The following is a 53,470-nucleotide window of genomic DNA, read 5'->3' on the forward strand; positions in this document are numbered from 1 at the left end:
AAAGGGATGTGAGGTTGTTGAGTTGCCCGAGTTCTTTGGGCACAGAGGTGAGTTGATTTTGGTAGAGGGAAAGGGATGTGAGGTTGTTGAGTTGCCCGAGTTCTTTGGGCACAGAGGTGAGTTGATTTTGGTAGAGGGAAAGGGATGTGAGGTTGTTGAGTTGCCCGAGTTCTTTGGGCACAGAGGTGAGTTGATTTTGGTAGAGGGAAAGGGATGTGAGGTTGTTGAGTTGCCCGAGTTCTTTGGGCACAGAGGTGAGTTGATTTTGGTAGAGGGAAAGGGATGTGAGGTTGTTGAGTTGCCCGAGTTCTTTGGGAACAGAGATGAGTTGATTTTGGGAGAGGTCAAGCTTCACCAGGCTGGTTAGCTGTCCAAGTTCCTTGGGGACGGTGGTGAGTTTTAACTCTGATAAATCCAGTTCTGTCGCTTTGTTGTCTATCGCTGCCTGAATTCGTTTTTGGGCTGCCGCTAACCCGTCTGCCTTGGCGCTGTCTTCAATAGCAGCAATGTCTTCTGGCGCCACTGCCAATACCTGGGCAATGGCGGCGAGGCTGGCTGTACTGACCGGCTTCCCCCGTTCCGGGTGAAACAACCGACTCACGGTATCTGTGCCTACGTCCGCCTGCCTTGCAATGGCGGCAAAGCTCAGGTTCAGTTCAGCTTTTGCGGCTTCTAGTTTTTGCAAGCCTTCAGGGCTGGCTAGAAAACTGCGCGATGTTGACGGCATAGGGGGCATTAGGTCGGTATCGTTCCTAAGATACTCGGTGTAGCATCAGGCTGCCAGGAATCCTGGAAATTTTTATCGGAGAGTGGCTCCAAGTTCTGGGAAAAGGGCGGCTTGTCTCAAAGTCCTTTTGCCCAGCCTTGCCAATCTACCCCTGCCCACCAAACCGCCGCCACTGACCCGGCGGCGGCAGTAAAAACTCATAGGACCCCGCCGCACTTCCCGGCTTCGCCGCCAGCACAATATCAAACGACAGCGAAATCCTCTCCCCCTCCGTATGATTCACCGTCACCCCATGGCGCTGCTTCGACGGAAACAAAATCAACCGCCCCTCCACCGGCACATACATCGCCTGATCCTGATTCAGCGCATTCCAATCCACAATAATATTCGTATTCTCACTGCCCAACCCAGGACTGACCTCATTGGGCCGCATATCATCAAAAAACACCAGACTGCCCGCCTCATCACTGCCCGAGTTCGGCACCGACACATAGTACACCGCACTAATGTGGGACGTATTATGGCAGTGGCTACCCACCTCTTGTTGATAGCGAGAAATCACCGGCCACGCCCGCTGAATGTAGAGATCCACTTGCTCTAAATCCAGCCCCAACTCCCGTAGATACCCATAAACATGACGCTCCACCTGGCCCACAATCCACCCAAAGCGGGGGTCAGTATGGATTTGTTCCACACCATGGAGGTCCCCCGTCCAAGCCATCTCAGGAAACGCCCGCCGCTCATAGCCATCCTGTTCCAGCTGTAGTGCCGCATCCATCATCTGCTTTTTATGGACTGTGGCCTCTGGTAGGTCTTCGTAATAAACCGCTAGAGGAAACCAGGTATCAACAGGCATCGCAGCTAATGCAACCAATAAAAATCATTAATAGAGTATCTGATTACTCTGGCAAGTTAGCTATCATCGCACAGAATGACGGATACAAGGGGTCTACCATGAATGCGCTGAAGGTTGTCTAGGATAGTTATGGCTGAACCTATTTTTATCAGTTACCGTAGGGCAGACAGTGCCGCTGAAGCCGGTCGTTTACACAGTTCGATCATTAAGAACCTGGGTGAAGAGATTGTTTTTATGGACACGTCTTCCATTGACCTGGGTACACAGTGGGCTCAGGAGCTTGAAGATGCGTTGCAGTTTTCTCAAATTGTCATTGTCGTCATTGGACCCGATTGGCTGCGGATTAGCGACGAGTGGGGAATGCGTCGGATTGATCAAGAGAACGACTGGGTGCGACGTGAAATTGAAACGGCGTTGACTTCGGGTAAAAAGCTCTTTCCTGTTTTGGTCAAAGGTGCCAAGCTGCCGCCTGCTGATAAATTGCCGACATCCATTAGGGAGTTAACCCAACGGCAGGCGGTTGATATTCGTGATGCCTATTGGGATCACGATATACAACTGATTCTTCAACAGCTGCGAGTTGAGGTTAACCCAAAACAACTTAAGACAAACCCAGCTGTTGATGACAACCAACTTTATCCAACCGCACCCCCTGAAAAACCAGATCCCATTCAAGAAGATAAGCTAAACGTTGCCTTGAGTGCTTCTCTTTCTAATTGGAAAAAAGTAGTGAGCCCTCTACCGGAGAACCCCGATAAAGTAAGAACTGAGTTATTTCGTAGTTATCGATTTAAGAGTTTTTTAGATGCGATTGGATTTATGAACCAGGTGGCTCCTGGATGTGAGATTGCCCTGCACCATCCTCGTTGGGAAAACATTTGGCGGACACTCAATGTTTATTTGACCACCTGGGATATTGATCACTATATTTCTGATCGAGATATTCAATTGGCCAAGTATCTGGATTATGCCTATGCTAAATTTTCTGGGGCTGACCCCGTTCAGCCTTGATCAGGCTGGAATTGTAGGTGTTTAAGGCTGGTGCCTACTGGTTAATCCGCACCAACCGAATTTCTGTGCGCTGGTTACGGGGGTCATTGGCTGTTATCCCTGTCAGGGGTTCGCTAAAGCCTTTGCCCTCGGCCAAGATATTGTGATTGACGGATTGACTTTTTAAATAGTTGACTACGGCCTGGGCTCGCTGTTGGCTCAGGGTTTGGTTGATGGCCGCACTGCCTGTTTTAGAGGTATGGCCGATGACACGAATGGCAATGGTTTCGGTATTAAATTCGTTGATTTCAGTGGCGAGCTGGTTTAGGGTTTGTTGGCCTGCGGTTGCGATCGCAGCCGACCCCGTACCAAACGTCACCTCACCCCGCACCTCCAAGTCCCCAATCGGTTGGGAGCTTTGAATGGCTGCCGGGGTGAGGGCTGCTTGAGCCTGAACAGGCTTCACCTCTCCCGCCAAAAACTTAGCCAGTTCCGGATCATCCGTCTGCACCAGCTGGATTAACGATTGGGTATTGGCCACCGCTTCAGCAATAAATTGATTATTGTAGAGTTCATTGGCAGCGGGCACCTGGGGCAATTGACCCGACAGGACCAGGATGGCAGCCGTGGCATCAATCCGTTTAGCCAGGGTGCCATCCTCCATCCAGCGTCCAGCTTCCACCGCCGTAAAGAAATCAATCCCCTCGATGACCGCATTGGTTTGGGCGACGGATAGGTTCCCATCGGTTTGAATGACAGTTTTTAGTTGAGTATCGTCTCGGGCCGATTGGTCCATCCGCCGATAGTAGGTGGATAGCAACTCTGTTAACTGCTCCTCCTGCTTTGCAATCGCTTGGTCTGAGGCCACTATCACGTCCAAAATGGCATTGGGGGCATCTTTACTGGAGAGTACCACCGTATACCCTTGGCCCCGGGCTTGGCTGACAAACGGTTCCCACAGGACCGCGACGGCAATCGTTTGGTTGGGGTCCTGGATGGCTTGCCAGGCTTCTGACGCCTCTGCCACTTTCAGCTGTTCGAAATCCGACAGGTTAAAGCCATCAAAGCGAATATCCAGTACCTGGGCCAGAAACTCACTGGGGGTATCCGCCGCATAGGCCAGACTCAGGGATTGACCCTGGGCCACCAGCTGACTAAGGTCATTGAGAGACTTTAGTCGGGGATATTTAGGGGTGTTGAGCACCACCGCATCGGCTCCCACCGTCCGATCCACTAGGCCAATAATTTTGCCCGCTGGCTGATGCTTCAGATACTGATCTAGGGTCGTGACGATCAGATCGGCATCGCCTTTCTGCAGACTGGCCGCCCGTTTTGCCTGGTCAAATTCGTTGTCATAGCGCAGAGATAGGCCCGCCTGTTCTAGTTCATCTTGAAATTCTGGTGCGCGAAATACGCTGTAGCCACTAAAGGTGTCCCCCAGGATGACCAGCTCATCGCTATTTTTGAAGATCGACAGGGGTTGTGGGACACCTGAAAATAGCTTGTCCTTTAAGCTCCAAACGCCGAAGGAGACTGCCACAAAACCCAGAATATAAACAATTGGCGGAGGACCACCTCTACGATTTGACACTAAAAATGCCTCCAGTACTGTTCCATAAAGCTACCTAAAAGTAATACCTTCCTTCGTCAGTACAGGCCGGATAAGGTCGGTACAATCTCGAGATGTTTTATCGCTCTATGGTATAAAACCCATCGTTACAGCTGTCATAACCATAGTTATGATGGATCTCCTGATTTCTAAGCTTAAGCCTTTTTCCCAGGGGGCTGTTGACGTTCCCTCAGGATTTGTAGCCGCCGAGCCACCTCTGCCTGTTGCTCCACTGTATTAAAATCGGCCTCTAATGGATCGCCTGGGTTCACGGAGAGTTCTACGTAGGCTCGCGTTTCTAGGTAACGGGTCTGTACGGAATTTTTCGCTTCTTCAAACTGGGCTCGGGCCGAAGCCATGTCTTCCTCATTGTGGGTTTCGGCAATGGCGGTTAACGCATCGTTGATCTCGGTTAAATTTTTGAGGGCTTGCAGGTCGCTTTTGTAGCTTTCGAGCCGGGCGCGTTCCTGGGTCAATTTGGCTTGGGAGGCGTTGACAAACTTTTCGGCCTGCTCGACCTTGGCTTCTAGGGTGGGGAGCAGTTGCTCTAGTTGCATAGCATAGGTGATGGCCGCTTCTGCGTCCTGTTTGCGGCCCTCTTTTTCGGCATCCAGGGCTGAGTGTTCAGTTCGCTCCAGCGCCTTTACCTTACGTAGGTAGAGCTGTTTGGCCTGTTGGTAGGTGGCATATTGTTGCTGGGTGGCGGCGGCGAGCTGTTGGACGGATTTTTGCATGGCTTTGAAGGATGCTTCGGCGGTTGCGATCGCATCCCCATCCTCATCCACCTCCCGATCTGGCTCAGGAATATCCTCAGAAATTCCCCATAGCCAGTTCCATGTGGCCAGGGTAGCCTTTCCTCCACGCTCCCCCATCAACCAATAAACGGCCTTTTTCATGTCTTGTAACAATGGAAACGATAATCGATGTAGCCATTGCCCTCAGCTATCCGGGCATTTAACCATCCCATTGGAGTATGCCCTAGGCATTCCTCCTATCCTAATCAATGGGGTGAATGCTACCAAGTTTACTTCAAACAATTCATAGATAATTCCTAATCGATGCACCACTCAGATGCACCGCCCGGATTGATCCCCAGATGCCCTGTAGGTCTTCCCTACCGGAAGGTCCGGTACCTATTCACTGTGATCGAGATCATCCATTCCGCTCAGACTTTTTCAGATAACACTTACTTAGTCCTTAGAAATCCATCAACTAGTCCTCAGGCATTTCCGCGATAGTAATAGTCATTGAAGTCGCATCCCTTCGCTTCCTAGGAGAACCCGTCATGAAAAATCCACTTTCCGCAGGCCTAACTGCTTTGATGCTCACTGCCGTGCTGATCCCCATGGCCCACACCGTTACTGTGGATGACGCCCTAGCCGCTAAAACCAGCATTACCCAAACGGCCACTGCCAAAACATTGCTCACCTCTGGCCAGTTTGTCACCGTTGACCAAAGCCACGCTACGACTGGCACCGCCCGCATTGTAGAGAAAGACGGCCAGCGCATTCTGGAATTTGATGGAGCCTTTGACACCGCCCGTGGTCCTGATGTAGAGGTTGTACTCTACAAAGGGGATACGGTTCCCGTTAGTCTGGCGGAGAGTGATTACGTTGTTGTCGGCGATCTAAAAAGCTTTGAAGGGTCCCAGGGCTATGTTTTACCCACTGACCTCAACCTGAATGACTACGGTTCCGTTGCCATCTGGTGTGCCGAGTTCAATATCACCTTCGGCTACGCTGCTCTTTAAAGGAGCAGGTATCAACTTAAACCGGAAAATCCTGGCTAGGTGGGGAATCAGGGGCAGAAGCCAGAAGCCGGTGAGGCCCTGATTCCTGACTTCTGAATACTATCCTTGGGAAAACGTCCCGCTTTGAGTTGGTACCCAAAAGATCACTTTAAAACACCGATGAATGGGACTCTCCTGCGGGACCCATCCATCGGTGTCACTTACATTAACCCTAGTTCACCCCTATTCAAATTCGGGCAAGTCTAGCTCCTTCTGCTTTTGTTTTTCCACTTCCACAGGTGGAGCCTGGGCAGGCATTAATTCCTTCTGACGTTCTTCTAGTTTCAGCGGTAGCTGTACCTTCTTCGGCTTCTCGGTCTTAGTCTGCTTAACCTTCGGTAGGCTCCGTTCCAAATCATTCAGCGGACGAGGAATCACCATCACCGCACTCAGCTCGCCAATGCGTTCCGCCTCGTGCATGCCCGCTTCCACCGCAATGGCCACATTCGACAGCGAACCCCGGATCAAAATCGTACAGAGGCCGCCACCGATGGTTTCGTGGGAAATCAGCTCTATTTCCGCCGCCTTGGTCATGGCATCGGCCGCCCCCACCATGGCCGGAAATCCTTTAGTCTCCAACAGCCCGATGGCACCGCTGCTCATGTGGGTTTCCCCTACCCCATCCAGCTCATGCATGCGGGGCAAAATGGGCAACACCTTTTCCATGTCAGCCATGGGCCGAGGAATTAGGGACGACGACACCAACTGGCCAAACTGTTTCGCGGTTTCCACCCCCGCATGGACCGCCATGCGCACATCGGCGACGCCGCCCCGCACAATGGCGCTACACTGACCCCCGCCCGTTTTTTCGTAACCTACCAGGTATACGTTCGAAGACTTGATCATGGCGTCGGCGACGCCAATAATGGCCGGAAAACTGGTCGTAGACACCACACCCAAGGCCGAATCCTGTACCCATCGTAGTAATGACCTGGCTTTTTCAGTGGAACTAGCTAGAGCGGAGGAGTCTACTGGCATCGTTAATATCAAGTAGCGTTAGTGAGCCCTTGAAGGTTTGTTGCTTATGGCTGACTTATATCAATACTGTAAGGGGAAAATCTCAATAGTCCTTTAAAAGCGATGTTATTTATCAGTTGTTTATCAAACGTCTTATGTTATTTGCCCTTAGGACGTAGTTTGATAACTCTTTACCCAGAGAATTGTCTGGTCAATCCCGCTTGGCTAACTAGCGGCTAACGGACTGTTAACTATACCTATGCTAAGAGTCTTCCCGATATTGAACCTTGTTGTCCCCATTATTATTTTCCCCACCATTTAAGGGCTGTCTATGGGGAAATAGGGCTGATAGCAGATTATTGACTTGGTCACGACCGTAGACATATTTATTGGGTTGGGTCATGGCCCCGCCAGGGTTTTCTGCCCCGTTGGGTGAAGAGACCACGGGATCTATGTTGGGGATGTGCACCGCCTTTGGGGCTACGGCCTGGGGTTGAACCGTTGGTGCTGTCCTCGGAGGTATGGGCATGGAGGGCACAGGATTTGGATTGCCAGCCTGAAAGCCAGTGCTTTGAGAGCCAGCGCTTTGGAAGCCGATGTTTTGGTAGCCAGCGCTTTGGGAATTAGCAGATTTAAAGCCAGTTGCCTGAAAACCCGAAGGCTGGAAGCTAGAATCTCCATTGCTATGGGGTTTTGCAGCGGTTGTCCCCCCACTGGGAGTTTGGGCTTCTACTAGAGAGCAGGGGGGGATGATTGTGTTGGCTGCGATCGCAGGATTAATCAACGTGCTCGATGGCCCCACGCAAGCGTCTTTGCCCACATGCCCCTGGCCCACAATCAGCACCCCTGTACCCACACTGGCCCCAGCTTCAATAAAAATGCAGCCCTGCTTAGCCTGAATCACCACCCCGGCCCCCACACATACACCCGGCCCCACCCGAATCGATGCCTTGGGCGCAGCCCTAAACACCACCCCAGGAGCGATGGCCGCTGACTCATCCACAACAACGTCACCGCCGCGATAGTAATGGGTATGACTCACAAAATGTAGAGGCGAGGGTTCCATCGCGACGGCCTCAAAAACTTGAGGTTAGTGACGACTAGACTATGGCCGCTGAATCGTAGTTTCCACCACCCGACACTTGGCCCGAGGGTCAATGCCGACCAAGCGCACATAGTGGCCAGAATGCTCCGCTAACTGAGCTTTGAGGGCCGCAATCACCTCCGAAGGACGGCTGCCATTAATGGCAGGACCCGTTTGCCAGGCACCACTGCTATAGCGACGCTTATCAGCATATTCAGTGCTGACACGATAGCCCTGATTCACCAGCTGCGTCACTTGCTGCGCTAGGTCAGAGCTGACAGAAGCACTATTCCCATTACTGCTGGCATTATTATTACTGCCGCTACTAGCATTGCTGGTGCTGTAGGAGGCAGGCTGCGCACTGGCACTGGCGGCGCTAGGGGCCTGACCGGGCTTTTGAATGGTGGTAGCCTGACCACGCTGCTTCGTCTGGGCGTTAATGCCAAAAATACGCACATAATTGTTAGCGTTTGCCGCCAGGAACTGCTGGACAGCGGCTACGGCAGCTGACTCATTGGAGGCCGAGATAGCGGCAGCGCTTTGCCATATGCCACTGCGATACCGACGCTGATCAGCAAATTCAATCCCAATCTTTTGTCCTTGGGCCAAAATCGAACGAATTTGAGGTCCCAGGTCCCCACTAGCCGTAGGGGCTGCACTAGTCTGACTAGTGGCTTGAGCACCACCACCATTGTTCGACGCCTGGATTGTGGTGGGCTGACCATCTCCTCGCTGAATGGTGACCGGGGCAACGCGGGAATTGGCAACGGGGTCAATGCCAAACATGCGGACATATTCCCCAGCATGCTCTGTTAAACAACCCTGCAGAGCGGCCATGGCCTCGGACTCGCGGGTAGCTTGGATGGGGCTGCAGGTTTGCCATACACCACTGCGATAGCGACGCTTATTGGCATGCTCGGTGCCAATCTTGAAACCCTGACGTAGCCAAGCACGTACCTGACCAGCAATGTCTCCACCGACAGTAGCGCCACCGTTACTAGCGGGAGCCGTTGCCTGGGCAGAGGCACCACCACCTGCACTCTTATTCACAGTGACGGGCTGACCATCGGGCCGCTGGACTGTCAGCATCCCGACTCGACGCTTGCCTACGGGGTCAATGCCAAAAATTCGCACGTAGCTACCTTGGTGTTCAGCCATGCAGCGCTCCAACGATGACAGCACGTCACCTTCACGATTGGACTGCATGGGGGTGCAGGTTTGCCACACACCGCTGCGGTAGCGGCGCTGGTCGGCATATTCTGAGCCAATCTTGTAGCCTTGGGCTAAAAACTGACGAACCTGTTGAACAATTTCGGGTGCTAGTGCTTGCATAGTTTCTATACCAACATTGTCGGTGGCGTACGGGGTGCTTGGGCTGCTCGCCGAGTGGCGGGCGGATTGGACGGCGACAGCATTGGCTGCACCATCGGGATATTTGAGCTGTCTCTTTAAAGCTTGATCAGTGGCTTGATCAGTGGCTCCCACTTGAGAACTGTGGGAACGCTCACGAATATGGGGCTCTACAATATCTTGAACCAGGGATAGATCGGCTTCCGTTACCTTGGGCAAGGCATCAGCCTGGGCTTGGGTAGTAATGACAGCTCCAGAAGGAACGCATCGGCCCGGAGGGACTTCCACATCCTGCACTAGGGCATGCATCATCACGATGGCACCGTCCCCCAAACGAGCATTAAAGATTGTTGACCTAAAACCAACAAAACTGCCCTCACCCAAATAGGCAGGGCCGTGAATTAATACTTTGTGGGTCAGGGTGACATTGGGAGATAGCCAAACAGCATAGGACTGGCCATTGTCACCCTGGACACAACCGTGTCCAAGACCATGGATGACAACACCGTCTTGAATATCGCAATGACTACTTATATAAAAGGGCAACCCCTCATCTGCCCGAATTGAGGTGCCGGGGGCAATCGATACCTCGGCTCCAATATAGACATTACCTACAACCTGGGAAAACGAATGAACGAAGGCTGTAGGCTCAATCGATGGCTTAGCCATTGATTGATATTGGGCAGGGGATGTTGCCATGGCTTGATGAACCATTGGCCCCATATCCTTCAGAGAAAGCTATTAACTAAAATCATCACGCTTGTCGTAGAGCGAGCCAGAATCCAGACTAACGGTGTCGACAATGGCAACGATCGCAGCATCCACGGGTCTTTGCTCATAGCCGCTATGCTGACGAGCAGCGCTGCCCCGGGTGACCAGGACCCATTCTCCAGGTCCGGCCCCCACGACATCGGCTGCCACCTCATAGTCAGGAAGTAGACTTCCATCCTCACTGACAAACTGAACCAGTAAGAACTTTACGCCCATTAAGCTCGGCTCTTTGCAGGTGCTAACAACCGTGCCGCGAACCTTACCTAGGCGCATGCCCTATCTGCCATAGGGGCGAATACCACTAACGCTTTCACGAAACTGCTCAACAGCTTCGGTGTAGCGGATAGGTAGGACAAACTCTAGGTTTTCGTGGGGACGAGCAATGATGTGGGTGGACAGGGTCTGACCACCGTTAACTCGCTTGACGTTCTCCACACCAGCGGCTACCGATGCCTGAACTTCCGATACATCGCCACGGACGATAACGGTCACACGACCACTACCAATTTTTTCGTAACCAACTAGGGTGACACGGGCGGCTTTGACCATGGCGTCAGCCGCTTCAACTACCGCTGGGAAGCCCAGAGTTTCAACCATTCCTACTGCAATTGCCATTGATTTTTACCTTGGTATGCTTTTTACTGAAAAATTGAGGCTACAGACCTAGCTTCGAAACTGTTCGACTGCTTCGGTGTAGCGGATGGGCAGTACAAACTCCAGGTTCTCGTGGGGACGAGCGATGATGTGGGTGGATAGCACTTCGCCACCGTTGACTCGTTTCGCACACTCAATCCCAGCGGCCACTGATGCTTGAACCTCAGATACGTCACCACGCACGATCACGGTCACCCGGCCACTCCCGATCTTTTCGTAGCCAACTAGGGTTACGCGGGCGGCTTTGACCATCGCGTCAGCAGCTTCTACAACGGCGGGAAAACCCCGAGTCTCAATCATTCCTACGGCAATCGGCATTGTCGCAAATCTCCTAGATAAAACAGCTTTCGTTTAAGCATCTGTGTCCCGGCTTAGGGTGTTAAGAATTTTTTTCGAATTCCTTCACACACCGAGACCTATCTTGCAAACCTTTAGTCTGCAATAACTCCATGACTACATTTCAGAATACGAGGGGGTTAGCAGTTTGACAATATAAGTCTCAATGATTGTTTCTAATGTTAAGCATTATCAATGCTGATGATCATTTGCTGCGAAAGGTAAACGATTAAGTTTTGGGTGGAGGTTTATGGCTGAATCTGGGCCGTCTTGGGTCGAGGGCGGCTTAATCTGATATTGGGGTGTGGTTGGATGATGGGTGCATTTCCCCCGGGCATATCCGTTGGATCGGTCAGTATGCAGATCAGGGTGAATTTGTCGAGCATAGGCGATGCCGATGAATTAGGAGAATCTCTCTTCAGGGGGTGCTCATCAGGTACCATTGACGAAAGATATGGAATCTTAAAATTAGCTGTAGATATTTATCTTTAGCTGGTTAATTAAGATTGGGTCTGGGCTTAAGCTTCTTGGCGTGTGTGTATTTACGATTATTCTCGCGTTGTAGAAAGTTGGGCCTGATCTGATGGATGCCTTTGGGTCAGTTTTCTGAGGGTTTTTGATCTACGGGGCTGGTGGTTTGGGCGGGTGTGGATTGGCTTGATCCCTCTTTAGGGTGTTTATAGGTTGCCGGTGGGCTCTTTGTTGGCATGATGCAGTCTCTGATTGAGTTGAGTTGGCTGATCCCGATTTACGGGTTTTTGGGGGTACTTCTTTCTTTGCCGTGGTCTACGGGAATGGTGCAGCGGACGGGGCCAAGGCCAGCGGTCTACATCAACATATTTATGACCTTCCTGGCCTTCGTTCATGGCACGCTTGTGTTTATGGGGATTTGGAATGAGGGGTCAGTTGAGCTGCATTTGCCATGGTTGCAAGTGGCCGACATGGCCCTGAGTTTTGACCTGGATTTGTCGGTTCTAAACTTAGGGGCTCTGGAGCTTTCCACAGGGTTGACCCTAATGGCTCAGATGTATGCTCTGGGCTATATGGAGAAGGAGTGGGCCATGGCTCGATTTTTCTCTCTTCTGGGGTTCTTTGAAGGGGCTGTGAGTGGTGTTTTGCTGAGTGGTTCCTTCTTTTTGGCGTACTTCTTGTTGGAGATGCTCACCCTATCTACCTTTCTGCTTGTGGGCTTCTGGTATGCCCAGCCCTTGGTGGTTAAAGCGGCTCGGGATGCGTTTTTGACCAAGCGGGTGGGGGATCTTTTGATGCTGATGGGGGTGTTGGGCCTTGCTAGTTGGGCAGGAGATCTTCACTACAACGAGATGTACGAATGGGTGAAGGAGGCAAATTTAACTCCCCTGACAGCCACGTTGCTGGGTTTAGCTTTGATTGCAGGACCAACGGGGAAATGTGCCCAGTTTCCGCTCCACCTGTGGCTGGATGAGGCGATGGAAGGCCCCAGTCCGGCTTCTATTTTGAGGAATTCGGTGGTGGTCACCTGTGGGGCCTATGTGCTGATTAAGCTGCAGCCGATTGTAGTGCTGTCCCCCATTGCCCTAAATGTGTTGATTGGCATTGGTACGGTGACGGCGATTGGGGCTTCTTTGGTTGCGATCGCACAGGTGGACCTCAAGCGCAGCATGTCTTACTCCACCAGTGCCTACCTCGGCATGGTGTTTATCGCCGTGGGGGCCCAATGGCCCGGTGTGGCTATTGGGCTGTTGTTTACCCATGCGGTGGCTAAAGCTCTTTTGTTTATGAGCTTTGGGGCCATTATCAACAACACTAGTTGTCAAGACATGACCGAGTTAGGGGGAATCTGGTCCCGTATGCCCGCTACCACCATTGCCTATGTTGTCGGTGGTGCGGGCATGGTGGGGTTATTGCCCTTGGGCGGCTTTTGGGCACTCCAGCTCGGCATTGACTTTCTGCGGCGGGAACATCCTCTTTTAGCCGTTGTTTTCTTATTGGTCAATGCCTTGACGGTGGTGAATTTAGTCAGGGTATTCCGTCTGGTCTTCCTGGGGGACGTCACCCCCAAGACCCGTCGTTCCCCCGAGGCCAACTGGCTGATGGCCACCCCGATGATGTCATTGTCGGTGTTTGTTGTGCTCTTGCCTTTTGTCATGATGCACATGGCCCTGCTACCGCCCCTACGCTATTGGAATCCTTGGGTATTTGCTGCCCTGGTGGTATCGGGGCTGGTGGGTTGGCTAGTCGGTGGCACGATTCCCCTAAACCGTGCCCTGTCGCGCTCCACTAATCGCAATCTGCGCCTGCTACAGGATCTGTTATCGAATGATTTCTACACCGAGCAATTTTACCGAGTCACGGTGGTGTTTCTCGTCAGGCAAGGCTCTCGGCTCGTGAGTTGGTTTGATCGCTATGTGGTAGATGGGGCTGTCAACCTGGTAGGAATGGCCTCCCTAATGGGTGGAGAAGGTTTGAAATATAGTGTTTCTGGCCAGTCCCAAGGGTATATCTTCACGATTGTAGTGGGGGTGACTGTACTGGCCTTTGCGATGACGTGGGCCATGTGGTGAGGAGAAAATGATGCTAAGTGCGCTGTTATTCATTCCATTACTGGGGTCGCTGGCGGTTGTTTGTTGGCCCACTAAGTTGACCAGTCAACAGGCGAGAAGTGTCAGTATTGGCTTTTTGGTGGTCAATTTGGTGGCCAGTCTATATCTGCTGAGCCAGTTTGATTTGTCGGTGACTGGGCTGCAGTTTCGAGAGTCGGTGCCCTGGTTGGAAACCTTGGGGTTGGGGTATGAGCTGGGCATTGATGGCCTATCCCTGCCGTTGCTGATGATCAATAGTTTGCTATCCCTGGTGGCGGTGTATGCCAGTGATGCGGATGTTCAACGACCCAGGCTCTATTACTTCCTGTTGTTGATCATTACTTTTGCCGTGGCGGGGGCGTTTGTCGCCCAAAACCTGTTGCTCTTCTTTATCTTTTATGAGCTGGAGCTGATTCCTCTATATCTCTTAATTGCGATTTGGGGTGGTCCTCAGCGAGGCTACGCCGCTACTAAATTTCTAATTTATACGGCCCTGTCTGGGATTTTGATTCTGGCGTCGTTTTTGGGGCTGGTTTGGCTCAGTGGGGCCAACAGTTTTGACTACAGTGCCACCATGGCCAACGGTCTACCTTGGATCCAACAGGCGGTTTTGTTGGCCGCCTTGCTGATTGGCTTTGGCATCAAAATTCCTCTGTTTCCGCTCCATACGTGGCTGCCCGATGCCCACGTACAGGCCTCTACACCGATTTCTGTGCTGTTGGCCGGGGTGCTCCTGAAGCTGGGCACCTACGGTCTGTTTCGGTTCGGTGTCTGTACGTTTTCTGAAGTGTGGGTGGATTTAGCCCCCTATTTAGCCTGGTGGGCTGTGGTTAGTGTGCTCTATGGCTCCCTGGCTGCCATTGCCCAAACCGATATGAAAAAAATGGTGGCCTATAGCTCGGTGGGGCACATGGGCTATGTGCTGCTGGCGGCGGCGGCGGCTAACCCCCTGAGTTATGTGGGGGCCGTTTTTCAGATGTTGAGCCACGGCTTTATCTCGGCCCTGCTGTTCCTGTTGGTGGGGGTGGTTTACAAAAAGACCGGCACCCGTGATTTGACCCTATTGCGCGGTTTATTAAATCCAGAGCGGGGCCTGCCCATCATTGGTAGTGCGATGGTGTTGGCCGTCATGGCCAGTGCAGGCATACCCGGGATGGTGGGCTTTATTTCTGAGTTTATTGTCTATCGCGGTAGCTTTGTCAGCTTCGCCCCCCAAACCCTGTTGTGTCTAATTGGTTCTGGTCTCACGGCGGTGTACTTTTTGCTGTTGGTAAACCGGGCCTTTTTCGGTCGGTTGGCGGTGACCGCATCCCCGACGGCGGTCCAAGATCCTGTTTTGCCGGTGGTGACCTGGCGGGACCGGGCCCCGGCGTTGTTGTTAGTGTTGTTGTTGTTTGTGTTTGGCCTTAGTCCCAGCTGGATAACTCGCTGGATTGAACCCACCACTACGGCTATGTATGATGCGATGCCGGTCAAACTGGATCGGGATCGGCATCCGGCCTATCGGACTTCGCAATTGCTCGATGCGCCCCTAGATCTGGCTGATGCTTCCGTCGATATCGTGACCTGTGCTAACGGGGATTGTGCCTTATGAACCAAACGATACCTGCTCAGTTGAAGAATATTCATCCCTTTGCCCACTATGTGGATCGTCTGTTGGCCGGTGGCACTCTGTTGCCAGATACGCCGGACAATGTGCTGGAGGTGATGGGAGCCTTGGATAGCTATGGCGTCGTGCTCAATCGCTATTCCATTAATCTGATTCACATTGCTGATCATCAGTTTTTGAACCTGTTTCCCTTGTTCAAATACTTTGATGGGGAGATTAATCCGACCAGAATGTGGCAGCATTTTTGCCACGACCGGATTAACTATGAGTATGCCGAGTACACCATGAAGGCCATGATGTGGCACGGTGGTGGTGGTTTGGATGCTTACTTGGATACAGATGAATTTCGGCAGAATTGTCAGGCTGCGATCGCAGCCAAATTCAAGTTCAACCCTGTGATCCAAATCCTCCATCGCGCCTTTCCCGAGTTTCTGATCGAGCAGATTCGCCAGCTTTCCTACTACAGCGGTTTAGGCCAGTTTTGGCGGGTGATGAGCGACATTTTTACCTCCTTGACCGATCGCTATCTGCGCGGGGAAATTGAGCATATTATCCAGATTGTTGACCACGTTAAGGATGGCCTGGTGGCTGATGCGGCCCGACCTATTACCTACAGCGTGGACATCGGTGGGAAAACCTACGATCTGCTACCCGCCTCGGCCGGTTTGACCTTTTTGCCTGATACGGCCATTCCCTATGTGGAGTCCATCTTCTTCCGGGGTGCTCCATTCCTGGGGACCGTTTCCTATAACGCCCAGGCCCAGCAAATTTCCCCGGACAATAGCCGGTTTGCCTACGGTGCCCTATACGCTGATCCCTTACCCGTTGGGGGTAGCGGCATTCCTCCCACCCTATTGATGCAGGATATGTTTCGCCATCTGCCAGACTATCTTGAGGCCCACTATCTCAAAACTGAGCGGGGGTTGGGGGATGTGCGGGTGAAAATCTGTGCCAGCTTTCAGCGGTCCATGTTCTGTGTGACCAATGCGGCGTTGATTGGCCTGTTGCCCGGTGGGGCCGGGGCTACTGATCCTGAGGCGGTGGCGGCCAATCGGGAGTTTTTGCTGGGGTGGATGGATCGGCTGGCCTCTTCCCAGTTGGAACAAGTGCAAACCCCGTAGATGCAAACCCGTAGAGATCGACAGGGTTTAGGGACGTTGCAGGCAATGTCCCTAAACCCTGTGAAAATTTTTATGGGCGCTGGCGCAAACCCCTTCGATCGGCGTTAGGCTCAAGCTATTACCCGAGATTAGATCCTGTTTGCCTATGTCTTCGACGGTGTTACCGCTACCCCCGTCTGCCGTTACCCCTGAGTCCCTGGCCGTTGCCGTGTTCAATGTGGAGGGGATGATGTGTGCGGGTTGTGTGCAGGCGGTGGAAACCCAACTGCGCCAGTGTGATGGGGTGGCGGTGGCCACCGTGAATTTGGTCACCGCCGCCGCTGCGGTGCAGTACCAGGCGGAACGGGTCGAGCCGGAGCATCTGGCGGCGGTGTTGACTGAGGCAGGGTTTCCTAGCCAGCTCCGGCAGGCGGATGGGGTGGATGGTTGGTCTGCACAGCAGGTGGTGGCGCAGCAGGGGCAGGGGAGGAGGGTTGCGATCGCAATCCTTCTCCTAGGCTTTTCCATCATTGGCCACCTGCATCATGGGGGCGGCATCACCATACCCATTCTCAGTGGTCTTTGGTTTCACTTTGTCCTCGCCACCCTCACCCTGGTTGGCCCCGCCCGAGGGATTTTGCAAGACGGTTGGACCGGTGCCCGGCGAGGCCGCCCCAATATGAACACCCTCGTCAGCATCGGCGCATTAAGTGCCTATGCCGCCAGTGTGGTGGCCCTCGTCATGCCCAACCTAGGCTGGGAGTGCTTTTTTGATGAGCCGGTGATGCTGCTCAGCTTTATCCTTCTGGGTCGCACCCTAGAAGAACGCGCCCGTTTCCGAGCCACCGAAGCCCTGCGGGGGCTGATTGCTCTTCAGCCAGGCACTGCCCAGCTAGTCACCGCCCCCGGTCAAACCATGGTGATTCCCCTTGCCCAGGTGCAGGTGGGCGATCGACTCCAGGTGTTACCGGGCGACAAAATTCCGGTGGATGGCCAGATTGAAGCCGGCCAAACCACCCTGGACGAAGCCTTGGTCACCGGAGAGTCCCTGCCCGTCACCAAGCAAGTGGGGGATCGGGTGATTGGCGGCACCCTGAACCAGTCCGGGGCCATCGTCATCCAGGTCAACCGCACCGGAGCCGACAGTACCCTCGCCCAAATGATTACCCTGGTGGAGTCGGCCCAAACCCGCAAAGCCCCGATTCAAAGGCTGGCGGACACCTTATCCGGCTACTTTACCTACACCATTTTGGCCCTGGCCCTAGTCACTTTTTTGTTTTGGTATGGGGCCGGGGTGACCCTGTGGCCCGAGGCGGTCCAGATAGCCATTAATCCTCACCATGGCCACCAGGCCCACCAGCTGATGGATCAGCTGATGTACCAGACGATCGACACCTCCCGACTGCTGGTCAGCCTCAAATTAGCCATTGCCGTGGTAGTTATTTCCTGTCCCTGTGCATTGGGCCTGGCCACCCCCATGGCCATATTAGTCGGGTCCGGCATTGGCGCTCAGCGCGGTCTGTTAGTCCGGGGCGGGGATGTGCTGGAAACCGCCCATCGCCTAGATACGGTGGTGTTTGATAAAACCGGTACCTTGACCACGGGCCAGCCACGGGTGACCCATTGCCACAGCTATGACCCCAGTCTCACCCCCGACGATGTGCTCCGCCTAGCCGCCAGTGTGGAAAAGGGCACCCGTCACCCCCTGGCGGCAGCCATTCTGACCGAAGCCAACCAGAGACAGCTCACCCTCACCGACGTGACCGATAGCGCTACCACGCCAGGTCTCGGGGTGGTGGCCCAGCTAGAGAGCCAAACTCTGCATCTTGGTAATGAAGCTTGGTTAGCCCAGGCCCACATCCCCACCGATCGGGCCAAGGATGCAGTCAACACCTTTAGCCGCCAGGGACGCACCCCTGTCTATGTGGCGGTTAACCAGCAGCTCGTGGGCCTGATCGCCATTGCCGATCGTCCCCGTGACGAAGCCATCCCTGTGATCCAGCAGCTCAAGGCGAAAAACTTACAGGTGCAGCTCTTGAGCGGTGATCGTCCCGAAGTGGCCCAGCGGCTGGCCCTGGAATTAGGCATTGAAGTCTCTGCTGGAGGCATGACCCCAGCGGACAAGGTCAGCGCCATTGAAAAACTGCAGCACCAAGGCCACTGTGTCGGTTTTGTCGGCGACGGCATTAACGATGCCCCCGCCTTAGCCCAAGCCGACATTGGCCTAGCCATGCATTCCGGTACCGACATCGCGATGGAAACCGCCGACATTGTGCTGATGCGCGATGACCTTACCGATGTCTTAGCCGCCCTCGAGCTAAGCCGCAGCACCTTCAACAAAATTCGTCAGAATCTGGCCTGGGCCTTTGGCTATAACCTGGTGTGCATTCCCCTAGCGGCGGGCGTGTTGCTGCCCCGGTTTGGCATTGCCCTCAGCCCTGGCTTTGCCGGAGGCTTCATGGCCTTTAGCTCCATGGCGGTCGTGCTGAATTCCCTGCTGCTGCGCTGGCAATTGAGGGAAAGGGCTTAACGCTTTTCCTCTGCTATGGCCGCTAACGCCTTCATTATTTGCAATGTCTCTAGCCTTTCATTTTGGCTACCAGACCATACAGGGGTAGGGATGATTCCGGGGCCGCCATCATATAGTCCAAGTTATCGCTTGTGAGTTTAGACATCAATCGCCCGATCTGATGTCCTTAACCCATGCAGTCATACCTTTTGCCAAAAATCGGTGACTCGATATCCTAGCTCCTCTAGCATATCTCGCAGCATCGGCATACTGAGGCCAATCACATTGGTGTGGCAGCCCTCCAGTTTCTCAATAAAAAAGCCGCCCTTGCCATCAATGGTAAAGGCCCCGGCGCAGTTCATCGGTTCGCCCGTGGCCACATAGTCTTCAATTTCGCGATCGCTAACCCAACCAAAATGCACCTTAGTCACCTGGCAGCGAGTCAGGGTTTTAATCGCCTGGGGTGCAATTAACGTATGGCCCGTAAACAATTCCCCCACCTGGCCCCGCATCTGGCACCATCGCTGCACGGCGGCCTCTGGCGTTTCCGGTTTGCCATAAATGACCCCCTTAAACGCCAACACCGAGTCACACCCCAACACCAGCCCATTGGGGAATAGGGGCGCTACCGCCTCAGCTTTACCCAAAGACAGGGCTTGCACTAGGGCATCCGGCTCCTTGAGGGTGATTTGGTCTTCATCAAACTGACTGGGGGACACAAACGGCTGCACCCCAGCATTGAGCAACAGCTGTCGCCGACCGGGGGAAGCCGACGCCAATACAAACTGGGGAGCAGCGACCATGGGATGACGGGGGATAACGTGTAAACCTAATAAACCTAAGCCTAATAAACCCTAATACACCGAGAACGAAGCAACGGAGCGAGTCAGGGAAGCCTTCAGTCGCTTCCAGCTGGTTTCTGGTACAGAAGCATTGTAGGTAAAGAGTTGACCACGACGCACGATGGCGCTGGCTAGGTTATGTCGGGCCCCAGCCGATGTCTTGGTCAGATACTCCAGAATGTAATAGGTCTTACCCTCCGCTGTCTCAATATTTTGGGCGCTCACCAGTTCCACATCACGACTGCCACCAGCCATTTCCGTAATACTTTTGGATAGCTTATAGCCCACTTCCGTGGGGCCACCTAACTCTTCCAGGGTTTTACCCTCCGCCACCGGACTTACCACCACACTGACATTTTCCGTGGGGTTAATAATGTCATGAAAAACCACATCCGGTCCTTCCGATACATTCACCTCGATCCAGCCGGTGGGGTAGCTAAATTGATAGCCCTGAAAGGTATTAGCATAGTCCAGCAAACTTACAGGAGCTGAACCGCTACAGGCCTGTAGGCCAAACATTGTGGCAAATACAAACATCAGGGCCGTCAGTCGCTTTAGCATTGGGAATACCGGTTAAGTAATATGAACTAGATTGACAATTTTTACTGTCATCGTGTTCATTATCGCATTTTATGGAAAGTCTTTACCTTGTATAGCCAAGCAAGTCGGTATGGGTTCTATCCAGTCCCAAAGTGGACTATTAAATTTCAGGCCAGATAGATCTTTTGGATCATTATTTTCCAGATGTATCTACCCAGTAAACGTAGCAATGGCACCAGATATTGCTATGTTTACTGGGTCTTTTATTGCCGAGTCTTTGGCATCGGTCGACGGTGGACTGAACTTATCTCCTATGGTGGACATGCCAGGCCACGGCGTAAAGCCCCAGAAGTCCACAGAATCCACTCATAGTCACAATGACCGCTTGCACAGCAAAACCTTTGAACCCGCCCACAGGGTAATACAACAACCCATAGACGAGACCCAAGAGGCTAGAGGAAATTGTTATTAAAACCAGCAGCAAGGGGTTGGATCTCTCGGTGACCATTGGTGTCTCCTGAGGGGGTTGTTGCCAGAGCCATTGTGCAGCCCAAACGATAACAACTAGACCCCCCAGAATAGTGCTGAGATATTGCAACAGTTTATAAAATAGGAGAGTCTCACCGGCTACTGTAATGACTGGCTGTTCCAAAATAGGTAGTAGTTTCACCCCTTGCCCATAGCTATGGGTGAAACTATCCCAAAAGATGTGGGTAAAGGCACCGATGAGAATGGAGACCACGATCCAAGGCCAGCTAGGGTTGAACGAGTGGCCCGGTAGGCGAAGGCGAATGGACCTAGGCAGAAGAGATTGGAGGGGTTGCTGGAGCCAATGGTGGTAGAGGAGGAGGACCGCCAGACTAGCGGGCAGGCAAAAGATCAAGAGACCCGGCAGGGTATGGGTGATGGCCTGGTTGGGAATGCCAGGGATGAAGTAGAGAAAGTCTGGGCTCATGCTGCCGGTGATGAGAGCGGACAGGATGAAGGGACGACGGTTGAAGGGGATGATGGCAGCAGCGTGGCTAATGGTAAAAGGCATGGTAGAAATTCGAGGGGACGAATTAGGATTTCATGGGATGTATCAGAGCTTACCTTTCCAGGTATCAGTGATCTCCCTCACCCCATTGCGATTGCAAATATTGTTCGCATTTTTAATTGCAAATAATGTTTTCTCATCAGTTCGACATCAGTGGATATTACATCTCCGCGCTATTACCCATTTATCTATCCTCTTTCCATACCAAGGGTATTTCCCTACCCTATTACCCAAGCAGATATATGAGAGTTCTCAGAATGAGCTAATTGATTGCCAGAAGGGGGTTTGATCGATATTACCTGAATCCATAACCTGCCAGAACACCCCATAATTAACCGATTTATGAGAAAAAAGGCCCTCACGCTCCCATAAATCCTTTTAAATAAATTTTCTGATCGGCAAAATCATTTGCCTGTAATGTATTTGGCCATTAAACCTCTCTCATATTTTCCCCAATGTCATGCTCTTCTTAAATAAATGTTGCAGCTTATGTTTCCAATTGCTAAGATGGCGTTGTTCATGAATTGTTTGTGATGCAGTTTGAAACGATCACCCATGCATCATGTCTAATTGGCAATTCAATGTCCCGTCGCTGATTTGGAGCAAGATTATGACTGTTGTTACAACAACTCATTAATAGATTGAAAATTGTCTCAAATCAATGATCAGTAACGATTTTCACCTAGAGGATTTCAGCAAGCGTAGCGATTTTTCCTAGGTTCCCACCCCCAAGAAAATATTCTGACATCAGTACAACCCTGGTTCCTATCTGCTGTTTAGATTGGGCCTGGTTCCAGGTATCTTTGGAGATTTTTTACATGGATATGAAAGGAAAGACGGCTCTGGTCACCGGAGCCTCACGTGGTATTGGCCGAGCAATCGCCATTGAATTAGCAAAACAAGGCGCTAGCTATATATTGCTCATTGCTCGTAACCTACCAAAACTAAAGGAAGTGGCAACAGAAATTCGGGCCTATGGAGCCCAAGCCATTCCCTTATCTGTGGACCTGACCGAAGCCAAAGCGGTCAATATTGTTGTGGCCCAAGCTTGGAACGACTATGGCCCGTTTGATCTCCTCGTCAACTGCGCTGGCATTGCTTCCCAGTCAAACTTTCTACAAAGCAACCTGGGGCAGGCGCGCGCCGAAATCTCCACTAATTTAATGGGACTATATACCGTCACCTGGCTAGTAGGGCGGCGCATGGCCTCCCGTCGCCGGGGCATCATTGTCAATGTTTCTAGCCTGATGGGTAAAGTTGCGGCCCCCACCATGGCCACCTATTCGGCTACTAAGTTTGCTGTTGTTGGCTTTACCCAGGCCCTGCGCCATGAGTTGGCCCCCTATGATGTGCGCGTGGTTACCCTGCTGCCCTCCCTCACAGACACCGATATGGTTCGGGAGTTTAACTTGTTCCGTGGTTTGGTGCCTCTAAGTACGGAACAAGTGGCTCAAGGGCTGATGACGGGACTCAAGTCCCGCAATGTCGAAATTACCATTGGTTGGCAGAGTCATTTGGCCCTATGGGTTCATCAGTTTGTCCCCCAGCTGATGGATGCCGTGATCCGTTTCACGAGCCCAGCCTATAACCGCTCCACACCGACCTATCCCAGGCCCAGGGGTATTTAGCCAATGTATATTGAGTCCCACAGCCCAATATTGAGTCCCACAGACTCATAGACTTCACCCCCGACATTTCCTACCTCCAGGGGCTGTGAAATGTTGGGGTATTTTGGGGCTGACATTGGGTGAATATACGGAGAAAAGTTCCGTGCTAAAACTACGCAGTACCGATCCCTAGCTTTTCCCATATCCATCTTTGGGACAGCGCTTATCTTCAATAATTGCCTTTTTTAGACCCAGAGAGTGGTTCAGCGAGCATTAAATCTACTGTTCTAAGTTGATGACAAAATGTAAGTAAATTATGAAATCCAGTGATAAGTAATCAACGTCCGTTAAGACAGTTATTGACGTATTTTTTTTGAAGAAATTAATAGGTTCGTAATTTCATGGCGTTGCGCGACCTAGATCTTGAAATACTATGACCCCTTTTAATTAAGGGCTAGAAGCCAATTGATCCCCAGATTGCGAGTTTTGATTTTGGAATGTATATGTGCTCAATTTAAGTAATTAATACTTTTGAAATAAATTCAACGTCTAGGGGGACTCAGTTAGATTGAAAATTGATCAATTACCTAAATAAATCCCCATTTGTGCAGTATTTTTTTACTTTTGATTAAAAAAGTGGCTATTTGTAAATTGCATAGCGATTTGGCGACTCGATAGTTATACTGATAGGGTGTAACACCCCCTGTATCAGGCTCCGTAATTACGAGCGTCCAGGGATACTATTGATGATTTCACATTGTGATTTCACATCGATAGTTGTCCTGATTTACGGTTGGGGATCCGGAAATCAGGATTGGGGTTTGAATCTATTCTTTGCATGGTGAGGCTTGTTTTTTGAGCTTGCTCTTCTCTATGCCTGGAATGTTTCCTGAGTGTCACTAAGGTGAGTGCCACCCATTCAGCACTGAAGCTGATTTCAGCTGCAGTAGTCATTGGTCTAATGGACACTGGTCTAATTGGCTAAGTCGCAGACCACATCGATCAAAAATATGGCTTTAGGCCGGGCTTGTTGTTAAGTAGGTGGCAATACCATGATTAATGTGAAAGCATCTCCCCCTCGGGAATACATTAACGTCATGGAACTGTTGGTGGCGGAAGAGGTGGAGCGGCAGCTGCGCCAGTTACCAACGCGTGTTCTTAAATATGTAAAGGCGATTGAGGTGGAAACCTACGCCTTAAATCGTTTGCCATCGCTCTATGCGGCCAGTGAAAAAGGTTGGCATAGCCAGTATCAGAAAGCTAGGCAGGAGCTGGCGAAGGATATTAGCGGTGCGGTACGACAGGCGATTGCGGCTGTTCAGGTTGATCCGTTGCGTGCCTCTCGACCCTTGCCCCCTCCACCGTCGGCCCCGTTGGTAAATGCGGCTTTGTTGGAGCAGTTTCGAGCTGCCTTGGGCCAGCCCCACCTAACTTGGGATTCCTTGCTGCGTAAGTGTAAGCGGGCTGGGGCCGCTAGGCGGGGGACCATCGATCGGCATGCTGATCGATACTCAAGTGGGCATCCAGTTGCCGACATTCCTACTGATAATGCTGAACCCTACTCGGCAGTGGCGGCCTATGCTGTTGAAGACTATGCGGCGGCCTACGCTACGGGTGATGAAGGGGTTAGTCACAGCCCAGATCACCATGTCAAGGGTTGGCGACCGGGGACCTATGGCGAAACATCCTGGCATCCTAAGCGACACCACGGTTATCAGGCTGCAACACCTTCTTCTTCATTGCCGCCGGGCTACGACTGGAATGATTCTAGGTATCGTTAGAAGTAGTCAAAAGAAGTAATCACTATTGGGTGCTTTTTAATCGCTCTCAACTAGTTTTTGGGCCTGGGCTAGAGCCTGCCGAACTTGGTTAAATCCGGTGCCTCCTAGGCTGTTGCGGGCGGCGACGACCTGCTGCGGTGCGATCGCATCATAAATATCCTCTGCAAACGCCGGATGAATTGTCTGCCACTCTTCTAGGGTTAGGTCCTTCAGCAGCTTGCCAGCGGCCAGGGAGGTTTTTACCACCGTGCCCACCAGGTTATAGGCATCCCGAAACGGAACACCCTTAGCGGCCAGATAGTCCGCCACATCGGTGGCGTTAGAAAAGTCACTAGCCACGGCCTCCGCCAGGCGCTGGGGGCGAAATTCCAGGCCCTGGTGCAGCAAAATTGTCATGGCCTGCAGACAGCCCTGTACCGTATTTACCGTGTCAAATAGGGCTTCTTTGTCTTCCTGCAGATCCTTGTTATAGGCCAGGGGCAGTCCCTTCATGATGGTCAGTAGCCCCTGCAAATGGCCAAACACGCGCCCGGTTTTACCCCGCACCAGTTCGGGGATATCGGGGTTTTTCTTTTGGGGCATGATGCTCGATCCGGTGGAGCAGCTGTCGGTGAGGGTGACAAACCGAAATTCCTCTGACGCCCAGAAGATTACTTCTTCCGCCAGGCGCGACAGGTGCACCATGATTAAACTGGCGGCCCCGGCAAACTCAATTGCAAAGTCCCGATCGCTGACGGCGTCTAGGCTGTTGGAGTAAATTCGCTCAAACCCTAGCTGATCGGCGGTGTACTGCCGATCAATAGGAAAGGTGGTCCCCGCCAAGGCCCCCGCTCCCAAAGGGCAGATGTTGACCCGCTTGACCACATCCCCTAGGCGCTCGTAGTCCCGCTGGGCCATGTCCACGTAGGCCAGCAGGTGATGGGCCAAACTGAGGGGTTGGGCCCGCTGTAGATGCGTATAGCCGGGAATCAGGGTTTCTACGTGGTCCGCCGCATGGGCCAATAGGGCCTTTTGGAAATCCTTGAGCAGGGTGCGGAGGGTGTGGATGTGCGATCGCAAATACAACCGAGTATCCGTCCCCACCTGATCATTGCGCGAGCGGCCCGTGTGCAGCTTTTTGCCCAAGGGCCCCAGCAGTTCCGTCAGTCGTCGCTCCACCGCAAAATGAACATCCTCCTGATCCACCCCAGGAGTAAACGCACCCTGGCGATATTCCAGACGGATTTTTTCCAGCCCATCTACCAGCTGCTGACCTTCCTCAGCCGAAATAATCCCCACCTTAGCCAGCATTTTGGCATGGGCCTGGGACCCGGTCAGATCATATTCCACCAGGGCAATGTCAAACCCTATGCTGGCATTAAACTCAGCAATCACCGGATGCAACCCTGTCTCAAATCGCTGACTCCAGGGGGTTGATGACGTACTCAAATCGTAAAAACTCCTACAAAGAATGATCCAAAAACGACCCAAAGTTGCCGACCCAGCGACACCCGCTGAGTGAAATTACCCCACGGTATTGGTGTAAACGGCGGTGGCGTAATAAACGATGGACTAGTAAGTCGTGATCCCGCGAATGGCGTAGCCTAGGACAATGCCAATCAATAACGCCCACACCTGCCCAGACTCAACAAAATTTCCCAGGATCTCCCCCGAGTGATCAAAGAAATTATTCTCAAACTGCTGAGCAATCACCGGGGTGGCCATCATATCCGCGGTTTGCCCCAGCAGGGGAGTATCAGACGGAGTGAAATCGCTAAAGGAAAGGGTCTCTGTATCAATTTTCATGGGGCTTGCTAAAAAGGGTAGAGAAATAGTCGTTTAGGCTTTTCTGATATAAACCTTGTCCACGTCCAGAACGAGCGATCACTGATGCTGTGGACTATGGCCACAAGGCTTAAGCAACCCGATCATTGCACTACAGCTAAATAACATCAAGCTGCTCAGCAAATTGGAGTAACGGACCACAGAGCACCCCTGCCATTTGCTAACCCAAACTACCAGACCCAAACTTACTCAGTACCGAGGTCTCGCCGAGGTTTCACCCAAGTCTTGCCTAGGTTTCAATGGTCGAAAGTTGCCGAAACTCCGCCGGTTGAGTTACCTGCATCACCACCAGCGTCGTGTCATCGTCCTTGGAGCGATCAGGACCAATAAAGTGGCGTAATAAATTAAACAGATACTCCAAAATCTCCTGGGAGCTATCCAGATTACGACAGGCCCAGCATACAGCTTTAATCAAATTGTCTTCATCAAATCGCTCACCGCGAATATTCGCTGCATCGGTAAAGCCATCCGTGTAGAAAATTACCACGTCCCCAGGGTAGAGCTGCACTTGGCCCTCATGATAGCGGGTGTCAATATCCAGCCCTAGCAACATGCCATCAGCATCTAATCGATGGATGCTATTGGTCGATGCCTGCCACAGTAGGGGCGGGTTATGGGCCGCATTGCCATAGGAAAATAGCTGGGTTCTGGGGTCATACTCTGCATAGAACAGTGTCACAAACCGATTGGAACTCTCCAAATCGTTATGCATGACGCAGTTGAGATTCTGCAAAATTTGCCCAGGGGAATGATTATTGAGCACCTCCGCCCGCAGCATGCCCCGTAACATGGTCATAATTAAGCCCGCAGGCACCCCCTTACCCATCACATCCCCAATGGCAATGCTCCAGGGCTGACCCGATGCCATGGCTGTAGTCGGATTGCGCAGCTGGTCATAGGTGGTGGGAATAAAGTCGTAATAGTCCCCCCCTACTTTTTGAGCTGTCTGACAACGGGCCGCCAAATCCACCCCTTCAATCACCGGACATTGACGAGGCAGAAGCTTTTCCTGGATCTCCGCCCCCAGCTCTAGCTCCCGATCTAAACGTTCTTTTTTCCGCAGGGCCAGGGTAAGTTCGTCATTTTCAATGGCTACCGCTGTTTGGTCCGCCACCAGTCGCACTAATTTCTGTCGAGTTTCTGTCCAGGTATAATCCCCATCGTCACTAAAAACGTACAGACGTCCACGCTCAACGTTTTGTACAATAATAGATGTGCCAAACAATTTTAGATCCGGAGCCAGAAAGTGATTTAGCTGTTGATCCAGCGTGCTCATGGCACTGCGAGCAGCTTGGTGAGTGAGGGCAACGGCCTCCCCTTCTTTTTCCTGGGTTTCAAGGGAGCCCACCAAGGACGAAGTGATCTGCCGCGTGGCCGATTCCAGGGCACAGCGTACGGTTTGGCAAGTGTCATTGGCCGGACAATATAGCCGCTCTAATCGCAGTTGGCCATTGGGCCGAAATAGGACTAGTGCACCGCCAGTCGCATCGGTTACCCGACTGGCGATCATGGGAATCAACTCTAAAAACTGACTAATATTATTCAGACTTCTGAGGGCAAACCCCAAGGAACTCAGCAAGTCTTGAATTTTGTACTGCTCCCGTTGCAGTCGTGCCACCAGTTCCTTGAGGGCAAACACAGGTGTGCCGCCCGGCAGAGTGCTGCCCTCGGGAAGGGAATTAAAGGGTAGCGATGGACTGGGCGACATAAGCGCAATCGACGGCAAGGTCGATATCTAGGGGCTATACAGCAATGGGCAATCAGTCGTGACCGATGGGACGGACAGCATCAATCTGAACATAGATACCATCCAGGCAAGATGTTTCAGAGTAAATCCCTGATGGGGCAGCAAGGCTCCAAAATACGTCGTTGCTGAATTGGATGAAACGATCTGCTAGAAATTCCATGGGCCATTGTCTGTCGGATGAAACCATAGTTTGGATCAGCAATGCCAGAATTACTAGCAGTTGGAAGGCAATATAGCGGTCAAGGTTACGCTTGGCAACTAGAGATTTAAGGTTACTATAAGCCCTAAAAAAAATTGCAGCCGCAAAAATTTAGACACCAACATAGCACCTCAGCTGCGGCAGTCAAGAATATTTTCCTCAAAATATTCTGTAAAATCTAGGTCCACTGTACGCGGTACATGTCAAAGACTTCCCCAGACACATGCTTAGTTACCTTAGCCCCCATGGCTTTGATCAAGGCTCGCCACTGTTTGAGTTCCACCAGTTCGACGTCAGCCCCTAAATAGGTTTCCAAAATTGCCCAGTTTTCCGCTAGTTCTTCCGTTGGGTTAACCACATCGAATACAAAACTACCTCCAGGCTTTAAGCAGGGTTTTACCGCTGTCATCACCCGTTCCCAATAGTCCAGGGGATAGTAACAACTCACCCCGGTAGCGATTACTAAGTCAAAGGTGGCAGGCTCATAGTCCAGTTGATGGGCTGGGGCCAGTTTCACCCCTTTGAAGAGCTTTGAATCTAGCTGAGGCCCCCGCTGATTGAGGGCTGCCTGGGCAACCTGGCTAATTTCTTGGCCCACAAAGGCCGCTTTCCATTCCTTCCAGGGATAAATCAAAAAACTCAATCCACAACCAATATCCAAACAACGCTGATCTTTCTTGGGCTTGGCCAATTCCCAAAATTTGCTTGTGATCCGGGGGGCTAAGCTGCCAGTAATCCATTCTCTAAATACCGCCATTTCTTGGACCTCGTCTGGCAGCTCAAATGGCTCGCCCCGATATTCTTGATCAAATCTTTGGGCGACTGCCTGTAGCTGGCCTACTACCATCCCTAATAATCCTTACTGAATATTTTTTTCGTATGTGACAGGTATACCGCCCCTAACGACCTTTCAGTGCTTTGGTAAAGTTTTGACGATAGGAGGCACTGATAATGAATACGGGCCATAGCAATGTCAGATACAGCTTTCCACTACTGAAGTTAGTCCGGTTAAACCCGGTCCAAAATTTCCAAGCCCCATAGCCATAACCAGCCAGCAGGAATAGTCCTAGTAAAGTAGGCATAGTTTGATCCTCGTAATAGTTGAGCAGTGCAGTGATAGATTATCAAAATTGAGCCACAGCGGCCTGCTATGTTATCTGCAGGGCCCCTGGAGGCAAATCCTGATAGAGCATGGAATACACTCAGCCAAAAACCACAGCCCTAGACTAAGGATCTTGGCGGCTATTAATCTATATGAAGGTTAGCTTAATAAAACAAGTACAATTGCCACTGCTGATACCCCAAAGTGGTAAAGCGGCAGCAATATGACATCACCTCCAGCAGTCTGTCTGGGTGCATTTCAAAGGGTAGCGTTGTTCGTCATCTTACGACTAACCCCCGATAACAATTGTTTGAGTTTTCATAAAATCCATAGGAGGAATTATGCGTGCAGTACTCATGGCTGGTGGTTCTGGGACCCGGCTTCGACCCCTCACTTGTGACCTGCCCAAGCCTATGGTGCCTGTGCTCAATCGTCCCATCGCGGAGCATATTGTCAACCTACTAAAGCGGAACGGTATTACGGAGGTGATTGCCACTCTCTATTATCTCCCCGATGTCATGCGCAACTATTTTCAGGATGGGCGCGACTTTGGGGTGCAAATGACCTATGCCGTTGAGGAAGATCAGCCATTGGGCACGGCAGGCTGTGTCAAAAATATTGCTGAACTGCTTGATGACACCTTCCTGGTGATTAGCGGTGATAGCATCACTGACTTTGATCTTAAGGAAGCTGTCCGTTTCCATAAGGAAAAGGGTGCTAAGGCTACGTTGGTACTGACCCGAGTGCCTAACCCCATTGAGTTTGGTGTGGTTATTACAGATCAAGAGGGGCGGATTAAGCGATTTTTAGAAAAGCCCTCCACCAGCGAGATTTTCTCGGATACGGTCAATACCGGCACCTATATTTTGGAACCCGAGGTTCTAGACTATTTACCCGCTAACCAAGAGCAGGATTTTTCCAAGGATCTCTTTCCCCTCATGCTGGAAAAGGGGGATCCGCTGTATGGCTATGTGGCTGATGGCTACTGGTGTGATGTGGGTCATCTGGAAGCTTATCGTGAGGCTCAGTATGACGCTCTAGAGGGCAAAGTGCTGGTCGATTATGCCTATCCCGAAGTTTCGCCGGGAGTGCATGTGGGACATAATACTTACATCGATCCAACGGTGGTCATTAAGCCTCCAGTCCTGATTGGTAGCAACTGCCGCATTGGGGCACGGGTTAGGTTAGAGCCAGGCACTGTGATTGGGGATAACGTCACGGTGGGTAGTGATGCCGATCTAAAACGACCCATCATTTGGAATGGAGCCATCATTGGTGACGAAACCCACCTGAGGGCTTGTGTGATTGCCCGGGGGACCCGGGCTGATCGACGGGCTCATATCCTAGAGGGAGCGGTGGTAGGGGCCCTCTCCACCGTGGGTGAAGAGGCACAGATCAGCCCAGGCGTAAGGGTCTGGCCCAGTAAACGGATTGAATCTGGCGCGACTTTAAATATCAACTTGATTTGGGGGAATACGGCCCAACGCAACCTATTTGGTCAACGGGGTGTGACGGGCTTAGCCAATATTGACATTACCCCAGAATTTGCCGTCAAACTGGGGGCGGCCTTTGGCTCTACCCTCAAGCCCGGTTCCCATGTCACCGTTTCGCGAGATCAGCGCAGTATTGCTCGCATGGTGTCTCGTTCGTTGATCGCGGGCCTCATGTCTGTCGGGATCAATATTCAGAACCTAGAAGCGACGTCAATTCCTGTGGCGCGTACCATTATTCCCACCTTAGATGTGGCCGGTGGTATTCATGTTCGTCTCCATCCTGACCGGGCGGACCACATCCTGATTGAGTTTTTTGATAAGAAAGGGATTGACATTCCTAAGGGAAAAGAAAAGCAAATTGAAGGTGCATACTTCAAGGAAAGCCTCAGACGTTCCCAGATTCATGAAATTGGTGAGGTTTCCTATCCTGCAAATCTGGTGGATACCTACACCATTGAATTTGAGAAACGGCTGAATGCAGAAGCGATTCGCTACAGTAAGTCCAAGGTCGTGATTGACTATGCCTATGCTGTATCGGGTGCGGTCCTACCCCGATTGCTGGGTAAGTTTGGCTGTGATGCGGTGGTTCTGAATGCTAGTTTGAGCCAAACGGCCCCTTCTACTGCCGAACGCGAGGGCATGCTGGGACAGCTGGGTCAGGTGGTACAGGCTCTCCAGGCCACCTTTGGGGTGCAGGTCTCGGCTAACGGTGAGCAGTTGGTGCTTATGGACGAGGTGGGTTCTCCCATTCGGGGTGAAATGCTTACCGCCCTCATGACCCATATGATTTTGACGGCTCACCCCCAGGGTACGGTGGTGGTCCCCGTTCATACTTCGGGGGCCATTGAGCAAATTGCCCGGCGTCATGGGGGGAATGTGGTGCGGACTAAGGCCAATCCCACGGCCCTAATGGAAGCTTGCCAGGCGAGTGAAAATGTGGTCCTGGGTGGCAGCGGCGACATGGGCTTTATTTTTCCCCAGCTTCACCCTGGCTTTGATGCCATGTTCTGTATCGCCAAGCTGATAGAAATGTTAACGATTCAAGAGCAGTCCCTGGGGCGTATTTGGGTTGATTTGCCACGAATTTCCCATCGGGTTCAGACCTTGCGCTGTCCTTGGACCATTAAAGGGGCCCTCATGCGCTATCTTGTGGAGAGTCATCCTGCTGATACTCTTGAACTGGTGGATGGTGTTAAAGTGATTGATCGTACCAGCGATAGCTGGGTGCTGATTCTCCCAGATGCCGGCGATCCGCTGGTGCACATATTTGCTAACAGTGCTGACCGTGCCTGGGTTGACACCCATTTGCAGGATTATCGTCATCGGGTTCAAAGTTTTATTGAAAAAGAGCAGGGTATTCGGGAGGAACAAGTCGTATGAACCATTGCATCCTCATGGCAGAAATTGTTGAGGTGCCGCAGCTGCGGTATACCTCTGACAATCAAACACCGATTGCCGAGTTTAAGGTCAAAATTGCCGGTCTGCGTCCGGAGGATAGTCCTTCCCAGTTCAAGGTGGTAGGTTGGGGGAATTTGGCCCAGACTATTCAAGAGGCTAGCTATGGCCCTGGCGATCGGGTGGTGATTGAGGGGCGCTTAACGATGAAGAGTGTGGATCGTCCCGAAGGGTTTCGAGAAAAACAAGCGGAGATCACGGCGCAGCGGCTGCATCGGGTTGCGGAACTGCAGTCCATGCTGCTGGCGGAAGCTGCCCCCATTGCTGAAGGTAGCGGTGGGGACGGTAATGGGGATGGCGATGGGAATAGAGGCGATGGCACCCGTCCAGCCGCTACCCCAAGTGTGCCAACTGCTAGCCAGCCAGCGACGACGACCCCTGACTACGACGAAATCCCATTTTAGGCAGGGTAAAACAGTAAACCTAGTACACCTAAACGTTAAAAAACATCGCTTGCTTTTGGTCTAGGGCAGGTGATGTTTTTGTTTGTCTAGTCAGGTATAAAACCCCAACTTTATGGGCCTAAGATGATGAGAACATGGTCGCCGCTTGAATTATTCCTTTACCTAAAGATAGGCCTTTAGAAAATCAAACGCTTCCTCCTCCCAGCAGGGTTCGGGATACAGCTGTTTGAGGCGATCGCAAATATCAGAGACAATGTCTTCAATTGGGCCATGAGCAAATAAGTCTTCCAATGCCTGCTCATCGCGTTGTCGCATAGGGGATAACGGTTCGGCATGGAACGTCAATGGTCTCAACAGTGCACTGAATTCAGGCTGATGTGCAGGCAGAGGATGGGCCCGCCAAGGGTCTGGCCTGGGCTCTGTAAAGGATGGAAAACCAGATTTTTGCTCAACTCCAGCGAAGGCTTTGATGGCTGGGTGAAATCCAATGGGGGGCTTGGCTTCAGAGAAACTATGGTCGGGCATAGGCTAAATGTCCGTTATCAAACCATTGTATTGGCCCATCAGGTGGTTCGCTATTCCAGACGACATTTCTAGCCATCTGGACGATCTGCTGAGGCTTGAGTCCCGCGATTCAATGCCAGTTCCCCTGGCCTATGCGGAGTGTTAGACCCCATGGTTTAACCTATTTAAATTTTTATATCGTACGTATAATTACCCAGGACTTGGGCGGTGAAACCATGGGGCAAACCCGTGGTCAAATCTGCTCCGTTGGTAACAGGTTAAAAGCCTGGGCAAAGTGCTTCACCAGAATGGGTTTAACCTCATCCATGGTGATGCCTGGCAAAAACTGGGCCATGGTCCCCACCGGCTTATGGGCAATGCCGCAGGGGGTGATGCGCTGAAACCCTGATAGATCGGGGCATATATTTAGGGAAAAGCCATGCATGGTGATCCATCGGCTGACCTTGATGCCAATGGCCGCCACTTTGTAGTCATTCACCCATACCCCTGTGAGACCTTGAATTCTCTGACCAGGGAGTTTGTAGTGGGCGAGGGTACGAATGAGCACATCCTCAAGCTGGCGGAGGTACCAATGCAAATCTTTGTGGTGATAGCTCAAATTTAAGATGGGATACCCCACTAGCTGGCCAGGGCAGTGATACGTTACTTCTCCGCCCCGTTCTATGCGATGCACCTCATAGGCTGGAGCTGCTAAATCAAAGTGGACAAATTTGGTTTGGGAACCAGTGCCGAGGGTATAGACCGGGGGATGTTCCGTCAGGATCAACAGGTCTCCTAACTGGGGGTTCTGTTTTCGGGCAGATACCATTTCTTTTTGGTGCTGCCAGGCCACTGGGTAGGGCATTAATCCCAAATCTTTAACAATAAGTTTTCTATCTTTAATCATCACAAAAGCATCGTTTTTGTGAGGGTTTATACGCAATTTACTGGGGCATCTATGGGGCAAGTTTTTAATTCGACAAATGCTGAATAAGTGTTTGAAAACTGACTAATTGATGGGGATAGACCGATGTCTTAAAGATTAAAAAATAGTTAAATTAGGAAGCTTTTTTCTGGTTTGACTCTGTGCTCAAAACGTTGAAAAATCCCTAGGACTCCCATTTTACAAGAAAAATATCCTTTGGGAGTATCTGCTTTGTCTGAAATGATCCCGTATTTAGTCTAAAGAATTATCAACGGATGAAAATGTTTTCAAAGAAGAAAACTCTCTCGAAATTAAAGTGCTAGAGTGAAATTAATCGCTTATCTTCTATCAGTGGAGGCAGCTATATGAGGCTTGTTATCCAAGGAAAAAATATTGAAATTACGGAGGCCATTCGTGATTATGTTTCGCAGAAAATTGAAAAGTCAGTTAGTCACTTTCAACGGTTGATCAATAAGGTTGATGTTTGCTTATCTGTGGCTGGTGGTTCAACGATGCCTACCCGTCAATGTGCTGAGGTTACGGTGTATGTAAACCGGGCTGTGGTACGAGCAGAGGAAAGCGGCGACAGCCTATATGCCAGCATTGATCTGGTGGCGGATAAGATTAGCCGACAGCTGCGTAAGTACAAGGAAAAGCGGAGTAGTTCGGACCATGTTTCGGTGCGCTCTATAGAGGTTGATGATATTCCTAAGGGTGTAGACCTGCAGGTAACTGAGCTATTGGAGCAGGGCAAACCTCAGCTGCCGGAGGAAGTGGTGAGGACCAAATACTTTGCCATGGTACCCATGTCCACCCAGGAGGCGTTGGAAAATCTGCAGCTTGTGGATCATGATTTCTACGTGTTTCACAATGCGGAAACGGATCAGATTAACGTGATGTATGAGCGAAACCATGGTGGCTATGGGTTGATTCAGCCCCGTCAAGTGGATTCCCCCAATGTGCATAAAAATGGCCATGGTGTTTCCATTAACAATAATGGTCACGGTCATGCTGATAAACACAAGCTGCAGGCGGCTCCTGTCCGTAAGTAGAGTAGATTCGTTCTATTTTGGTTAGGACTAAAATCATAAAAAGCCCTAGAGCAAAATTACTCTAGGGCTTTTTATTGTTGATTTTGTGTTGCTGTTGCTTTAACCAACCCACTGCTCACGTAACTCGTTAGGACGTGAGCCGCTAGGGGGGTGATTTGCTGCTATGGAGAGGGTATTGCCTTTACATCGTAGGTTTGTCCGGCGAAGGTGACCCGATCGCCGACATGTAATTTGCGTCCGCGCCGTAATTCGACTTCATCATTGACGCACACATGCCCATCTTGAATCAGGTGTTTGGCTTCTCCGCCAGATTGGACTAGATCGTTGAGTTTCAGGAACTGGCTGAGTTTGATAAAACTGTCTTGCATAGGGTTTGGGGATGGAAATCCCTGGTGATGGCCATTTATGGGGAACGGTGCTTGGACCTAAGGTGTGATCTATAGTTTGGTGATGGCTTTTCTGGCTTTTTAGTCTGGCTTAGGTTTGGCTTTTTAGGACAGCTTGAGCGCACTGATGGGGACGTCCTCCCAGGATTCGACGGTGCGTAGTCTGGCAATCCAGCCTGCTTCTTTTTGCTCACTTGTTAAGGATGCTTGAAAGGTGACATGGCATTCTTCGGCGGCGGTGCGATCGCAACAAGCAATGGCCGAGTAAATAATGCCAGATGGATCAATATGCTCGTTTACCCAAATCATAAAAAATCTGCTGGGAATAAGGGCCTAAACCGACAAGCTCTGGATGGTTTGCTGCATCTCAGCGATGGCCTGCAGCTGGTAATCGTTGACTTCTTGAAATCGCTCTAAGGTACCAAAGACGCTATCGAGCATTTGCTGCACCCCATCCATTTTTTCAGTGGCAGGGGTGAGGTACTCATGGCGGGTTGCGATCGCACTCTCCAATCCAGCCCAATCCTTCACAGCCTGTTCCAGAGTTTCCCGTTCCTGTTCCAGATTCGTCAGCTGGGTCGATAGCTCAGCCTGTTTCCCATCTACCTGCTGCTGCAAAGATTCATGGCGACGCTCCAGATCGGCAATCAACTCTTCCAGTTCTTCCGCCTGAGTCGCCAACAGCTGACGAACCTGGTCAATATGTTCCAACACCGGCTCCAAATCAGCAGAATTAGCTATGGGGCTCTCAACCGTCGCCAGCCCTTGACGTCTTAGCAACACCGCCCGATGCTGACTCAAAACCTCTTCCCGCTCAAGTAAATTACGCCGCTGACCCACCAGCGTTTTATTGAGCATGTCGTAGCGATCCTGCTCATCGCCCATTTCCGCCTCAATTTGCATCCGGTCGTATTCGCTAGCTGCGTCCGCCTTTTGCTGAAGCTCATCAATGGCCTGTTGCTGGTACGTCAGTTCCTCTTCTTGATCGCTAACAAACCGAGACATCTTTTCTAAGTCAGTCTCCATATTGCCCACCAACGTCTCAAGCTCCTCCAGGGACATCTGCTCGAGTTTAGTTAGATCAATCTTCTTACCCAGCCGTACTTGGTCACCTGTATTCAGCAGCTCATAAACCTTTTGATAAACACCACTCTGCTGATTGACCTGCTCCGATACCAGCTGATTTTGCTGCTTCTTCTGAGCTAACTCTATCTTCACCTGCTGCAGCTCTAGGCATAGGTCATTCAGGGCCGCTCGCTCTGTGTCCGTGGCCTCATAATGCTGCTGCACAGACTGCTTGAGGCCTTCTAGGTCAGTTCCTTTAGCCTGTAACCGCTCCTGCTGTTCAGCACCTACTTGTTGCCAGTGCTGCAATTGTCCCTGGTGTTCCCCCAACGACTCCCTTGTCCCGCTCAGTTGTTGACGCAGGTCCTCCATAGGAGCCACGTTGGACATTAGCCGCTCTACAGCTTCCCTCAGTTTTTGAGTTTGGCCCGAATCTAATCCCGTTTGGGCCGATACCGACTCACGGTGCTCCTCAAGCCTTTGCTTTTCCCCATTTAAATGGGCCCAAGCCCCCTCTAACTCAATATTTTTGCGTTCATAGTCTTGTTTCTGTCCCTCTAGCTCAGCCCGAAACGCCTCTAGCTCAGCCTTTTGGCTCTCCAGCTGAGCCAACTCCTCGGCCGACTGTTTGACCTGTTCTTCACGGGTATCCAGCTCTAACTCACGCTGGTTGAGCGCCTGACTTTGATAGGTCAGAGATTCCTTCCACTGCTCAATCTCGTCTTCCTGGGTTTTAAATTTTTTGTTCAGGCTAGAAAAATTTTGCAGAATGCCCGCTAACTGCCGTCCCGCATCGTAATGACGTTGTACCTGGCGACCGTTAGACAGTTCAATCAACACCAGAGCGCCCGCACCATAGCTGGCATCATCTGGTGCCGGGAGTAATTCATCCCCCGACACGGTACTCCAGTTTTGCTCTGAGCGCTCACATGCCAAGAGTTTGAACTCAGCTCGGCTGCCGCCCATGAAACCGCTTTTTTTCTGAACTTCGGCCAAATAACGCACGCTGGCATCCCCTTCGTCTATACAAATAGCGATCAGTGATAGCTACTTCCCTACACAATATCTACGTCTCGTTCAGCGAGTAATATAGAAGCCCAAGGCATTGCCCAAGGAACCCTATCTATCAAAATATTGCAGCAAAATCAATAGCTCAAGCAGTATTTATTGAGTCGAAGTTGAACTTAGCACGCTCAAACATTTCACCTAGTGTATCTGTCCCAAGTAGAAAATTCTAAAACTCTATATATAAAAATGCCCTAATGCCATGGCTACTAAAATAAATTCGTTTTACCATTATCCCTGATATGTACATTCTTACGTGCGCATACGGTTAACAAACATGCCCTAATACACGTCATGCACATAAAAGATGTCACTTTATAAACAGCAGTTACCCCCCCAGAGCGAAGAGCAATCCCATACAAAGATTATGGGGCTACGCTTAAGTGCTAATAATTGTAGCTAATGCCATGGATCAATGTAGCCAACCTAGTTACCAAGTGCTAATTCTGATCACCCCATGGGACCCAGAAACACACTAGAACCGCACTCTTAACAGCCACTGCTGCTGCACACCTTTCATTGCCTTAGCATCAATTCCAGCACAAATTCCAGCAAACCCTAGGACAAAATCTATGCAGGGCCAGTTAAGTGAGTTGGATATTCGCAGTATTTTTCAACTGATTGACATCGGCCAGCAAACCGGGGAACTTTGCATTGAATCCTTCGATGACCAAGGCCAGCCCAACTCATGGCTGATGTTTTTTGCCAATGGTGGCATCCTCTATGCCGGACGGACTAACGAGCAGCTTGAGCGACTACAGGACATCTTGCATCCGCTCAATTTATCGATCAATTGGGCTGACGTTGACCTATCCAACCTAGCGCCCCTGCGTCCTCCTGAATATGGCGCGCTCTGGTGGCTATTAGAAAATAACCATCTCACCACACAGCAGGCGCGCGCTATCCTATGCCGTCTGATCGAAGAAACCCTATTTGAAGTGATTAGTCTGCACCAAGGACAGTTTTCCTTCCGCTTTCGAGCCTCCCTCAGTCCTCAGCTCACTGACTTTAGTATTTCTCCTCTGGTAAAACGTGCGGTTCGACAATTACAGGGCTGGTTACAGCTGCATCCCCACTTCAGTTCGTTTTATGACTGTCCCCTGATTACAGATCCCCATCAGTTAGAAACATCGTCTAGTCTCCCGTCACTGTTGGCCATGGCCAATGGCAAAACCCCTATCATCCGCATCTCAAGACATCTCAATCGCACTATTTTTAGTGTTGCCGATGGCCTCTATCCCTATGTCCAACGGGGGGAAGTCCAGCTGTCACACCCTTCATCAGTTGGCAGCAAGAAAGCGACGGGGCCAATCACGGGCACCGTACCCCGAGTCGTCTGTATTGACGATACCTTGTCCGTACGCCAAGCCATAGAAATGATGCTGGATACCTATGGCTATGAAGTCACCTCCATTGGCAATCCGGTCAAAGCCTTGAGTTTACTATTTAGCCTCAAGCCAGATCTCATCCTCTGCGATGTGGCTATGCCTGAGCTCGAAGGTCATCAGCTATGTGCCATGCTGAGACAGGCTCCCTATTTTCAATCGGTCCCCATCGTTATGTTGACAGGAAAAGATAGCTTCGTCGATCGGGTGAAGGCGAATATGGTGGGAGCCACAGATTATCTCACTAAACCTTTTGGCGAACCCGAACTCTTGGCCCTGGTGGAAAAATACGTCGGTCGAGGCAATCCTAAACGCCTTGCTCCTGGAACCTTGCTGGAGCAAGAAATCTCCGCCACCCTCAACCCTGAGAGTTGGAGCAATTCGTAATCATCACAGTGGCTAGCTGCTGGTGGTTACAACGAAATCTAAGTAATTCGTAATAAATATGGCTTTGCACCCTTAGTTTGTAACTTAGGAAATCGGCTGAAAGCTATAGACAGCAATAGCTATTGGCGGTGCAATCGACGGCTAGCTGACCGCCAATAGCCATACTTTAAAGGTGTTTGGAAGGGGATATTGTCCTTAGAAGGTCACATGCACAAAAGAATTTTGATAAAAGTTTAATAAATTTGATGTGGGCGGGTATTTTATTAGGCACAAGCCCAGCAATTCTCATTATGAGAATGATTCTCACTCAAATGTCTGATTTCAGTGGCTTCAAATGGCTAGACCCTGCATTCTGTCGTCCAAACGATCAGGAGTAAAAGTCTTTAAAAGCCCTGATTTCAGTACAAATGTTTCAAAATGAGAATTGCTGGCACAAGCCGTAGAGTGTGCATTATTAACTAACTATGTATGATCTATCAATCGCGGCTTGGTCATACACTTGGTCAAACAGTAGTCATAATCAGCTGGGCATGCTACTCAACTTAAATGGTTATTTCCCTCTAGGGGGGCATAATGAGTTGAATCAAGATATGAACCGGTCTTAAGCGGCGAAATTCAGGTTATGAGTACGGTTTTAGTGGTTGAAGACAGTGTCGCTCAACGGGAAATGATTATTGACCTATTAAAAGGTAGTGGTCTCAAAGTAATCGTTGCTAACGATGGTGTTGAGGCATTGGCTTACATCCAGGGAGATCTGCCTGATTTAGTCGTTTTAGATATTGTCATGCCACGCATGAATGGTTACGAAGTCTGTAGACGAATTAAGTCTGATCCAGCGACTCAAAATCTACCTGTTGTACTGTGTTCTTCTAAGGGAGAGGAATTTGACCGTTACTGGGGGATGAAACAGGGAGCTGATGCTTATATTGCCAAACCGTTTCAGCCCACGGAGCTAGTGGGTACGGTCAAGCAGTTGCTGCGCGATTGAGACGCCAATGGAAAATGCCCATGATTTTTGAGGTGACACAGGTTCGATGGTAGGTAATCCAGACTTTCAAACCGGAGCAGGGCAGGATCAGGCCCCTGAACTACAGGAAATTGAAACGCCTGATGGTGAACTCCACCTGCGATTCTACATTGGCTCCGGTGATGAATTTGCCTTGCCTGCCATTGGGATTCGTCGCATCATTGAAAACCCTCCCGATCGGATTACCCCCGTTCCCAACGTATCTCCGCTCCTGCTTGGTACCCTAAATGAACAGGGACGAGTGATTTGGGTTGCTGATCTTGGTCAGTTTCTGGGTTACCCTCAACCCATGAATACTGACAGGGCAGAAATTCCAGTGATCGCTGTTGAACATCAGGGGACTATGTTAGGCTTAGCCGTTAATCAGATAGTTGGTACAGATTGGCTAGATGCAGAACGCATGAAAATGTCTCGTGATTACTCCGATACGATGGCACCTTTCCTTAAGGGCGAATGGGTATTAGGGGCGAATGGTGAGAACTCATTGCGTTTACTAGATCATGTCGCCATATTGCGTTCGGCGCGCTGGGCAGCTTAGGTTAACGGGTTCGGCAAGATGGAGATGTTTAGACTGGCAGGAGAATACAGATGGCATCGGGTATAGATTACGCTCAAACCTATCAAGCGGCAGAGCGTGCATATATGCAGGGCAGTTATGAGCAAGCTGCTGACATTATTGAGCAATTGGCAGAAAACTACCCGAGCGATCCGAATGTGCTCCTACTCAAGGGTCACATCTATTGCTATGGGCTCAGTACCTATGATGTGGCCCGAACTCAGTACAAGTCCGTATTGGATTTAACCTCTGATCCTGAATTTGTAAACTATGCCAATAACGGTCTGACCTATGCCGAGCAGATGGATGTCGGGCCGGGGGCGGTGGATGACAATGGTATTGAAGAAATTACGGCTGACGGTTTGTTTGATTCCATCGAGCTGTATGGAGACATGGGGGAAGATGGGGATGATTTGAGTGCTGGTCTAGACTTGTCCTTTGAAGGGGCAGACGGTCCCAGCGTTCAATCTGAGTCACGCGTCGTAGCCCCTGGGACCGATCCGGGCTCTGTAGAGCAAACGGCCATAACTAACAACGATAGCTATGATCTGAGCACGGAGGCGCTGGATAATCCTTTTGATGCTACGGCCGATTACGAGAGTACATCTGGCGCTTCGAATATTGATCTGGGTTTTGATGACCCGTTTTCCATTGGCAATCTTTCCGTAGGGGGTGATTTAGGTAATGCTGAGCTCGATCCATTTGCTGACAGTAGTCTAGAAGGCTTAGTTGAGTCGTCTGAGGAAGACGATATTACCCTCGATAGCTTTGACGGTGTGTCCCGGAGTGGTTCATCCTCGTCGGTTCAAGAACTTTCGCAATTTGACCAGGATGATTTTGAGCAGGCATTTCCGTCGGGGGAAGGGGCCGATGATGATTTGGGGGACTTTCCGGGTATGGATGACTTTCTGGAGGCAGGAAGTTTAGCACCGGCTGTTGATAGTCCCGTTATGGATGCAGACTTGGCAGAAGCCCTGCCAGATTTGCCAGATCTGTTGGAGGAGCCCGAAGACAAAACCCTCTTTATGATGGAGCCTGAGGGTGATGCCCAAGCTGACGATATGTTGACAGGGGATTTGCCGGAATATGGTGAAGCCTCTACACTTTCGGGGTTGGAGCCTGTTCCGTATGACCTCGTGGATGAGGATATGGGTGACCAAACCTTTTCTGCTGGCGAGCAGACGTTTCCTGCTGTTGACACCATGGACCGTTTGGAAAGCCAGCAGGGGGGAGATATCGACTTCCTGGATGAGTTTGATGAGTTTGATGATCTCGGTAGTCTGCCAGAATTTGATTTGTCTGAAGGATCTACTGAGTTTACACAGCCCTCTGCAAGTTCTGAAGGAATATTCTCTGACGATCCGGAAATCCGTGGTGGGTCTGGATTCAGTTTGGTTGAGGAAGATGATCAAGCGATTCTTGGGGACGATGATATTTTCAGCATCGAAACCGCTGATCAGCTGCCTTCATTTACCCAGGGTGACGAATCTGCGGTGGTTGTTCCGGCAGCGGAGGATGAGGGATCATTCAGTTGGTTGGGCAATGCCTCTTTACTAACGAAACGATCGCTGATGGCAGGAGGAGCCGCTTTGGTTTCCTTGGCTGCTGTCGTGGGTGTTTGTTCCCTTACTCTCAGTGGTTTGTCCGGTAACATTTCTGAAGAAGATAGTGCTCGGATTTCTCGAGTACGTCCTTTAGCTGCGGGTGCTGCAGCTATTGCCAGTGGCTTAACCGTATTTGGGTTAGGGATCTTAATTGATCGTCAGGCCAAGCGCTCTATCGATAATTTGCGGCAGCAGTTTGATCTGGTCTCCCAAGGAGATCTAAATGCTCGGGCGACGGCCTATTCCACTGATGATCTAGGGCAGTTGGCTACGGGGTTTAACCGGATGGCTCGGGTGATTCTCACCACCACCAGCGAAGCTCAGCGCAAAGCCCAGGAGCAAGAGCAGGCTAAGGAAGATTTACAGCGCCAGGTGATTCGGTTGCTGGACGACGTGGAAGGTGCAGCCCGTGGTGATTTGACGGTGCAAGCAGAGGTGACGGCGGATGTGCTAGGGGCCGTTGCTGACTCGTTTAACCTGACTATTCAAAACTTACGAGAGATTGTGCAGCAGGTAAGTGCGGCTGCCTTGCAGGTAACCAAAAGTTCTTCTGACAATGAGATGTTTGCTCGCAGTCTATCGGCGGATGCCCTGCGTCAGGCTGAGGAATTAGCCGTCACCTTGAATTCTGTCCAGGTAATGACTGAGTCCATTCAGCGGGTGGCAGACAGTGCTCGGGAGGCTGAAGAGGTAGCTCGTTCCGCATCGGCGACCGCACTGCGCGGTGGGGAGGCGGTGGAGCGCACCGTGGCCGGTATTTTGGAAATTCGAGAAACGGTTGCTGAAACAACGCGCAAGGTAAAGCGTTTAGCGGAATCTTCCCAGGAAATTTCTAAGATTGTGGCTTTGATTTCGCAGATTGCATCTCGAACTAACCTGTTGGCCCTCAACGCTAGTATTGAGGCGGCCCGGGCGGGCGAGGCTGGGCGAGGGTTTGCCATTGTGGCGGATGAGGTCCGTCAGCTGGCGGATCGGGCAGCTAAAGCTTCGAAGGAGATTGAGCAAATCGTTCTGCAAATTCAGGGTGAGACTAGCGGTGTGATGACGGCGATGGAAGAGGGCACCCAGCAGGTGATTGAGGGGACGAAGCTAGCGGAACAGGCAAAACGTTCCCTAGAGGATATTATCCAGGTTTCTAACCGGATTGATGTATTGGTGCGGTCGATTACGGCTGATACGGTGGAGCAGACGGAAACCTCGCGAGCGGTCGCTCAGGTCATGCAATCGGTTGAATTGACGGCCCAAGAAACCTCCCAGGAATCTCAGCGGGTGTCGGGTTCACTGCAAAATCTAGTGGGTGTGGCCCGTGATCTGCTGACTTCGGTAGAGCGGTTTAAGGTGGAGGGTGATAGGAATTAGCCTGGGCGCATTTTCTGGACTATCTGCTTTATGGCGGTTGAGGTTCATGGTTTGGGTTTGAGTCGGGTGGATTAGTCAAGGTATCTAAAGCAGGGTGTCAAGAAATGACGACCGCCATCACGTAATTGCAAGACTGGCCTAATTTTCGATTTCATCTAGGGAGACAAGGGTGATGCTGCCTGAACAACAACAGCGTATATTGGGCTACTTCATTGAAGAAGCTAAGGACCATCTCAATACCATTGAGCAGGGGCTGCTAAATCTTCAGGCAACCATTGGTAATCCCGAAATGGCCAATGAGGTGTTTCGGGCTGCTCACTCTGTAAAGGGCGGCGCGGCCATGCTTGGCATTGAGAGTATGCAGCGGACATCCCACCGGCTGGAAGATTACTTTAAGCTGCTGAAAGAGTCTCCGATTAATGTGGATCGTGCCTTGGAGTCGATGTTTTTGCGGGTGTTTGATGCCCTGCAGGAACTGCTTGAACAGCTCCAGGGGCCGTTTGGTCTGACGGAGGATAAAGCGCAGAGTATTATGGCGGGTGTGGAGCCTGTATTCAATCAGCTCCAGGAGCATTTAGATCGGCTGGTGGCAGATGCGGATGCGAATGATGTTCCCTTGGAGGTGGTTGCGCCGATTGCCTTTATGCCAACCACCTCGCCGTACCCGGTGGAAGAAAGTGCGTTGAAGTTGGTCTTTAGCAGTGATGTTTCTGCGGCATTAAGGGAAATGTTGGCTCGCTTTAAGCAGGCTGATACGGAGGAAAGTCGGACGGCTTTAGAGGGCTGCTGTCAATTGTTGGAGCGGTTTGGTGAGCAGTTTAATTTGCCCAGGTGGTTGAATTTGGTTAAGCATGGTCGCTGGGCGGTGTGCGATCGCAACAATGACTACCGCACCCTGGCCCCCGTCCTGATCAAAGAAATCAAAAAAGCACAGGACCTAGTGTTAGCCGGTCGTGAACCTGAAATCACCCTTCCTCAAGCGCTGCAAACATTGGCCGCGCAAGGAGATGTGACAGAGGCTTCCAATGATTGGAACTCTCTATTTTCAGAGGATGCGCTATTTACAGACAGTGACTTAGAAGGTGGTCTGACCAGTGACTTAGAGAGCGGTCTGACCAGTGATCTAGATGATTTGGCATCGCTCGAGCCAGACACTTCATTCGACACCCTGGAAGCCCCAACGCCAGATGTCGATGATGGGATCTCCCTCGATGAACTGCTCAACGATGCCGCCACTTCGCCATCGGGTCCGGACGTAGGTGTGGCCGAACTCACTAGTTTGGCCGATCTATTTGAAACTAGTGGGAGTGACCTAGATGGTGATTGGCAAGAAGAAGACGTGCCCATTGTCAATGGAGCGACTTCTTCAGAGTCTTTAGATATCGACGTTTCCCCTGACTTTGCAGATTTGCTCAATGATGATTCATCTGACCTAGGGGGCAGCTCCAATGACTTTGAATCGGGTAATGAACTAGCCGATCTCTTTGGTGACACTGACACCGAAGACAGGGTAGAGAATTTAGATAACCTGGGCGGCGACTTAGGGGTCGCCCAGTCATATGTAACAGGAAAGACCGACTCTACTGACGATGAAAGCCTCTTGGATGAAATGGTCGAGATCGAGCCCATGGACAGCATGGACGATCTATTCGGCGACATAGATCAGACGGTCACAGAAGATTCCCTCAGTGAGAGTTCCATCGAACTATCAGAGAATCCATCTGATAGCCTGGATGAATTCGATGCCCTGAACTCTTCTAGAGCGGATACTGATCAATCAGCAGATATTGATTTAGCCTTTGGCACTGAAGGCTCCGATAGTTTCTTTGATTCAGATTCAGCTGCCTCTGAAAAATCAGTCAGTTCTGGAGGAGAACCAGAGCGCTCTGAATTTGATGACTTTTTCACCCTCGATGAAACAGCCTCAGACTCCCGCGAAGCGACAGCATCAGGCTCTTCAAATCAGAGTCTTTGGGAGCAAGATCGTGATGCTGAGGTTGTGTCCACCCCAGTCACATCAGACAGCCTATCATCAGATGTTTGGGCTGAACCTGACCCATTAGAGGGGCTGAATTCTAATGAATTTGAGTCTACTGAGCTAGGTATCAGTGGCTTTCCCCAAAGTGCTATGGCAGAGCCTGATGCTTTGGACTTGGATGATGTGTGGGCATCGGTTGAAGAGATATCCCTAGAGGAAGAAGCGTCTGAAGTCAGTGCCATCATCCCCCCTGAGACTAGTTCAACGTCTTTAGATGGGGAGCTAGACAATTTATTTGACGACAGTGATGAGATTTCTGGTACAGAGGCTGGCCTGGATCTATCTTTTGACGACAGTGATGAGATTTCTGGTATAGAGGCTGGCCTGGATCTATCTGATGTTGATACCCCTGTGGCAGATCAGGGGTTAGATAGTCTGTTTGGCGATGATGATGCCGTTGATGCTTCCGAAGATCTATTTAGTGATGAGATTCCTGGTACAGAGGCTGGCCTGGGCCTATCTGACATGGATACCCCTGTGGCAGATCAGGGGTTAGATAGTCTGTTTAGCGATGATGATGCCGTTGATGCTTCCGAAGAAGATCTATTTGCTGATCAGGATGTGTCTGACCTGGATGTGTCCGACCTGGGTGCATCCGATCTGGATGCCTCCCTGGATACGGGATTAGGTGATCTATTGGACGATGGGGCTGAAAATCTTGAGTTGTCCTCTGATTTACCTTCTGATCTGGGTGGGGCTGAGTCTGACGCTGTTTTCGAGGGTGGATTCGAGGGGCTATTTGACAATGGTGCAGAACCGTCTGAGTCCTCCTCTGATCAACTTTCTGGACTGGATGGATCTGAGCCTGAAACTTCTGATGACGCTTTAGGTGATCTGTTTGGTGACGATACTGGATCAGATGACGCTTTAGATGACCTATTTAGCGATGCAGATCTTGCGACGGCACCCGCAGCAGTTGGAACAGAATCGGACTTTACTGAGCTGGATGGTTTAGAAAGTTTAGAGTTCATTGCCTCCGATAGTGGCAGCCCAGATATCACTGACTTGGATTTGGATTTAGGAAGTGCCGTAGAAGAAACCAGCAGTGTGGACGAATTTGAGATTAGCCAGTCTCCCTCTGGCAATTTTGAATTTGATCTGTTGGATTTAGAGGATGACGGTATTGTTACTGGCATTGTCACTGATGATGAAAGCTTTGGAGGAGGCTTCGGGGAGAACGCTGCCGATTGGGTTACAGGGGGTGGAGATCTAGACCTGTTGTCGGACATGGCACAGGCGGTGCCACCCACTAGCCCTGACGCCAACCCGATTGAGGCTGAGGCACAGCTTCCAGCACTGGAGCTTCCAGCACTGGAACTAGACGACTCCTTGATTGGCTTAGAGTCGTCGGTTGGGGGCCCCACTAGGAATGATGATGGCTTAGATGACGACTTATTTGATGACCTCGACCAATCATCGGACATTGCTGGTTTAGAGCCCTTAGATACTCTACTTTCGGAGTTGCCCGCAGAAATGAGTGCCGCGACCACTGCTGAAACCGTCAGCAGTGGCGATGAGTTTGGTAGCCTTGAAGCGTTATTAAATGATCCCATCCCTTCAGTTAGCCCGCAGCCTGCAACCTCGACACCATCAGGTGTGGCCCCAATTGGGATGCCAGCTGGAGCATTAGACGTGGACGATGAATTTGGTGATCTCGAAGCACTCCTGCAGGATGCAGACCAAACCTTATCCACGACCGCCGCTAGTTCTAACGCTTTCCGCCCTGCCGCTAATCGGTTGACCAGTCGTCGCACGGTGACCGAGCAAACCATGCGGGTCTCGGTTAATCATTTGGATAACCTGAGCAATTTGGTTGGGGAGTTGGTGGTCAATCGGAATACCCTAGAGCAGGATCAGGAACGCCTACGTCAGTTTTTAGACAATTTGTTGTTCCAGGTGCAGCAGCTCAATGATGTGGGGCAGCGCATGCGAGATCTCTATGAGCGTTCCCTACTAGAAAGCTCTCTGATTTCTAGTCGCCAGTTCTATCAATCCTCCTCTCCCAGTACATCCAGAGATGCCAATGATACAAGGGCCCACGTGACGGGGGAATCTTTTGATGCCTTAGAAATGGACCGATTTACCGGCTTCCATACCCTGTCCCAGGAAATGATTGAGCTGATTGTCCGTGTCCGTGAATCGGCCTCTGACATTGCCTACACGGTTGAATCCTCTGACCAAGTTACCCGTCAGTTTCGACAGGTGACCAATCAGCTGCAAGAAGGCTTGAATAAGGCTCGCATGGTGCCGTTTTCCCAGGCAGCGTCTCGCTTACCTCGGGCCGTACGGGATATTTCTGTTAAGTGCGGCAAAGAGGCTCGCCTGGTGGTGGAAGGTCGGGACATTTTAATTGACAAAATGATCCTAGAGCTGCTCTATGATCCCATGACCCATCTGGTCAATAATGCCATCACCCATGGTGTTGAAACCCCCGAAGAACGCAGGAATGCTGGTAAACCACCGGAAGGGATAATTACGGTTCGGGCCTTTTATCAAGGTAATCAAACGGTTATTTCTGTGGGTGATGATGGGGCGGGGATTGATCCCACCCTTGTTAAACAAAAGGCCCTGCAGAAAGGGCTGATTTCCCAAGCGGATGTCCAGACCATGACGGTGTTGGACGTTTATGATCTGCTGTTTCACCCTGGCTTTAGTACGCGGGATCAGGCTGATGACTTTGCCGGTAGAGGGTTTGGCATGGATGTGGTACGCACATCCCTGGCCGATATTCGCGGTAATATCACCATCGACTCTGAACCGGGGCAGGGAACTAACTTTACGATTCGCTTGCCCCTCACCTTGAGTATCTCGAAAGCCCTCAGCTGTATTAGTAAACAGGCGCGCATTGCCTTCCCCATGGATGGTGTGGAAGATATGTTCGATGTTTCCCGGGAGCGGATCCAGAAAAATGATCAGGGTCAAGATTGTATTTTCTGGCGCGATACATTGTTGCCATTCCAAAATCTGTCTGATTTGCTGTCCTTTAACCGCACCTTAGGTCGAGGCAGGGTCTATGGCGGTAACCAGGATGAAAATATGGTTTCCATTGTGGTGTTGCGGAGTGCCAATAGCTTTATTGCCTTGGAAGTTGATCAGGTGATGGGGGAGCAGGAGATTGTAATTAAACAGTTAGAAGGTCCCATACCGAAGCCTACGGGTATTGCTGGGGCGACTGTTCTAGGGGATGGACGGGTGATGCCCATTGCCGATGTGCTGGAGCTGATTGACATCGCCCTAGGCCGAGTTCGCCGTGACCCCACAGCGGCTGTGTGGTCTCAAGCGGATGAGGCGGCTCTGCTAGTTGAGCCTTCTAAGGTGAAGTCTGAACCTACGGTGTTGATTGTGGATGATTCGATTACGGTGCGTGAGCTGTTGTCCATGAGCTTTAGTAAGGTGGGCTATCGAGTAGAGCAGGCGCGCGACGGCCAGGAAGCTTGGGAAAAGCTCCGTTCTGGTTTACCCTGCGACCTTGTTTTTTGCGATATTGAAATGCCTCGCATGGATGGCTTAGAACTGCTATCGCGGTTACAAAAGGATGGTTGGCTGCAGCAGATTCCGATTGCCATGTTGACGTCACGGGGGGCGGATCGCCATCGACAAATGGCGGTTGATCTAGGGGCCAGCGGTTACTTTACGAAGCCTTATTTGGAAGAAGCTTTGCTGGATGCAGCGAATAAAATGCTCCATGGGGAGAAGCTGGTTTAAGGCTGACTTGCCAAGCTGAGTTAGGATCAGGGATGTGACCCTAATCTATATACTGGCTGGTGATTGATGGCTTCTGGTGTAGCTCTAACTGAAATAGCAACGCAGCCACGGGATTGGCAGCCGGTGATTCAGGCCTTTATAGCGGTGCTGGACGATGATCGGGTGGTGCGCCGTAAGGAGGAATTGCTGGTTTATGAATGTGATGGTCTCACCAGCTATCGGCAACGACCGGCGGTGGTGGTGCTGCCGAAAACCACGGAGGAAGTGGCGGCCCTGGTGAAGATTTGCGATCGCAACCACATCCCCTTCGTCACCCGTGGAGCCGGTACCGGTCTCTCCGGCGGTGCCCTACCCATTGAAGACAGCGTGTTGATCGTCACCGCCTGCATGGGCCAAATTTTAGACATCGACTACGACAACCAGCGCGTGGTGGTCCAACCCGGCGTGATTAACAACTGGGTGACCGACGCCGTCAGCGGAGCCGGGTTTTACTATGCCCCCGACCCATCCAGCCAGTCCGTCTGCTCCATTGGCGGCAACATCGCCGAAAACTCCGGCGGTGTCCACTGCCTAAAGTATGGTGTCACCACCAACCATGTGCTGGGCCTCAAGCTGGTGCTGCCCAACGGCGATATCGTCGATGTGGGGGACATGCCCGAATCCCCAGGCTATGACCTGACGGGGGTGTTTGTCGGTTCCGAAGGCACCCTGGGCATCGCCACCGAAATTACCCTGCGCATCCTTAAATCACCAGAAAGTGCCCAAACCCTGCTGGCGGACTTTAATAGCGTTGAAGCTGCGGCCAAAAGTGTATCCGACATTATCAGTGTCGGCATCATTCCCGCTGGCATGGAAATGATGGATAACTTTAGCATCAACGCCGTTGAACAGGTGGTGGCCCTAGACTGTTATCCCCGTGACGCGACGGCGATTTTGCTGGTGGAGGTGGACGGTTCCCCGGCCGATGTGGCGGCCAGTGCCCAAAAGGTCAGCGAAATCGTCAAGGGAAATGGGGCCAGGTCGGTTGCGATCGCCACCACCCCTAACGAACGCCTGCGCCTGTGGAAAGGCCGCAAAGCCGCCTTTGCCGCCATGGGCAAACTCAGCCCCGACTACTACGTTCAAGATGGGGTCATTCCTCGAGCTCAGTTGCCCTATGTACTGAATGAAATCGCCTCCTTGAGCCAAAAATACGGCTACGACGTCGCCAACGTCTTCCATGCTGGCGATGGCAATCTGCACCCGCTAATTTTGTACAATAACGCCGTCCCCGGCCAGCTCGAAACCGTCGAAGCCCTCGGGGGCGAAATTCTCAAACTCTGCGTCGATGTCGGCGGCAGCATTTCCGGTGAGCACGGCATCGGTGCAGACAAACGTTGTTACATGCCCCAAATGTTTACAGATGCTGACCTAGAAACCATGCAATGGGTCCGAGCAGCCATTAACACTCAGGGCCTAGCCAACCCCACCAAGTTATTTCCCACCCCTAAAACCTGTGGAGAAGCCGCCATGGCCCAGACCACTACAGTTACCGATGTAGAACGCTTCTAGGTTAGTTTACCGATGGCCGAAAAATGCTACCCCTGAAGGGTTAGCCAGGGACTTTCCCATATTCTGCCACCAATAAATAAAACATCCATGCGTCCTTGACTCAGTAATATTACGCAGATAGCAACGTTGCTGTTTATCCAAGTTATGTACTTTGGCTGATAGCTCTGAGCAAATCCGAGGGTAGGTTATAAACGTAGCGCTAAGCAAGCATATCCAAGGCTTTTCAGGTTTTCAACCCAAGTGATAATAGATCTGATTCCCGTGGGTAGCTTAAAGCAAGGAGCTCATTGCTACATCCCAAACCTCAAGGAGACACTTTCCACATGAAGACAACTCTACGCGCCAAGCTACTTCAGCACATCGCCGGCAAGAAAAAAGCTAACGAAGGCTTTACCCTAATCGAACTACTGGTAGTAATCATCATTATTGGTATTCTGGCTGCCATTGCCCTTCCTTCCTTCCTAAACCAGGCTAACAAAGCCAAGCAGACTGAAGCACTGACTAACGTAGGTGCGATCAATCGTGGTCAGCAAGCCTACAGACTAGAGAACGAGAAATTTTCTGATAATATCAGTGGTATTGGTGTTGGTATCAAAGCAGTTTCTGAGCGTTATACTTTTGGTTCAAGCACTACGTATGATCCAACAAAGGCTAATAAGACTTTAGGTCTTACTGGTACTGCCTTGGCTGAAGCTGGCTCTTTAGATGCTGTAGGTGGTGTTTACGCGGCTCCTGAAGATCCCCTTGCATTGAAAGGATACACTGGAATTGCTTATTTGCTAAAGGACAATGTGGCAAATGAGACAACGTCTACAATTGTTCTTTGTGAAAGTATTCAGGCAGGTGCCCCGCCTACTTTAACAGTTAATAATAGCGGTGGACTAGTGACAACAGTAGCTTGTGCCGGTAAATTCAAGTAGTTATCCTAAGATACTACTTGAATTGTTCTGCTAGTTTTATCAGCTTTTATTCTAAGCAGCTAGGGATTCAGAGACAATCTGAATCCCTAGCTGCCTTTAAAGTATTAGTAGGCTTGCGATAAAGGAAAAAGAAGGCAAGTGAAAAATATTGTCATGTTTGGAGCATTGATAGTTACTATGTTTCTTCAATTTTCATATCTGAAAAGTTTGAAGGATGATACAAGTCAACTGTCAAATAGTCGCCTGACACAACAAGAGCTTTCGAGAACTCTTAATTTAAATGCTTTAAAGTTATTGCCAGCCTTTGGTTTTGAGAATATTTTAGCGGATTGGATATTCCTAAATTTTATTCAATACTTTGGAGAAGCAGACACAAGAAAAATTACTGGGTATTCTGCTAGCCCGCTTTTTTTTGATGTACTTATAGATCGAGATCCAAGATTTGTTGGTTCATATCTGTACTTAGTCAACTCAGTCTCAATGTATGCCGGCCAGCCTCAAGAGTCAATTCGCTTAATGGAAAAAGGGTTAGCTACTATGCTGCCAACAGCACCGGATCGCTCATACTTTGTTTGGCGATACAAAGCTACTGATGAGATGTTATTTATTGGTGATAATAAAGCTGCTCAAGAATCCTTTAGAACGGCTGCGAATTGGGCAGAACAGTCATCTGATGAAGATGCACAGCTAACTGCTAAGTTGTCTCGACAAACAGCTGCTTTTTTAGAGACAAACCCTAATAGTACGCCAGCACTTATTAGTGGTTGGATGAATGTTTTGTCGAGGGCCATTGATGATAATATTCGTCAAGAAGCAATTGCTCAAATTGAAAAGTTGGGTGGTGAAGTTTTACTAGCCCAGGATGGACAAGTGACGGTTCGCTATGGGCGTAACCGGTGTTCCTCGGCCATCAGTAAAGGGGCTGAAGTATTGTCAGTTGGAGGTTGTAGAGCATCAAGCAGGAAATAGGACTAGAGTTGGAATATGAACGCCAATCTAGTCCCAACAA

42 protein-coding genes are annotated in these 53,470 nt (G+C 50.9%); 19 read left to right on the forward strand and 23 right to left on the reverse strand.

Features of this window, described 5'->3' with window-relative positions; translation table 11 throughout:
* A partial coding sequence (locus tag VB741_RS20195; protein ID WP_323367005.1) for a leucine-rich repeat domain-containing protein occupies positions 1 to 727 on the reverse strand: 727 nt, incomplete at its 3' end.
* Between the two features lie 145 nt (positions 728 to 872).
* Positions 873 to 1,583, reverse strand: a complete 711-nt coding sequence (locus VB741_RS20200; RefSeq protein WP_323367006.1) for a TIGR02466 family protein — start codon at positions 1,581 to 1,583, stop codon at positions 873 to 875.
* 129 nt (positions 1,584 to 1,712) lie between these two features.
* Between VB741_RS20200 and VB741_RS20205 the strand changes: the two genes are divergently transcribed.
* Positions 1,713 to 2,594 (forward strand): 4a-hydroxytetrahydrobiopterin dehydratase, encoded by an 882-nt coding sequence (locus VB741_RS20205; protein ID WP_323367007.1) that lies wholly within the window; start codon positions 1,713 to 1,715, stop codon positions 2,592 to 2,594.
* A 34-nt stretch (positions 2,595 to 2,628) separates the two neighbouring features.
* Here the strand turns inward: VB741_RS20205 and VB741_RS20210 are convergent, their stop codons facing one another.
* Positions 2,629 to 4,164: a phosphate ABC transporter substrate-binding/OmpA family protein gene (locus VB741_RS20210; protein ID WP_323367008.1), complete on the reverse strand. Its 1,536-nt coding sequence runs from the start codon at positions 4,162 to 4,164 to the stop codon at positions 2,629 to 2,631.
* A gap of 173 nt (positions 4,165 to 4,337) precedes the next feature.
* Positions 4,338 to 5,078: a PspA/IM30 family protein gene (locus VB741_RS20215; RefSeq protein ID WP_323367009.1), complete on the reverse strand. Its 741-nt coding sequence runs from the start codon at positions 5,076 to 5,078 to the stop codon at positions 4,338 to 4,340.
* A gap of 389 nt (positions 5,079 to 5,467) precedes the next feature.
* On the opposite strand from VB741_RS20215, the gene VB741_RS20220 reads away from it, so the two are divergent.
* Positions 5,468 to 5,932: a DM13 domain-containing protein gene (locus tag VB741_RS20220; protein WP_323367010.1), complete on the forward strand. Its 465-nt coding sequence runs from the start codon at positions 5,468 to 5,470 to the stop codon at positions 5,930 to 5,932.
* Positions 5,933 to 6,154: 222 nt separating this feature from the next.
* On the opposite strand, the gene VB741_RS20225 is transcribed toward VB741_RS20220, so the two are convergent.
* The 6 genes from VB741_RS20225 to VB741_RS20250 all read right to left on the reverse strand — a co-directional run bounded on the left by VB741_RS20225 (position 6,155) and on the right by VB741_RS20250 (position 11,105).
* The gene (locus tag VB741_RS20225) at positions 6,155 to 6,949 is read right to left on the reverse strand and encodes a BMC domain-containing protein (protein ID WP_442786409.1); all 795 of its coding nucleotides are present in this window, start codon (positions 6,947 to 6,949) and stop codon (positions 6,155 to 6,157) included.
* Positions 6,950 to 7,190: 241 nt separating this feature from the next.
* Positions 7,191 to 7,994, reverse strand: a complete 804-nt coding sequence (locus VB741_RS20230; RefSeq protein WP_323367012.1) for a hypothetical protein — start codon at positions 7,992 to 7,994, stop codon at positions 7,191 to 7,193.
* Between the two features lie 39 nt (positions 7,995 to 8,033).
* The gene (locus VB741_RS20235; RefSeq protein ID WP_323367013.1) at positions 8,034 to 10,061 is read right to left on the reverse strand and encodes a ribulose bisphosphate carboxylase small subunit; all 2,028 of its coding nucleotides are present in this window, start codon (positions 10,059 to 10,061) and stop codon (positions 8,034 to 8,036) included.
* Positions 10,062 to 10,103: 42 nt separating this feature from the next.
* Entirely contained in the window at positions 10,104 to 10,406 is a 303-nt protein-coding gene (locus VB741_RS20240) for a EutN/CcmL family microcompartment protein (RefSeq protein WP_323367014.1), read from the reverse strand.
* A gap of 3 nt (positions 10,407 to 10,409) precedes the next feature.
* Complete coding sequence (locus VB741_RS20245) at positions 10,410 to 10,748, reverse strand: carbon dioxide-concentrating mechanism protein CcmK (RefSeq protein WP_006518195.1); 339 nt, start codon at positions 10,746 to 10,748, stop codon at positions 10,410 to 10,412.
* A 48-nt stretch (positions 10,749 to 10,796) separates the two neighbouring features.
* Complete coding sequence (locus VB741_RS20250; RefSeq protein WP_323367015.1) at positions 10,797 to 11,105, reverse strand: carbon dioxide-concentrating mechanism protein CcmK; 309 nt, start codon at positions 11,103 to 11,105, stop codon at positions 10,797 to 10,799.
* Between the two features lie 725 nt (positions 11,106 to 11,830).
* On the opposite strand from VB741_RS20250, the gene VB741_RS20255 reads away from it, so the two are divergent.
* From VB741_RS20255 to VB741_RS20270, 4 genes are all read left to right on the forward strand, one after another.
* Positions 11,831 to 13,666 (forward strand): NAD(P)H-quinone oxidoreductase subunit F, encoded by a 1,836-nt coding sequence (locus VB741_RS20255; protein ID WP_323367016.1) that lies wholly within the window; start codon positions 11,831 to 11,833, stop codon positions 13,664 to 13,666.
* A 10-nt stretch (positions 13,667 to 13,676) separates the two neighbouring features.
* Entirely contained in the window at positions 13,677 to 15,278 is a 1,602-nt protein-coding gene (locus tag VB741_RS20260; protein ID WP_323367045.1) for an NADH-quinone oxidoreductase subunit M, read from the forward strand.
* Entirely contained in the window at positions 15,275 to 16,414 is a 1,140-nt protein-coding gene (locus tag VB741_RS20265) for a CO2 hydration protein (RefSeq protein WP_323367017.1), read from the forward strand. Before VB741_RS20260 ends, VB741_RS20265 begins: the two co-directional genes overlap by 4 nt.
* 145 nt (positions 16,415 to 16,559) lie before the next feature.
* Positions 16,560 to 18,923 carry a heavy metal translocating P-type ATPase gene (locus VB741_RS20270; protein ID WP_323367018.1) on the forward strand — a complete coding sequence of 788 codons (2,364 nt, stop codon included), beginning with the start codon at positions 16,560 to 16,562 and terminating at the stop codon, positions 18,921 to 18,923.
* Between the two features lie 179 nt (positions 18,924 to 19,102).
* Here the strand turns inward: VB741_RS20270 and VB741_RS20275 are convergent, their stop codons facing one another.
* The 3 genes from VB741_RS20275 to VB741_RS20285 form a co-directional block, all read right to left on the reverse strand.
* Positions 19,103 to 19,705: a Maf family protein gene (locus tag VB741_RS20275; protein ID WP_323367019.1), complete on the reverse strand. Its 603-nt coding sequence runs from the start codon at positions 19,703 to 19,705 to the stop codon at positions 19,103 to 19,105.
* A 51-nt stretch (positions 19,706 to 19,756) separates the two neighbouring features.
* A complete protein-coding gene (gene psbP / locus VB741_RS20280; RefSeq protein ID WP_323367020.1) occupies positions 19,757 to 20,305 on the reverse strand; it encodes a photosystem II reaction center PsbP in 549 nt (182 codons plus the stop codon).
* Between the two features lie 283 nt (positions 20,306 to 20,588).
* Complete coding sequence (locus tag VB741_RS20285; protein ID WP_323367021.1) at positions 20,589 to 21,323, reverse strand: DUF4184 family protein; 735 nt, start codon at positions 21,321 to 21,323, stop codon at positions 20,589 to 20,591.
* 815 nt (positions 21,324 to 22,138) lie between these two features.
* On the opposite strand from VB741_RS20285, the gene VB741_RS20290 reads away from it, so the two are divergent.
* Entirely contained in the window at positions 22,139 to 22,948 is an 810-nt protein-coding gene (locus tag VB741_RS20290) for an SDR family NAD(P)-dependent oxidoreductase (protein WP_323367022.1), read from the forward strand.
* Between the two features lie 1,031 nt (positions 22,949 to 23,979).
* On the forward strand, positions 23,980 to 24,708 hold the full coding sequence (locus VB741_RS20295; protein WP_323367023.1) for a late competence development ComFB family protein: 729 nt from the start codon (positions 23,980 to 23,982) through the stop codon (positions 24,706 to 24,708).
* A gap of 36 nt (positions 24,709 to 24,744) precedes the next feature.
* On the opposite strand, the gene argH is transcribed toward VB741_RS20295, so the two are convergent.
* The 5 genes from argH to VB741_RS20320 form a co-directional block, all read right to left on the reverse strand.
* Positions 24,745 to 26,136, reverse strand: a complete 1,392-nt coding sequence (gene argH, locus VB741_RS20300) for an argininosuccinate lyase (RefSeq protein ID WP_323367024.1) — start codon at positions 26,134 to 26,136, stop codon at positions 24,745 to 24,747.
* A 123-nt stretch (positions 26,137 to 26,259) separates the two neighbouring features.
* A complete protein-coding gene (locus VB741_RS20305) occupies positions 26,260 to 26,493 on the reverse strand; it encodes a hypothetical protein (RefSeq protein ID WP_323367025.1) in 234 nt (77 codons plus the stop codon).
* 268 nt (positions 26,494 to 26,761) lie between these two features.
* Positions 26,762 to 28,240, reverse strand: a complete 1,479-nt coding sequence (locus VB741_RS20310) for a PP2C family protein-serine/threonine phosphatase (RefSeq protein WP_323367026.1) — start codon at positions 28,238 to 28,240, stop codon at positions 26,762 to 26,764.
* A 416-nt stretch (positions 28,241 to 28,656) separates the two neighbouring features.
* Entirely contained in the window at positions 28,657 to 29,325 is a 669-nt protein-coding gene (locus tag VB741_RS20315) for a class I SAM-dependent methyltransferase (RefSeq protein WP_323367027.1), read from the reverse strand.
* A gap of 52 nt (positions 29,326 to 29,377) precedes the next feature.
* Positions 29,378 to 29,560 (reverse strand): hypothetical protein, encoded by a 183-nt coding sequence (locus VB741_RS20320; RefSeq protein WP_323367028.1) that lies wholly within the window; start codon positions 29,558 to 29,560, stop codon positions 29,378 to 29,380.
* Positions 29,561 to 29,921: 361 nt separating this feature from the next.
* Here VB741_RS20320 and VB741_RS20325 point away from each other — a divergent pair, with 361 nt between their 5' ends.
* Positions 29,922 to 32,453 (forward strand): mannose-1-phosphate guanyltransferase, encoded by a 2,532-nt coding sequence (locus VB741_RS20325; RefSeq protein ID WP_323367029.1) that lies wholly within the window; start codon positions 29,922 to 29,924, stop codon positions 32,451 to 32,453.
* Positions 32,450 to 32,932: a single-stranded DNA-binding protein gene (locus tag VB741_RS20330; RefSeq protein ID WP_323367030.1), complete on the forward strand. Its 483-nt coding sequence runs from the start codon at positions 32,450 to 32,452 to the stop codon at positions 32,930 to 32,932. Before VB741_RS20325 ends, VB741_RS20330 begins: the two co-directional genes overlap by 4 nt.
* Positions 32,933 to 33,094: 162 nt before the next feature.
* Here the strand turns inward: VB741_RS20330 and VB741_RS20335 are convergent, their stop codons facing one another.
* A complete protein-coding gene (locus VB741_RS20335) occupies positions 33,095 to 33,457 on the reverse strand; it encodes a hypothetical protein (protein WP_323367031.1) in 363 nt (120 codons plus the stop codon).
* A gap of 232 nt (positions 33,458 to 33,689) precedes the next feature.
* Positions 33,690 to 34,343, reverse strand: coding sequence for a lipoyl(octanoyl) transferase LipB (gene lipB / locus VB741_RS20340; protein WP_323367032.1), 654 nt, complete (start codon positions 34,341 to 34,343; stop codon positions 33,690 to 33,692).
* Positions 34,344 to 34,726: 383 nt separating this feature from the next.
* Between lipB and hpf the strand changes: the two genes are divergently transcribed.
* Positions 34,727 to 35,413 (forward strand): ribosome hibernation-promoting factor, HPF/YfiA family, encoded by a 687-nt coding sequence (gene hpf, locus VB741_RS20345; RefSeq protein WP_323367033.1) that lies wholly within the window; start codon positions 34,727 to 34,729, stop codon positions 35,411 to 35,413.
* Positions 35,414 to 35,574: 161 nt separating this feature from the next.
* Here the strand turns inward: hpf and VB741_RS20350 are convergent, their stop codons facing one another.
* From VB741_RS20350 to hmpF, 3 genes are all read right to left on the reverse strand, one after another.
* On the reverse strand, positions 35,575 to 35,781 hold the full coding sequence (locus tag VB741_RS20350; RefSeq protein ID WP_323367034.1) for an RNA-binding S4 domain-containing protein: 207 nt from the start codon (positions 35,779 to 35,781) through the stop codon (positions 35,575 to 35,577).
* A 123-nt stretch (positions 35,782 to 35,904) separates the two neighbouring features.
* Positions 35,905 to 36,108 carry a glycogen debranching protein gene (locus VB741_RS20355; protein WP_323367035.1) on the reverse strand — a complete coding sequence of 68 codons (204 nt, stop codon included), beginning with the start codon at positions 36,106 to 36,108 and terminating at the stop codon, positions 35,905 to 35,907.
* 24 nt (positions 36,109 to 36,132) lie between these two features.
* Positions 36,133 to 37,869 carry a pilus motility taxis protein HmpF gene (hmpF, locus tag VB741_RS20360; RefSeq protein ID WP_323367036.1) on the reverse strand — a complete coding sequence of 579 codons (1,737 nt, stop codon included), beginning with the start codon at positions 37,867 to 37,869 and terminating at the stop codon, positions 36,133 to 36,135.
* A 632-nt stretch (positions 37,870 to 38,501) separates the two neighbouring features.
* Here hmpF and VB741_RS20365 point away from each other — a divergent pair.
* From VB741_RS20365 to VB741_RS20400, 8 genes are all read left to right on the forward strand, one after another.
* Positions 38,502 to 39,701 carry a response regulator gene (locus VB741_RS20365; RefSeq protein WP_323367037.1) on the forward strand — a complete coding sequence of 400 codons (1,200 nt, stop codon included), beginning with the start codon at positions 38,502 to 38,504 and terminating at the stop codon, positions 39,699 to 39,701.
* 622 nt (positions 39,702 to 40,323) lie between these two features.
* A complete protein-coding gene (locus VB741_RS20370; RefSeq protein ID WP_323367038.1) occupies positions 40,324 to 40,689 on the forward strand; it encodes a response regulator transcription factor in 366 nt (121 codons plus the stop codon).
* Positions 40,690 to 40,735: 46 nt separating this feature from the next.
* Entirely contained in the window at positions 40,736 to 41,266 is a 531-nt protein-coding gene (locus VB741_RS20375) for a CheW domain-containing protein (RefSeq protein WP_323367039.1), read from the forward strand.
* A gap of 50 nt (positions 41,267 to 41,316) precedes the next feature.
* Positions 41,317 to 44,247, forward strand: coding sequence for a methyl-accepting chemotaxis protein (locus VB741_RS20380; protein ID WP_323367040.1), 2,931 nt, complete (start codon positions 41,317 to 41,319; stop codon positions 44,245 to 44,247).
* Between the two features lie 172 nt (positions 44,248 to 44,419).
* Positions 44,420 to 49,990: a hybrid sensor histidine kinase/response regulator gene (locus VB741_RS20385; protein ID WP_323367041.1), complete on the forward strand. Its 5,571-nt coding sequence runs from the start codon at positions 44,420 to 44,422 to the stop codon at positions 49,988 to 49,990.
* A gap of 66 nt (positions 49,991 to 50,056) precedes the next feature.
* Positions 50,057 to 51,541: a glycolate oxidase subunit GlcD gene (glcD, locus tag VB741_RS20390; RefSeq protein WP_323367042.1), complete on the forward strand. Its 1,485-nt coding sequence runs from the start codon at positions 50,057 to 50,059 to the stop codon at positions 51,539 to 51,541.
* A 323-nt stretch (positions 51,542 to 51,864) separates the two neighbouring features.
* Positions 51,865 to 52,461: a type IV pilin-like G/H family protein gene (locus tag VB741_RS20395; protein WP_323367043.1), complete on the forward strand. Its 597-nt coding sequence runs from the start codon at positions 51,865 to 51,867 to the stop codon at positions 52,459 to 52,461.
* Positions 52,462 to 52,599: 138 nt separating this feature from the next.
* Positions 52,600 to 53,430, forward strand: a complete 831-nt coding sequence (locus VB741_RS20400; RefSeq protein ID WP_323367044.1) for a hypothetical protein — start codon at positions 52,600 to 52,602, stop codon at positions 53,428 to 53,430.
* Positions 53,431 to 53,470: the final 40 nt, after the last annotated feature.

The organism is Leptothoe sp. PORK10 BA2, from assembly GCF_034932105.1.
Taxonomy (GTDB): domain Bacteria; phylum Cyanobacteriota; class Cyanobacteriia; order Phormidesmidales; family Phormidesmidaceae; genus Leptothoe.

Excerpts from the sequence above, each read along its gene's own strand:
- VB741_RS20285 (WP_323367021.1), bottom strand. The coding sequence starts at position 21,323 with ATGCCTTTTACCATTAGCCACGCTGCTGCCATCATCCCCTTCAACCGT.
- VB741_RS20220 (WP_323367010.1), top strand. The coding sequence starts at position 5,468 with ATGAAAAATCCACTTTCCGCAGGCCTAACTGCTTTGATGCTCACTGCC.
- VB741_RS20325 (WP_323367029.1), top strand. The coding sequence starts at position 29,922 with ATGCGTGCAGTACTCATGGCTGGTGGTTCTGGGACCCGGCTTCGACCC.
- VB741_RS20330 (WP_323367030.1), top strand. The coding sequence starts at position 32,450 with ATGAACCATTGCATCCTCATGGCAGAAATTGTTGAGGTGCCGCAGCTG.
- VB741_RS20370 (WP_323367038.1), top strand. The coding sequence starts at position 40,324 with ATGAGTACGGTTTTAGTGGTTGAAGACAGTGTCGCTCAACGGGAAATG.
- VB741_RS20375 (WP_323367039.1), top strand. The coding sequence starts at position 40,736 with ATGGTAGGTAATCCAGACTTTCAAACCGGAGCAGGGCAGGATCAGGCC.
- VB741_RS20335 (WP_323367031.1), bottom strand. The coding sequence starts at position 33,457 with ATGCCCGACCATAGTTTCTCTGAAGCCAAGCCCCCCATTGGATTTCAC.
- VB741_RS20305 (WP_323367025.1), bottom strand. The coding sequence starts at position 26,493 with ATGAAAATTGATACAGAGACCCTTTCCTTTAGCGATTTCACTCCGTCT.
- lipB (WP_323367032.1), bottom strand. The coding sequence starts at position 34,343 with ATGATTAAAGATAGAAAACTTATTGTTAAAGATTTGGGATTAATGCCC.
- VB741_RS20255 (WP_323367016.1), top strand. The coding sequence starts at position 11,831 with ATGATGCAGTCTCTGATTGAGTTGAGTTGGCTGATCCCGATTTACGGG.
- VB741_RS20235 (WP_323367013.1), bottom strand. The coding sequence starts at position 10,061 with ATGGCAACATCCCCTGCCCAATATCAATCAATGGCTAAGCCATCGATT.
- VB741_RS20200 (WP_323367006.1), bottom strand. The coding sequence starts at position 1,583 with ATGCCTGTTGATACCTGGTTTCCTCTAGCGGTTTATTACGAAGACCTA.
- VB741_RS20385 (WP_323367041.1), top strand. The coding sequence starts at position 44,420 with ATGCTGCCTGAACAACAACAGCGTATATTGGGCTACTTCATTGAAGAA.
- VB741_RS20260 (WP_323367045.1), top strand. The coding sequence starts at position 13,677 with ATGCTAAGTGCGCTGTTATTCATTCCATTACTGGGGTCGCTGGCGGTT.
- VB741_RS20225 (WP_442786409.1), bottom strand. The coding sequence starts at position 6,949 with ATGCCAGTAGACTCCTCCGCTCTAGCTAGTTCCACTGAAAAAGCCAGG.
- VB741_RS20270 (WP_323367018.1), top strand. The coding sequence starts at position 16,560 with ATGTCTTCGACGGTGTTACCGCTACCCCCGTCTGCCGTTACCCCTGAG.
- VB741_RS20230 (WP_323367012.1), bottom strand. The coding sequence starts at position 7,994 with ATGGAACCCTCGCCTCTACATTTTGTGAGTCATACCCATTACTATCGC.
- VB741_RS20290 (WP_323367022.1), top strand. The coding sequence starts at position 22,139 with ATGGATATGAAAGGAAAGACGGCTCTGGTCACCGGAGCCTCACGTGGT.
- VB741_RS20315 (WP_323367027.1), bottom strand. The coding sequence starts at position 29,325 with ATGGTAGTAGGCCAGCTACAGGCAGTCGCCCAAAGATTTGATCAAGAA.
- VB741_RS20350 (WP_323367034.1), bottom strand. The coding sequence starts at position 35,781 with ATGCAAGACAGTTTTATCAAACTCAGCCAGTTCCTGAAACTCAACGAT.
- hpf (WP_323367033.1), top strand. The coding sequence starts at position 34,727 with ATGAGGCTTGTTATCCAAGGAAAAAATATTGAAATTACGGAGGCCATT.
- VB741_RS20320 (WP_323367028.1), bottom strand. The coding sequence starts at position 29,560 with ATGCCTACTTTACTAGGACTATTCCTGCTGGCTGGTTATGGCTATGGG.
- VB741_RS20310 (WP_323367026.1), bottom strand. The coding sequence starts at position 28,240 with ATGTCGCCCAGTCCATCGCTACCCTTTAATTCCCTTCCCGAGGGCAGC.
- VB741_RS20265 (WP_323367017.1), top strand. The coding sequence starts at position 15,275 with ATGAACCAAACGATACCTGCTCAGTTGAAGAATATTCATCCCTTTGCC.
- VB741_RS20250 (WP_323367015.1), bottom strand. The coding sequence starts at position 11,105 with ATGCCGATTGCCGTAGGAATGATTGAGACTCGGGGTTTTCCCGCCGTT.
- VB741_RS20240 (WP_323367014.1), bottom strand. The coding sequence starts at position 10,406 with ATGCGCCTAGGTAAGGTTCGCGGCACGGTTGTTAGCACCTGCAAAGAG.
- VB741_RS20295 (WP_323367023.1), top strand. The coding sequence starts at position 23,980 with ATGATTAATGTGAAAGCATCTCCCCCTCGGGAATACATTAACGTCATG.
- psbP (WP_323367020.1), bottom strand. The coding sequence starts at position 20,305 with ATGCTAAAGCGACTGACGGCCCTGATGTTTGTATTTGCCACAATGTTT.
- VB741_RS20245 (WP_006518195.1), bottom strand. The coding sequence starts at position 10,748 with ATGGCAATTGCAGTAGGAATGGTTGAAACTCTGGGCTTCCCAGCGGTA.
- VB741_RS20365 (WP_323367037.1), top strand. The coding sequence starts at position 38,502 with ATGCAGGGCCAGTTAAGTGAGTTGGATATTCGCAGTATTTTTCAACTG.
- VB741_RS20205 (WP_323367007.1), top strand. The coding sequence starts at position 1,713 with ATGGCTGAACCTATTTTTATCAGTTACCGTAGGGCAGACAGTGCCGCT.
- VB741_RS20395 (WP_323367043.1), top strand. The coding sequence starts at position 51,865 with ATGAAGACAACTCTACGCGCCAAGCTACTTCAGCACATCGCCGGCAAG.
- VB741_RS20275 (WP_323367019.1), bottom strand. The coding sequence starts at position 19,705 with ATGGTCGCTGCTCCCCAGTTTGTATTGGCGTCGGCTTCCCCCGGTCGG.
- glcD (WP_323367042.1), top strand. The coding sequence starts at position 50,057 with ATGGCTTCTGGTGTAGCTCTAACTGAAATAGCAACGCAGCCACGGGAT.
- VB741_RS20380 (WP_323367040.1), top strand. The coding sequence starts at position 41,317 with ATGGCATCGGGTATAGATTACGCTCAAACCTATCAAGCGGCAGAGCGT.
- VB741_RS20215 (WP_323367009.1), bottom strand. The coding sequence starts at position 5,078 with ATGAAAAAGGCCGTTTATTGGTTGATGGGGGAGCGTGGAGGAAAGGCT.
- VB741_RS20355 (WP_323367035.1), bottom strand. The coding sequence starts at position 36,108 with ATGATTTGGGTAAACGAGCATATTGATCCATCTGGCATTATTTACTCG.